This window comes from Streptomyces sp. NPDC056452 (genome assembly GCF_042796085.1).
Classification (GTDB): Bacteria; Actinomycetota; Actinomycetes; order Streptomycetales; family Streptomycetaceae; genus Streptomyces.
The window spans coordinates 1-44,296 of the sequence record NZ_JBHTRI010000049.1 but is presented as its reverse complement, the minus strand read 5'-3'; the positions used below and the strand labels follow the sequence as shown (position 1 = coordinate 44,296).

Sequence of the window (44,296 nt, the reverse complement as noted above, 5' to 3'; positions counted from 1 at the left end):
ACTGCAGGGGGGACCCTGTGGGAGAGTAGGACGCCGCCGAACAATTATTCCGGGAAAGCCCCGTGCCCTTGTGGCACGGGGCTTTTCTGCGTTCAGAACCCTTTCGGACTGTCAGGCCGGGGTCACCAGGTGCGTGTCATAGGCCAGGATGACCGCCTGCACGCGGTCTCTCGCTCCTGTTTTCGCGAGGATGCGCGAGACGTGCGTCTTCACCGTCGATTCGGCGAGGTGGAGCCGTTCGGCGATCTCCGTGTTGCTCCAGCCCTGCCCGATGACGGTGAGGATTTCCCTCTCCCGCTCGGTGAGCGCGGCGATCCGCGGGTCCTGGGTGGCGGGTCCGCCGGGGGCGGACGGCAGGTGCTGTACATACGCGTCCAGGAGCCGGCGGGTCAGGCTCGGGGCGACCACCGCGTCACCACCGGCTACGGCCCGGATGCCGGAGAGGAGTTCCTCCGGCAGGGCATCCTTGACGAGGAAACCGCTGGCGCCTGCGCGCAGCCCGTCGTACGCGTACCGGTCGAGGTCGAATGTGGTGACGATCAGGACGCGGGTGGAGGCGCCGGCCCTGACGATGCGCCGGGTGGCTTCGATGCCGTCCAGCAGGGGCATCCGGATGTCCATCAACGCGACGTCCGGCTGATGCCGGGCGACGAGTTGGAGGGCCTCGTGGCCGTTGGCGGCTTCGCCGACGACCGTCATGTCGTCCTGGCTCTCCAACAGCATGCGGAAGCCGAAGCGTTGCATCGCCTGGTCGTCGGCGATGAGCACGGTCGTCACGAGGGGAAGTCCTCCAGAGGGAGCCGGAGCCGTACCTGCCAGCCGGATGTGGCGGGCGGGCCCGCTTCGAGTGTGCCGTCGTAGAGGGAAGCGCGTTCGCGCATCCCCGTGATTCCCTGCGCGGTGCCGTCGGGCAGGACGGGTTCGTGCCGCGGGGTTCCGTTGTCGGTGATCAGGGCCTCCAGTTCCGTCGCCCGGTAGGTCAGGGTGACCTCCGCCGCGAGGTCCGGGTGCGTGCCGCCGTGCTTCAGCGTGTTGGTGAGGGCCTCCTGGACCACCCGGTAGACCGTCAGTTGCCTGCCTGCGGTGGGCGCTTCGGGCGGCGGTGTGCCGATGCGGTGCAGGCGTACCGGGAGACCTGCTCGCCGTACGCCCGCGAGCAGGGCGTCGATGTCGTCCAGGGTGGGCTGCGGGGTGCGGTCGGCCTCGGCGGGGTGGTCGCGCAGGACGCCGAGCAGCCGGCGGAGTTCGGCGAGGGCCTGACGGCTCGTCGTTCCGATGGCGTCCAGGGCTTGGGCGGCTCGTTCGGGGCTCTTGGCCGCGGCGTAGGAACCGCCGTCCGCGAGGCCCGTGATGACGGACAGGTTGTGGCCGATGATGTCGTGCATCTCCCGGGCGATCCGGGTGCGTTCGGCGGCTGCCGCGAGGCGGGCCTGCTGGTCGCGTTCGAGTTCCAGGCGGTTGGCGCGGTCGACGAGGGCCTCGGTGTACTCCTTGCGTGTGCGGACCACGATGCCGAGCAGGGCCGCGAACGCGAACGCCCAGACATGCGGGAGGAAGAGCCGGTCCCAGCCGTCCGGGAAGTGGCCCGAGGCGATCACGAGCGGGGCGACCACGATCGCGCCCGCCCATGCCAGGGCGCGCAGCGGCAGCCGTACCGCGATGTTGAAGACCACGATCTCCTGGAGGAAAGCGGCCTGGATGACCGCCCCCGTCCAGACGTTGACCAGGGAGAATGGGGCCATGAACACGAGCACGGCCAGAGGACGGCTGCGGCGCCACAGCAGCGGGGCGGAGAACGCCACGCTCATCGTGAGCACCAGCGGCGCGGGCACGTCCGGGTCGACGGCTACGGTGCGCCAGCCGCCCGAAGAGATGTCGAGTACGGCGAACAGCACCCAGAACGCCGCGGTGAGCCCGTTCCATACGGCGGGCCGGCGCCGGTCGTACGCGCGGACGCGCTGGAGCAGGCGCTGGATGTGCCCGGTGAGGGGGGCGGGGCCCGTGCGCCGGTGCGTATCGTCGTCGTCCGTCACTCGTACATCCTCGCTTCCGGCCTCCCGGGCGTCATGCGTCATGCGTCGCGACGTCGCAGGAGCAGCGCTGCCGTTCCGAGGGTTGCCGCGCACCACAGCACGAGGGCGAGCAGCGCTCCGCCGACAGGTGCGGCGCCGGGGAGCGGGGTGGCGGAGCCGAGGACGCCTGCGGCCTGGGTGGGGAAGTAGCGGACGGCGGTTTCCACCGCGTCGTACGGCAGCATGGTCAGGACCTCCGGAAGGACCATCACGCCGCCGATGAACGCTCCGATCGCGCCCGGCACCGAGCGGATCAGGGCGCCGAGTCCGAGGGCGATCAGGCTCAGGAACGTGGTCCCGGCGGCGTTGCCGAGCACCGCGCCGAGCACGGCCGGGTCGGTGAGGGAGGCGGCCTGGTCGGTGTCGTGGAGGAAGAGCTGGGCTGCGGCGAAGGTGAGGAGGGCGGCGCCGGCCATGACGGTGAAGACGGTGACGGTGAAGACTGCCGCCTTGGCCCACAGGACGGGGAGCCTGGTGGGTACGGCGGTGAGCGAGGCGCGGATCATGCCGGTCGAGTACTCGCCCGCGGTGACCAGGATGCCGAGTACCACCGTGCAGAGTGTGCCGAGTGTGGAGCCGAAGAGGACCAGGATGACCGTGTCGACGTCCGAGTCGCCGCCGTCGGACGTGTAGGTGGCGCCCATGACGATGCCGACGGACAGGACGAGGGCGGCGGCGGAGCCCAGGGTGATCCAGCTGGAGCGCAGGGTCCGGAGCTTGTGCGTTTCGGAGCGCAGGACCCGGGACGGGGTGACGCGGTACGCCTGGGTGATGGCGGGGGCGGTGGTCATGCGGGGACTCCGGTCGGTTCGGGGGCGGCGATCCGGTACTCGACCGACTCCTGGGTGAGGTCCATGAAGGCCTGTTCCAGGGAGGCGGTGCGGGGGGTGAGTTCGTACAGCGGGATGGAGTGGGCGGCGGCGAGGCGGCCGATGTGTGCCGCGTCCGTGCCGCGGACCTCCAGGTGTCCGGGTTCCGCGCCCGTGGGGTGGGTGATGTCGATGCCGGGTCCCCCGAGGAGTGCGCGCAGCGCCGGGGCCTGTGGGGTGACGACCTTGACCGAGGCGCCGCCCGCCGTGGCCACGAAGTCGGCGACCGTGGTGTCCGCGAGGAGCCGGCCGCGTCCGATGATGACGAGGTGGTCGGCGGTGAGGGCCGTCTCGCTCATCAGGTGGGAGGAGACGAACACCGTGCGGCCCTGTACGGCAAGGGACTTGAGCAGGTTGCGGATCCAGAGCACGCCTTCCGGGTCGAGGCCGTTGACGGGCTCGTCCAGGATGAGGGTGGCCGGGTCGCCGAGGAGTGCGGCGGCGATGCCGAGCCGTTGGCCCATGCCGAGGGAGAAGCCCTTGACGCGTTTGTGGGCGACGGCCGTCAGGCCGGCCAGGTCGAGGACGTGGTCGACGCGGCTGCGCGGGATGCCGTGTGTGTGGGCGAGCGCCATGAGGTGGTTGAAGGCGGTCCGGCCGGGGTGGACGGAACGGGCCTCCCGCAGCGCGCCGACTTCGGTGAGGGGGGCGCTGTGGGTGGCGTACGCGCGCCCGCCGACCGTTGAACGGCCGCGGGTGGGGGTGTCGAGGCCGAGGAGCATGCGCATGGTCGTCGACTTCCCGGCGCCGTTGGGGCCGAGGAAGCCGGTGACGGTGCCGGGCCGGACCGTGAAGTCGAGGTCCTGGACGACGGTGGTGTCTCCGTAGCGTTTGGTGAGTTCGTATGCCCTGATCATGCGGCCGACGCTACGGAGCCGGATGCCGGTGGTCGTCCGCCCGGGGGCGGGATGCGGGTGCTGCCGTAGTACCGGGGTACGACGCGCGGGGCGGTGCCGTTACTCCTGGCGTCCGGCCCGTCCTTCGACGACGGGTGCGAGTCCGTCGAGGAGGGCCTTGAGGCCGAGCTCGAAGAGTGTGTCCAGGCGCAGGTCGTAGCCGTCCTCGAAGGCCCCGACGACCTTGGCGAAGGTCGGGAAGCGGCCGGAGTCCACCAGGTTCTGGAGGTCGGTGGCGCGGCTGTCCATCCACTGGTCCTCCGACTGGCCCGTGGTGGCGGCCGCGTTCGCCTCCCGCTCCAGGTGCACCGCCAGGCCCTGGACGTGGCTGTAGAGCAGGACATGGATGTCGAACAGCTGGGTGGGTGCGAGGCCGTGGCCGTCGAGGGCGCTCAGGGACCATTCGCCGTGGACCATCAGATTGGGCACCAGCAGGGGGCGGGTGAGGGAGTCGAGCTGGGCCAGCCACGGGTGCTTGCGGTGCAGGGACCACAGGGTTCGCGCGCCGAGCTCCGCGCGGGCGCGCCAGCCCTGCGGAACGTCGGCGGGGTAGAACTTCTCGCCGAACGCGGCATCGGCCATGAGCAGGACCAGGTCGTCCTTGCTGGGCACGTACCGGTAGGGCGTCATCGCGGCGACTCCTAGCCGGGCCGCGATACCGCGCATGGAGAGCGCCGAGAGCCCTTCGGTGTCGGCGATGTCGACGGCGGTGCGGACGATGCGCTCGAGGGTCAGCTCCTGATCGTCAAAGGGCGCGGAGGAGGGCGACGAGGCGGACGTCGGGGCAGCGGTCTGACGTCTGCGGGGCTGTGTGAGGGGAGCGGCCGCGGCGACGACCGTGCCGGTTCTGGGCCGGGTCTCGACCAGTCCTTCCAGGCGCAGGGTGGTCAGGGCCTTGGTTGCGGTGGCGAGCGCGACGCCCCAGTCCTTGGCGATCTGACGGGTCGAGGGGACCCGGTCCCCGGGGGCCAGTTCGCCCTCCCGGATGCGCCGCCGGATCTCGGCGACGATGCGCAGGTACGGCGGCTCCTCCCGCACGGCTGTGGGCTTCGTCACGCTGTCGCACCTCTCTCTTCTGTACTAGTTCAGAGGGTAGCAGCGAGGATGGGGAGCGGCAGGCAACTGCCCTAGTACAGAGGGGAAGTAAGCCCAGTTGAAGCGATCACGCGTACGCCGTACGTTCAGGTGCGTACACCGTACGAGAGGAGCTTCTGATGCACACTGTTCTGATCTCCGGCGGCGGCATCGCCGGTCCGGCACTCGCCCATTGGCTGCGCGGCCACGGCTTCGGCGTCACGGTCGTCGAACGCGGGACGGGCCCCCGCGCCGGCGGGCAGGCCGTGGATGTGCGGGGTGTCGCACTCGATGTCGTCGAGCGGATGGGCCTGCTGGAGCGGGCGCGACAGGTCCGTACCCGCATGCGGGGGATGTCGGTCCTCGATCCGGAGGGCCAGGAGATCGACAGGTCCACGGAGGCGACCTTCAGCAGCGGGCGGCTCGACAGCGACGACATCGAGCTGCTGCGCGACGACCTGGTGGAGCTCGTGTACGAGCACACGCAGGAAGGCGTCGAGTACCTCTTCGGCAACAGCATCACCGCGCTCGACGAGGACGGGTCCGGTGTCCAGGTCGGCTTCGCGCACGGGCCGTCCCGCCGTTTCGACCTCGTGGTCGGTGCCGACGGTCTGCACTCGGCCGTACGGCGTCTGGCCTTCGGGCCGGAGGAACGCTTCGCGCACCATCTGGGCAGCTATCTGTCGGTGTTCAGCGCGGACAACTTCCTCGACCTGGACAACTGGCAGATGTGGCTGAGCGACGGCGACGTGGGCTTCGGCATCATGCCCGTACGCGACAACTCCGAACTCAGGATCGCCTTCGGCTTCGAGTCCGGCCCGCTCGCCCACGACACCGCTGCTCTTCGGCGCATCGTGGTGGACAGGCTCGCGTCCTTGCGGTGGGAAGGCCCACGCCTGGCCGAGGCGGCGCGGGAGGCGCCCGACTTCTACTGCGACGCCATGGCGCAGATCCGTATGGACCACTGGTCGCGGGGCCGGGTGGCCCTGCTCGGTGACGCCGGCTACTGCCCTTCCCCGCTCTCCGGGCAGGGAACCAGCCTGGCTCTCGTCGGTGCCCATGTGCTGGCGGACAGCCTGGCCCGGTCGCACGGCGACCACACCGCCGCGTACGCCCGCTACGAGGAGCGGATGCGCCCCTTCGTCACCCTCAACCAGGACCTGGCCACGGAGAACCCCGGCGGTCCGGCCTCCGAGGAGTCCGTCACGCGCGCCAAGAACGCCTTCGCGCTGGACAGCTGAGACGACGGTGAAATCCCGTTTGCCCGGACGCGTGCGGCGGGGCACCATCGCCGGATGGAACACGTCATACGAGCGGTGAGGGCCGAGGACTGGCCCCTGGCCAGGGAGATCCGGCTGGCCGCCCTGCAGGATCCCGTCGCTTCGGTCGCCTTCGCGGAGACGTACGAGCATGCGCTGGCCATGCCCGACACGTTCTGGCAGCAGCGGACGACGGATGCCGCCGACGGTGTGCAGGTCCGGCAGTTCGTCGCCGAGGCCCCCGACGGCCGGTGGGTGGGTACCGCGTCGGTACTCGTGGAGCGGCCCGCGCAGGAGGTGCGCTTCGGGGAGGCCGCCGAGGTCGACCAGGCGCATGTGGTCGGGGTGTTCGTGCGGCCCGAGGCGCGGGGCGGCGGGGTGGCCGACGCGCTGTTCGGGGCGGCTGTCGACTGGGCCTGGTCGTTGTCCGCGCCCCGTGTCGAGCGGGTGCGGCTGTACGTCCATGAGCACAACCCCCGGGCTGCGGCGTTCTACCGGAGGTTCGGCTTCGTCCCGTCGGGACGCACCGTGCCCGCGCCGGACGATCCGGCCGCGCGGGAACTGGAGTTCGTGATCGAGCGGGCCTAGCGGCCTGCGGACTCAGGCGGTGGGCTCAGCGGATTCCGGTGCCGGGGAGCTGCAGTCGCTGTGTCCAGCGGGCCCGGCCCTGTTCCTGCGAGCGGAGCAGGACCAGGGTCGGCATCCCCTGGTCCTCGCCGGTCGACAGCAGCTCCGGGAGCTGGGGAAGCGGAGCCACTGCGGCGACGTCGTCGAGGACGAGGGTCATTGGTGGGTCGAGCCGACCGTCGGTTGACCGTGCGGCCATGCGGCGGCCGTGCTCGACCACGTGTGAGGCGAGTGCGGTGAGCAGGGGCATCGCACCGGGACGGTGGCGAGGATCCTCGATGGGTTCGCCGACCACAAAGAGCGTTCCCCCCTCACCGGCAAAAGATTCCAGTCCGAGCGAATCGGATCGGTTGGGTGTGCAGGCCTCGCGGATGTGGACCGAGGAGAGGGCCGCGAAGGCCCGTACCGTCAGTTCCTGGGCGCTCTCGCGGCGTTCGGGGTACGCGGTGAGCGCCGACTCCAGCAGCCCGGCGAGTCCGGAGGCGGCCCTGGGGTGGGTACGGAGCAGCCGCACCGGTTCATGGGCGCTGCCTCCGGACGCCCAGCGGTGGACCTGGCGGAAGGGGCGGCCGTCCACGGCCGCGGCGTGGAGCCAGCACTGCAGAAGCGTTTCGGCGGTGTCGGCCATGGAGCTGTCGATCCTGGCCGACGGGCGGACCGGGGCGAGCAGGGCCGCGGCCCGGGCGGCTGCGGTGGCGGGGTCCTCGCAGCCGGCGGTGGGCGCCCAGTGGAGGCGGGCCGGGGTGTCGCAGAGATGGCCCGGGTCGTACACCAGGACCGGGCCGAGCTTGCTGCGGGCGTCCTTCGTCTCGGCCCAGACCGTGGGGTCGGACGTGACCACGAGAGCCGGGCCGTCGGCCTCCCGGATGGCCTGGACGACGGTGGGGCGGCGGGTTGCGGCGGTCCCGTAGACGAGGAGGGGCGTGCGGGGGGAGGGGACGGACGCGGGAGCGGGCTCGCGCTCGTACGCGCGTACGGGGGCGGGGGCTGCCTCGACGAACGAGGGGGCCGGTGCGACAGGACGTACCGGCTCGGGCTCGGGGCGGTGTACGCGGTGTACGGGCTCGTGGTCAGGCTCGTACGGACCGGCTGCCGCGGCCTTCCGCTTCCGTACCATCCGCCAGCGGGCCACCACCCCCACGACGAACACCGTCAGGACCAGCAGCACCATCAACTCGCCGATGAACAAACCCCAGAACAAGCCGTACCCGGAGAGCTCGCCCGCCGGTGTGTCGGGCCAGGCCGCCGGGAGGTCCTGCGGTGCGAGGGCCAGCGCGCGCAGGGCCAGCGGCGTCCGCGTGAAGGTGACGCCCGTCGGCCAGGCCCCGTGCGCGAACAGTCCGGCCAGCCCCGTGGCCGTCCAGGCCAGCACCGTCAGCCCGAACAGGAAGGCCAGCAGGCCGATCAGCAGGCCGTCCGGGATGCCGCCCTGTCCCTCGCCGCCGTGCTCCGTACGGGATGGTGCCTGGCGTGCCATGTCATGCCACCGTTGACTCGGACGACTCGTTCAGCCGGTGCTGGTGCTCGATCCGCGCCGCCCGCTGCTCCGCCTCCAGCTCTGCGGCCCGTACGTCCTCGGGGAGCATGTCGGACGTCGAACCCTCGGTCATCGCGCGGTCGGTGAACACCAGGGGGCGTTCCGCCTCGGTGATCAGGTGCTTGACGACCTGCACGTTGCCGTTGACGTCCCAGACCGCGATGCCCGGGGTCAGCGTCGGGATGATCTCGACCGCCCACCTGGGCAGGCCGATCACCTTGCCCGTCGCTCTGGCCTCGTCGGCCTTCTGGGCGTAGATCGTCCGTGTCGAGGCCATCTTCAGGATGGCCGCCGCTTCCTTCGCCGCGGCCCCGTCGACGACATCGCTGAGGTGGTGGACCACCGCCACGAAGGACAGTCCGAGCCGTCGCCCGAACTTCAGCAGCCGCTGGAAGAGCTGGGCCACGAAAGGCGAGTTGATGATGTGCCAGGCCTCTTCGACCAGGAAGATGCGCTTCTTGCGGTCGGGCCTGATCCAGGTGTGCTCCAGCCAGACGCCGACGATCGCCATCAGGATCGGCATCGCGATGGAGTTGCGGTCGATGTGCGAGAGGTCGAAGACGATCAGCGGTGCGTCGAGGTCGATGCCGATCGTCGTCGGGCCGTCGAACATGCCGCGCAGGTCACCGTCGACCAGCCGGTCCAGGACGAGGGCGACGTCCAGTCCCCAGGCCCGTACGTCGTCTATGTCGACGTTCATCGCCTCGGCGGACTCCGGCTCCGGGTGACGCAGTTGCTCCACGATGTCCATCAGGACCGGCTGGCGGTCGCCGATGGTCTCGTTCACATAGGCGTGCGCGACCTTGAGCGCGAAGCCGGAACGCTCGTCGAGGCCGTGCCCCATGGCGACTTCGATGATCGTGCGGAGCAGGGCGAGCTGGCCGGTCGTGGTGATCGACGGGTCGAGCGGGTTGAGCCGGATCCCGTCGTTCAGCGCGGCGGTCGGATCCAGCCGGATGGGGGTTATACCCAGCTCCTGGGCGATGAGGTTCCACTCGCCGACACCGTCCTCGCCCTGGGCGTCCAGGACGACGACCTGCCGGTCGCGGAAGCGGAGCTGGCGCAGCACGTACGTCTTCTCCAGCGCGGACTTGCCGTTGCCGGACTCGCCGAGCACCAGCCAGTGCGGGGCGGGGAGCTGCTGCCCGTACAGCTGGAAGGGGTCGTAGATGTAGCCCTTGCCGGAGTACACCTCACGCCCGATGATCACGCCGGAGTCGCCGAGGCCGGGCGCGGCGGTCGGCAGGTAGACGGCCTGGGCCTGGCCCGTCGACGTACGGACCGGCAGCCGGGTCGTCTCCACCTTCCCGAACAGGAAGGCGGTGAAGGCATCCGACAACGCGGACAGCGGGTCTCGCATGGCGTGACTGCCCTGCCTCTCGGTTGGTGGTCAGCGGCGGATGCCGGTGGCGAACGGCAAGGTGTTCACGAAGGCGCGGTGGTGCTCACGGTCGCACCACTCCAGCTTCAGATACGACTTGCCGGCCGAGGCTCTGATCGTCCGCTTGTCGCGGGCGAGGGCTTCGGGCGACCGGGACGACACCGTGATGTACCCCACCAGGTTCACCCCGGCCGCACCGCTCGCCAGATCTTCACCCCGCTGGTCGAGCCGGCCGTGCGCGGCGATGTCGCGCGGGTCGACGGTGCGGTTCATCTTGGCCTGGCGGCTCGCCTCGGCCTCGTCGTTCGTCTTCTCCGTCAGCATCCGCTCGATGGCGACCTCCGTGGGCTCGAGGTCCATGCAGACCGCGACCGTACGGATGACGTCGGGCGTGTGGACGAGGAGAGGGGCCAGGAAGTTGACGCCGACAGGCGTCATCGGCCATTCCTTCACCCAGGCCGTGGCGTGGCACCAGGGGGCGCGGGTCGTCGACTCACGGGTCTTCGCCTGCAGGAACGTGGGTTCGACCGCGTCCAGTTCGGCCGGCCAGGCGTTGCGCTTCGTCATGGCCTGGATGTGGTCCATCGGGTGGTCCGGGTCGTACATCGAGTGCACGAGCGAGGCCAGCCGGCTCTGGCCGAGCGGCTGGCGGACCCGGATGTCCGCCTCGGCGAGACGTGCGCAGATGTCGGTGAGCTCGCGTGCCATGACGACGGCGAGCCCGGCGTCACGGTCGAGCTTGCGGCGGCCCTGCGGGCTGGCCGCGCGGGCCATCGCGTTGGCCTCGGCGGCCAGCTCGCGGCTGTAGTGCATGCAGGCGACGAGATAGGCGCGGTGCTGCTCGCTGGAGGTGGAGACCATCGACTGGAGTTGGTCGTAGGACTCCTGGAGCCACCCCGGCGCGGCCTTGTCGCCGCGCTGGGCGACGTCCTTCGCGTGGGCGTCGGGGTCGGCGGGGAGCGTCCGGGCCAGCATCTGAATGCGCGTCACGAAGCCGTCGCCGTTGGCCACATGCTTGAGCAGGGTGCCGAACCTGTCGACCAGGGCCTCCTGGTCCTCGCTGTCGCGCAGGCCGACGCCGGGGCCCTCGATCTCGATCGCGGCGGTGACGGTACGGCGGTCGGCGTGCAGGAGCACGGCGATCTCGTCCGGCCCGAACGGTGCGGCGAGCCAGCTGATCCGGCCGATGCCGGGCGGCGGGCCGATCTCCACCTCACGCCCGTCTGCGCTGACCCCCGCCTCCATGGCGGCGGAACGGTAGGTCGTACCGCGGCGCAGGGTGCGCTTGAAGCTGCGGTTGATCTCGAACCACTTGTAGAACGTGCGGCCCTTGTAGGGGACGTACACGACGGCCAGGGCCAGCATGGGGAAGCCCATGAGGGCCACGATCCGCAGGGAGAGGACCGGGACGAGGAGCCCGCTCATCATGCCGAGGAACGCCCCGGCGATGATCAGCGCGATCTCGCCCGTCTCACGGTTCTTGCCGACGATCGCGTTCGGCCTGGCGCGGCCGATGAGATACGTACGGCGGGGCGCGATCGTGTGGGACTGGGTCGTCAACGCCCTCCACCTCCTGTGCTCGTGTTACCTGTGCTGCCTGAACCGCCTCGCGAGGAGCGGCTGCCGTGGGGGGTTCCGGAGGTGGGCCCGGACCCGCTGCGGGGCGGAGGTGCGGCGGAGGGGACAGATCCGCCGCCGACCCCGCTCCCCGAACCGCGGGAGCTGTGCGCGGCCACGCCGCCGCTGGCGGGGTTGGAGGGGCGGGCGCCGCCGCCTCCACCGCCGCCCTCGCCGCCGCCCCGTCCGCTGTGGGTCTTGATGCCCTGGGAGACGAGCGCGGCAGGGGAGCTGATCATCGCGGCGGCCTGGGAGCCGTCGGTGGCCTGCTTGCGGTTGGTACGGGCGCCCTGGATCTCGTCGCCGAAACCGGGCACGAAGCGGTAGATCATGGCGGACGCGAAGATCGCCAGCAGGATGATGGCGAGCCCGGACACGACCGCGGACATGGCGTTCGGACCGTCGTCCTCGGAGAGCGCGCCGGCCAGGCCGAGCACGATCACGATGACCGGCTTGACCATGATCACGGCGATCATGATGCCTGCCCAGCGGCGGACGTGGCCCCACATGTTCTTGTCGACGAGCCCGGCGTACACGACGACGCCGAGCAGGGCGCCGACGTAGAGCAGGGCGGCCCGGATGACGAGCTCCAGCCACAGGATTCCGGCGGCGAGGATCGACACGAGCGAGACGACGATCAGCATGATCGGGCCGCCGCCGATGTCGGTGCCCTTCTTGAGCGCCTCGGCGAACGAACCGAAGAAGACGTCGGTCTGGCCGCCGGTGGCCGTCGCGATGCCTTCGGTCACACCGTCGGTCGCGGAGACGACGGTGTAGAGGATGAGCGGCGTGAACGCGGAGGCCAGGACGGTCAGCCAGAGGAAGCCGATGGCCTCGGAGATCGCGGTGGTCAGCGGAACGCCGCGGATCGCGCGCTTGGCCACGGCGAGCAGCCACAGCACGAGCGTGAGGATGGTGGAGGCCGCGAAGACGACGGCGTACTGCTGGAGGAACCGCTGGTTCGTGAAGTCGACGGTGGCGGTGCCCTCCACGGCCTCACTGAGCTTGCCGACGGTCCAGGACGCGGCGTCGGCGCAGCCGCGGGCCAGGGAGGAGAGGGGGTCGAGGGCGTCGTCGGTGACGGTGGGAGCGCGGCGCGCGGGGCTGCCGCCCTCTCCGCCTTCGCAGTAGTCCTTGGCGGGGCCACGAATCAGGTCGCACGCGTTGTTGCTTGCGCTGGGAGAGGGTGTCGGTGAGGGGACGGCTGCGGCCCGGCTCGCGAACAGCACAACCGCAACCTGGATGGTGCTGAGTGCTGCTGTGAGCGAGAGCGCTCGGCGGGATCGCTTATCGGGCATAGGTGAACCCTCCGAACTGTTCCACGGCGTCAACCATCTCCTCTGCAGGCGAGGCAGCCTGATCGCGCCCGACCGGTGCGGGGCCGTCCTTCTGCGTGAAGTCGGTGACCTTCCAGTCGCCGTTGACCCAACTCAGTTCATAGGTGGTCGTGTACCAGCCTTCTGACACGGGGTTCTTGGAACCCTCGCCGGCCAGCCCGAACAGAGCGGAGTACCAAACGGCAACGCTTGCGGTGTCGCCACCGAACTTCTCGACCTTGGATCCGACAGGGTTCACTCGTGAGATGAAGGTCAGACCTGCTGGAGCGGTGCCGTCGGGGTTGAGCCCGATCCGTGCCAGGAATTCCTTGCCGGAGTAGGCCTTGTCCAGGTCACCCTGCCGTACCGCGGCCACGGTAGGGGCGTACACAGCGGCAGCGATCTCGCGGCGACTGTCCGCGTCGAACATTTCCGCCGAGCCCAGTGCCACTCCGTAATTCGCCGCCGCGCTCTGCGCCCCCTGCTCGTCATGCGCGAAGCCCGACGCGATCGTGCCGTTCTTGCCCTGCACCGGCTTCGTGCCCGTCGCGGCCGTCGGTCCGGCGCCGGCGGCGGGTGGTTCCTTGCCGCTGCCGCCGGATCCTTCGTCCCCGTTCCCGCTCTGGTTCGCGAACGCGATAGCCGCGATGAGGAGTACGACCACGCCCACGATCATGACCAGGGAGCGGGAGTTCCGGGCGGGCCGGCGTCCGTAGCCGTCGCCTTCGTCACCGCCGGGAAGCCGCGTACGGGTCTGGCGCGTGCCGCCGAGCGTGCTGTACGCATCATCCGTACGGCCGCCCGGTTCGTCACCGTATCCGCGCTCGTCGCCCTGGCTCATGCCGCGTACGCCCCCTCAGCCGTGTGCAGTTCCGCGTAGTACGACGGTAGCTGTGCTGGTTCCCGCGTGGGCGCGGTGTGGTGACTCGACATCAGGGGACGCAACCTCTGCCGGTGGGCACGACGGACGGGTGGTGTGGGGTGGGCGGGACAGCCCGGGGCAGGGAGGCCGAAAAGCAGGTCAGACAGCCATCCCGTACACAATCGTGAACAGGGTGCCGAGGGAGCCGATGATGAAGACTCCGGTCAGGCCCGCCACGATCAGGCCCTTGCCCTGTTCCGCGCTGAAGGTGTCGCGCAGGGCCGTCGCGCCGATGCGCTGCTTGGCCGCACCCCAGATCGCGATGCCGAGGCAGAGCAGGATGGCTACCGCCATCACCACCTCGATCATGATGCGTGCCTCGTTGCCCAGGGTCCCGAACGGCCCCCAGTTCGGGGCGATTCCGCCGATGATGGTGGTGATGTCGCCCTTTTCAGCTGCCAGGATCATGTAAGTCACCGCCCCTGATGGGTAGTTCGCCGCCCGTGCCGTACGACACGGGTCGCCCTCTATCTTCGCTGATGAAACCGGCTCAGCACGACGCCTTCCCGCTCTCTTTACCCGGATCTCGCACGTTTGACCGGGGCGGCCGCCCTGACCTGCGGCTCGTACGGAGATCTGGGCGCATATGCATGGTTACTCTGTGTATCACGCGGTGTGACCGCTAGCAACGACGGTGGCCATGGGTTACGGGTGCGGTTGCAGCGTTCGCCGGTTGCGGGGTGTTCGTATGCGCTGTTCGAGAGCCGTGAGCGCGCCGGTGGCTTCCTGCCGACGCGTCATCAGGTGGCGTACGGGGAAGGGCTCGAGGTTCCCGCAGGATCAGAGGACCGTCCGGGCCGGGGCTGCGGCGAGGGGCGGGGTCGTCCAGTGCTTCGGCGGCCTGAAGTCGCACCAGGAACCGTCGAACGGGAAGGCTCCCGCTTCGGCGAGCCGGGCCATCCTCCCGCCCTCGGCGCGGATCGCTGCCGCCTCGTCGGCCGACCAGTAGGCGGGGTGCCCCGTCTTCTCGGCGAACGACCGCTCGTCCTTCCATTGCCAGGTGCGGTCCGGCGCCACGTTGATGTCGAGTTCGTGGTCGGCGACGTCGATGTCCTCGCCGTGGTGGACGCGGTGCTCGAGGTTCACGTACCAGCCGCGGAACTTCTGCCGCCGCCCGAAGAGCCAGAACACCGCGTGGCGCGCCCCGGCCGGCTGGTGGATGAGGGCGCTGCCCAGGGGCCACCGGTCGGCCTTCGCCGGGTAGCCCCCGGCGGGACGGTCCTGCGGCGGGATGTCCCTGAGGTGGGAGCTGGGCCGCTCCGTGCGCCACATCGGGGTGCCGGTCTCCAGCCACACCAACTGGCCCTCGTCCGTGCGTTCGACCAGGCGTACGGGGACGGAGGTGCTCAGGTGGCCGCCGATGAAGAAGTTCCAGCGGAGGATCTGCCCGCTCATGCGGCGAGCAGTGCCAGCTCGTCGGCCGTCAGCCGCAGCGCACCGGCGGCCACGTTCTCGGTCAGGTGGTCGGGGTTGCCGGTGCCGGGGATGGCCAGCACGTGCGGCCCCTGGTGCAGGGTCCACGCCAGGCGCACCTGGGTCGGCGTCGCACCGTGGTCGCGTGCGACGGTGAGCACCGCCTCGCCGTCGGCGGTGGTGGCCCCCGCCTCGCGCCCGGCGCCGGCGATCGCATAGAACGGCACGAACGCGATGCCCTGCTCGCCGCAGTGGCGCAGAAGGGCGTGGTGCTCGGGCGGGGAGCCGATGCCGTACATGTTCTGTACGCAGACCACGGGTGCGATGGTCTGGGCCTCGGCGAGCTGTTCCGGCGAGGTGTTGGACATGCCGAGGTGGCGGATCAGCCCGGCCTCCCGGAGTTCGGCCAGTGCGCCGAAGTGCTCGGCGACGGACGAGGACGTGTGGGTGCGGGCGATGCGCAGGTTCACCACGTCGAGGTGGTCGCGTCCGAGCTGGCGCAGGTTCTCCTCCACCTGCCCGCGCAGTTGGTCCGGGTCGGCCCATATCCACTCACCGGAGGGATCACGGCCCGGTCCGACCTTGGTGGTGATGACCAGGTCGTCGGTGTACGGGCCGAGCGCGCTGTTGATGAGCTCGTTGGCGGACCGCAGGGGCGAGAAGTAGAAGGCGGCGGTGTCGATGTGGTTCACGCCGAGCTCGACGGCACGGCGCAGGACACGTATGGCCCGGCCCCGGTCGCTGGAGTCGCCGCGTGCGAGTGCCGGCCCGTTCTGCGGGAGGCGCATCGCGCCGAAGCCGATCCGGTTGACCGTCAGGTCACCGAGCTTCCAGGTGCCGGCTACCGACGCGTCGATCGTTTCTGAGGAAGAGGTCATCATCGGATTCTTTCACCAGTCGGAACGCCGACCGGTGATGCTGAGGGTCGGATGCGCGGCGTGAGGCGGGCCGGGGCTGCCGCCCCGCCTCCCCCGCGTCGGTTGCTCAGCCCACGTACCGGGCCTCGAACGCCCGGAAGGACCGCTCCTGCCGGGCCTCCAGCAGCGCCTTCGGGCTGTGCGCGAGCAGTCGTGCGCAGCGCGCCGACTCCAGGACCCGGCACTCCTCGACCAGCCGGAAACCCTTGCGTACGGGGTCGGGTCGCCACAGGCTGCGTCCCGGCAGGAAGGCGTACTCGAGAGACGCCCGGGCCAGGTCCTTCAGTTCGGGATAGCCGAGCCCGTAGGTGCGGGCCGCGCGGCGGTACTCATGGCTGATGTCGGTGCGTGACACACCGGGATCGTCCGTGGCCAGCACCACCGGGACTCCGTACGCCCGGTACACCGGGAACGGGTGCTCGTCGCCCTCCACCTGGAGGATCTGCGCGTTGCTGGTCAGCGGCACTTCCACGGCGATCTGCCGACGGGCCATGTCGCGGGCGAGACGCGGCCAGTTGTCCTCGTGCACGAGGTCGACACCGTGCCCGATCCGCTCTGCCCGCCCCGTGCGTACGGCGTCATTGATGTGGAAGGTCAGGTCTTCGGGCTTCACCAGGCCGGGCACCAGTTCGCCGGCGTGCAGGGTGATGTGGGCGCGCGGGTAGACCGTGTGCAGGTAGTTCAGCATGCGCATGTGCAGGCGGTAGTCGCGCAGCGAGATCTCGGCGTCCTCCGGCTGGACCAGGTTCACCGCGAGGAAGCGCTCGTCACGTTCGGCCAGGCGCAGTCCCAGGGCGATCTGGGTGAAGACGTACTCCGGAGCGTTGTCGCGCAGCACCTGGAAGATCCTGCGCACCGTGATCCGGCAGCCCGGAGCGGGGCGGCTGCTCCCGCAGCGCGCGGTCTCGCGGAACTCGGCGTCGTCCGCGTCGGACTCCTGCTCGGCGGCGGTGACGAGTCGGTCCAGTCGGCCTCCGGCGAGCAATTCGCGGTGCAGGGCGGCGAGGTCCGGATCCCACCCGGCATCGGTGGCGAGCTCCCTCGTGGCGGCCGCGACGGGGGTGACCATGGTTTCCAGGTACGTCTGGTTCTGTACGGCGGCGGCGCCCGCCACATCGGCCAGCAGCTTTCCCGTATGTGCGGTCGCGGCGCCGAACTTGCCGAATGTGGCGAAGAAGTGGTCGTGCCCCGATTCCCCCTGCGGGAAGTCCTGCATGGACCAGGCCCGGATGACGGCCTGCCGGAACCCGGCATCCGTGAGCGCGTCGGCGGCCGGCCGGGTGCCGGGGCCGCACGGTGGGGCGACGGCGGTCAGGGTGGCGTCGATGCAGAGGCCGTCGTCGGCGGCGAGCTGGATGAGGTACTCGGTCCGCACCGCACCGGAGAGGTGATTGTGCAGGTCACCGCCCTTGGGCAGGTCCCGGAAGAACCGGTCGGCCGCCCCGTCGCCCTCCCCGTGGGCGTCCAGCCATGCGGCGGTGCGGGTCTCGGCGGCGGTCGTGGGCCGGGGCGGTACGGGAACGGCGGTGGCGGCGGCCCGTGCCGGCGGTCCGGCGGGCAGCGACGACACGAGGGCCGCCGCGGCGAGCCCTGCGGTCATCAGCAGCCGGCGGGCGCGCGATGAGGTGCGCTGGAGGGAGGTCACGTGGTGCATGGTCACGAAGTCCGCGGTGCGCCACCCCGTACCGGGTACGCAGCACTCGATAAACCATCCGTCCGGGGGAGCCGAAGGACGGCCATCCCCTGTGCCCGGCTCAGAGGCGGAGCTCCGGCGGGAAGCCGGTCCAGCGGAGCTCGGCGGGAAGGTGACCCATGTCGTTCACCATGACCACGGCGGCCGGCCGGCCGGGCGTGTAACGGATCACGGTCAGCGCCGCGTTGGAGTGGTTCAGGCCCATCCAGCGCCAGGCGGGGGCGTCGAGGGCGTCCCGTACCAACCAGGCAGCCAGGAACGCGTGGGTGACGACCAGTTCATGGCGGGGTTCGTCGCCTTCGACGGGCCCGGTGAAACGGGCCGCCGCGGCGCGGGCCAGCTCCGGGCCGCGGTCGCGCTCCTCGGCGGGGAACTGCTCCACGAACGTGAGGAGCCGGTCCGCCGACTCGGGCGGGAGCTCGTCCCGCTGCGGGAGGTACGGGAGGTAGTCCCCGGCCGGTTCGCAGGCGTACAGGGGGACGCCGTCGAGCTGATCGCGGACCAGCCGGGCGGTCTGCGCGGCGCGGGGGAGGGGGCCGTGATGGATCGCGGAAACGGGGCTGCCCCGGAGCCGCTCGCCGAGCAGCGCCGCCTGACGCCGCCCCTTCTCCGTCAGCTCGGACTCGTCCGGCGATGCCTCGCCGTGGCGGGCGAGGTAGAGGTAGCGGGTTGAGGTCACGGTGCGGTCCTTCTCGCTGCGGCACGGATCCTGCGGACGCGGTGGTGGACGGTGCGGGGGACCACCTTGGTTCCGCGTCCGGACTGCACTCCCGGATCGATGCGTCGCGCGTTCGGGTGAATGCCGGGGTGGTGGCGCCTTGGGGGGCCTCGGCGGAGGGCTTCGGCGGGGGGTGGGCCCGGCGTGTCGCGTACGCCGGGTTTGGCACAGTGCCGCTCCATGATCGAGGAGCGGGGTGAGGGGTGTGGCCGGGGTGCAGGGGCTGAGTGATCCGGCGGGCCCGGTGGGTCCGGCGGGTGGTGGCGGTCGGGAGCAGCTGAGGCACAGCGACGGGCCGTGGCTGCGGGCCGCAGGGGGCGCGGAGGCGCTGCGTACGCACCTGGGCCCCGTGCCCTCGGAGCTGGCACTGGCGCACCAGGGGCTGACGGCGGGGGCCGGTGACCTGTCGGCGCTGGCCGAACTCGGCACCGTACGGACGTCATGGGAGCGGCGGATCGAGGCGGCGCAGGGCGAGTGCGCGAGCCTCGCGGGCAAGCTGCGGGCCGTCGCGCGGATCCAGGGCGCGACGAACGAGGCCGTGAGGTCGTCCTTCGCACCGGCTCCAGGCAAGGCCGGGGCGCAGTGAAGAAGACGGCAGGACTGACCTGGGCGGCGTTACGGGACCTCAGATGCGCCGAACTGGAAGGGGCGGCCGACGGCTGGGGCCGCGCGAGCAACCGGGCCGACGCGGCCCGCGACCGGATCGACAAGCAGCTCCTGAACGGACTGCGCGACACGCAGCAGGGCGAGGCGGCGGACTCGGCGGTGGCACGGCTGCGGCAACTGAGCCGGAACTTCCAGTACGTGTACACGGAGTGCGGGCTGCTCCGTACGACGCTGAACAGCCTCGCCCACGAGATGAAGGCGCAGCAGCGGGTGCTGGCGGATGCGCTGGACGATGCGGCTGCTCTGAAGTTCACGGTGCACCCGGACGGTTCGGTGACCTACCCGGCGGCCGGCGAGGGACTGATCGACGGCAGGCCGCTCCGGGGCGGTACGGCGTCGTCGGGTGGACTGGCGGCACCATCGGGGCTGGTCGCGCCGAACCCGAACACGGCGAAGGCGCAGGACATCGCGGACCGGGTGGCGGGGGCGGTGCGGGCGGCGGCCGAGGTCGACTGGCGGTACGCGGGGATCCTCCGACGCCTTAAGGCCGAAGAGGGCCTGAAGGTCCCGGACTCGACGTGGAAGGACGCGGCGGGGGATGCGGCGGCGGTCCGGGACGCGGCGGGGTCGTACCTGAGGAACGGCATCCCGCAAGACGCGACTCCGGCCGAACGGCACGCGTGGTGGGCGGGCCTGACGCAGGAACAGCGCGAGGAGTACCTGGCGGTGTACCCGGACCGGATCGGCAACCTGGACGGAATCCCGGCGGTCGTGAGGGACGCGGCGAACCGGGACAACCTGCAGCTGCTGATCGGGAAGCTGGAGGGGCGGGACGACGATGACGCTCGGACGAAGCTGGATGCCCTCCGAGGGATCAACGCGAAACTGAGTGAGCCCTCAAAGGTTCCCATGCTCCTTTTGGGTATCGGGGACGAGGGGAATGGTCGCGCCATTGTGGCGTATGGCAACCCGGATACGTCGCGGAATGTATCGGCTTATGTGCCGGGGCTGGGAACCAAACTGGACGAGGGGTTTGTCGATGGAACCCTGAAGCGCGGCTTGGACACCGCGAAGGGTGCGCGGATGCACGATCCATCCAGTGCGGCAATCGTCTGGCTTGGCTACGACGCCCCAAATTTGGCAACTGTCGGAATGACAGGGAACGCCGATGCTGGGGCCCCCGCCTACAGGCAGTTTATGGGCGGGCTGGAAGCGACGAATGCTAACGGGGACCCACATGTGACGGCGATCGGCCATTCTTACGGTTCGCTCACCGTCGGCACAGCGGCCAGCCAGGGCGGCGGCATGCCAGCTGTAGACGACATCATCCTGCTGGGCAGCCCTGGAGTGGGCGTCGACAAGGCTGAGGATCTTGGCGTGGGCAAGGAGAACGTCTACGTCGGAGCGGCCGACAACGATCCGGTGACCAAGCTTCCGGCGATGCAGCAGAGTGCCGTGGGTGGCCTGGCCATGGTCGGGGGGCCTGCAATCTCGTACGTGGCAGGCGACGTCGCCGACCGAGGTGACGACGATGTCCACTTCGGCAAGGACCCGGCCAGCGAGGCTTTCGGTGCCCGGCGCTTTGAAGTCGACGACGGACCGCACCCCGTCCTGGACGCGGGTGGCTTCGACGCGCACTCCCAGTACTTCACACCGGAAAAAGATCAGGTATCTGCCAACAATATTGCCCTGATCGTTGCGGGGCGGTCCGAAAGAATCAAGAGGGAAGAATGGCGGTGACGTGGGGCGCGAGGGGGGGTCTGCTTATTTCTATGGTCGGCGTATTTCTTGCTGGATGTGGAGTTGTGGATAGCGAGGAAAAGGGGCGTGAGGGCATGAACATGCAAGAAGCGGCCGAATATGCGGACCTCATGCTCGATGCGACGCTGAGGGCTGTCAAGCCAGAGGTGCAGTGGGCCCACGATGATACGACGAGGGGAATCTGTGATCTGTCCCGGCGTCGGACTGTGATGACTATCATCTCTAAAGATCGGCGCGGCAACTTCCTGGGGGTGATTGAACGTTCCTGGAAGAAGAGTGGCTACAGGATCACCTCGGTAAATCAAGATGCAGAATCTCCGGCCATCTTCGCCAGGACGCCTGAGGGGTTCGGGATCTCCCTGATTATTGGCTTCGAAGGACAGGCATTCTTCGAGGTTGCTACCCCGTGTGTGGACAAATCTGAGGTAGCCGCCCCCACTGCCAAGCCCAACGGTCCCGCCTATGAGGCTGTCGAGATCCCCCGCCCCAACATCCGCTCCGCCTTCTGGTCCGCCGGCGCCCCCTGACCCCCCGTAACCGCCCCTGACGCCCCCTCATGCCCCCATCCACCCGTACACACCAGCGAATCGCGTCGTGAACCCCGCCCGAATGGGGGATGGTTGTGGGGTGCGGAAATACTGGGTGTTCCTCGGCGGCGGCATCGGGCTGGGCCTGTGCTTCATCGCTCTGCTCGTCGTGGGTACGTACTCCGCCGCCGCCGGTATCTCAGGGGCGAGCGGTGCCGTCGGGCTGGCCAAGGGGGCCGTTCCCGCGCGGTATCAGCCGCTCGTGGAGAAGTGGGGCAACCTCTGCCCGGCCATCAACCCCGCCCTGCTGGCCGCCCAGCTGTACCAGGAGAGCGGCTGGAACCCCCGCGCCCAGAGCCATGCCGCGGCGCAGGGCATCGCGCAGTTCATCCCCGGCACCTGGGCCGCGCACGGTGTCGACGGGGACAACGACGGGGACCGGGACGTGTGGGATCCGGCCGATGCGATTCCGTCCGCCGCTTCGTACGACTGCGAACTCGCCGGGTACGTCAAGAAGGTGCCGGGCGATCCGACCGACAACATGCTCGCCGCCTACAACGCCGGGGCCTACCGGGTGATCCGGTCCGGCGGGGTTCCCGCGATCTCCGAGACGCAGAATTACGTCAAAATCATCCGGTCGCTGGAGAAGAGTTTCGCCAGGCCCGTCGGCCGGGTCGCGCCGTCGCAGCAGGCGGCCGGGGCGATCTACTTCGCGCAGAAGAAGCTCGGTACGCCCTACCTCTGGGGCGGCAACGGAACGGCGGATCAGGGTGGGCGGTTCGACTGTTCGGGGCTCACGCAGGCCGCGTACCGGACCGTCGACATCGAGCTGCCGCGTGTGGCCAATGACCAGTACAACGCCGGTCCGCACCCCTCGCGGGACGAGTTGCTCCCCGGTGACCTGGTGTTCTTCTCGGACGACCTGAACAACTCGCGCGCCATCCGGCACGTGGGGCTCTACGTCGGAGGCGGGTACATGATCAACGCGCCGTTCACCGGAGCCGTGATCCGGTTCGACAAGATCGACACCCCTGACTACTTCGGTGCGACAAGAGTCACAGAGGATGGGGCCGCGGCTCTTCCGACCGCCCTCCCGCAGGGCTGACGGACCGTGGACCGTGGCCGGAACTCTCCGTGAAGCCTGGGCCCTGAGCAGCGACGACGAGTCACTCTTCGATAACGTCATGGTGATCATTCGGTGGAGAGTGGAACGTACGCAGCGAACAGGCCGTTCCCTGGACTGGGACAGCATGCGCACTGACCATGCGGCACTGGCCAGGACAGTCACGCGGCACGGCGCCGACGGCGTCACGCAGTACTGAATCGCACCGACCACGGGGGTCCGACCAAAGGCGACGCACAGCGCTGTGCGTCGCAGCAGCAGACAAGGCAAGGGGCCGCAGCAGATGGCTGGACTCGCACTCGATGGGTCGAACCCCGACGTCAGCCTGCTCTACGACATCAACGGGCTGGCGAAGGCCGCTCCTGCCTGGTTCGACCGGGTCATGGAGTTCGTCGGTGAATACGGGATCATGCTCGGCATGGTCCTGGCGGTCCTGTGGTGCTGGTGGAGCGTGCGCCGACGCGGGACGGCCGACGATTCGGTGACGGCGGTCGCCGGGCTCGTGTGGGCACCCCTCGCGGCCGGCATCGCCTTGCTCGTGAACATCCCGATCCGGGGTTTCGTGGAGCGGCGGCGTCCGTTCTACGACCACGAGGGACTCGATGTCCTGGTGGCGGGCAAGACCGACTTCTCCTTCGTGAGCGACCACGCGACGATGGCGATGGCGATCGCGGTGGGGCTCTTCGTGGCCAACCGGAAGTTCGGCCTGGCAGCGATCGCGCTGGCGCTCCTGGAGGGCTTCTGCCGGGTCTACATGGGCGTGCACTACCCGACCGATGTGATCGGCGGCTTCGCTCTCGGTACGTCGGTGGCTCTGCTGCTCTCGCCGCTGGCGATGATGCTGCTGACTCCGCTGGTGACGGCCGTGTCGCGTTCCGGTTCGGTCGGGTGGCTCGTCCGCTCGCGCCGGCCCGTGGCCTCCTCGGCCGACGACCTGGGTGAGTCGCGCGGGATTCCCGAGCCGCGTCCCGGCTCGGGGCGTGGCGCCTCGCCCGACGAGAAGGACCTCGCCGCGTAGCGGACCGCGCAGTGCGGTGTGGTGTTCGACGGCCGCAGAGAGGTGCCCCGCACGGGGTGTCCCTCTGCGGCCGTTCATCGTTGTCCGGTGTTCCGGCAGGCGTGTTGACGGGGCATCATGTTCACCATTCGGGGGTGATGCGGTGTGGCTGGGCGTCGGCCGTCACGGCAGGAAGTCAATCGGCGGCACGGGCGTGCGGGGTTCGTGGGGCGCCGCGGTGAGCTGGCGGTCTTCCGGGAGACCTTCGCCCGCGATCCGGAAGAGGTGGACTTCCCGTTCCTGTTCCATGTGCGCGGCAACGGCGGCGTGGGCAAGTCGACCCTCGTACGGCAGTGGGAGGCCGCGGCGCGGGAGCAGGCCTCGGTGGTCACGGCGTTCGTCGACGACGATGTGCACGACGCGCTCGAGGCGATGGAGACGGTCAGTGCCCGGCTCGGTCAGCAGGGGCACCCGCTGAAGCGGTTCGACAAGCAGCTGGCGATCTACCGTCAGCGCCGGCACCAGGCCGAGAACGCGGCTCCCGCTCCGCAGGCCGCCCCGGGTGAGCCGGGTGCGGCGGAGCCCGTACCTGCCGCCTCGCCGTCGAGCACGGTGGCCGCGCAGGTGGGTCTGGTCGGGCTCGGGATGCTGCCCGGTGTCGGGGCGTTCGTCGGCGCGGTCGATCCGCAGCAGGTGGCGCTGGGCGCCGACCGGATGCGGACGATGCTGAACATGCGGCTGCGCAGCCACGACGATGTGCAGCTGGTGATGAATCCGGTGGCGAGTCTCGCCCCGGTCTTCCTGGAGGACCTGGCGGACGTCTCCGAGCGGTGCGAGCGGGTGGTGCTGTTCTTCGACGTGTACGAGCGGACCGGACCGGTGCTCGACACCTGGCTGCGGAGCATCGTCTTCGGCGAGGAGTACGGGGGCCTGCCGGTCAATGTGCAGGTCGTGCTGTCCGGGCAGCTGCGCCTGGACGCCCGGGTCTGGGGCGACTGGCTGGGGCAGGTCACCGAGGTGCGCCTGGAGGTGTTCACCGAGGAGGAGGCCCGTACGCTCCTCGCCACGCACGGCGTCGCCGACGAGCCCAGCGTCGAGCTGGTCCTGCGCCTGTCCGGGCGGCTTCCGCTGCTGGTCGACATGCTGGCCCGGAGCGACCCCGGCACGGGCGACAGCATCGGTGATCCGTCCGAGACGGCGGTGGAGAGGTTCCTGCGGTGGGAGCCGGACGCGGAGCGCCGTGAGGCGGCGCTGGCCTGCGCGCTGCCCCTGCAGTTGAACGAGGACATCTACCGTTCCGCCGTTCCGGAGGCCGCCGCCGACGGTTACCCGTGGCTCCGCGGCCTGGCCTTCGTCTCCTCGCAGGCGGGCCGCTGCCGCTACCACGACGTCGTGCGCGCCGCGATGCTGCGCCTGCAGCGCACCCGGTCCCCCTCCCGGTGGCAGCAGGCGCACACCCGCCTCGCCGACATGTTCGAGCAGTGGCGGCTGGCGGCGGAGGCCGATCTCGGCACCGGGGCCGACGGGCACTGGGACGACGCCGCCTGGCGGGAGCACCGGCTCAACGAGACCTACCACCGGCTGTGCGCGAACCCCCGTACCGCGCTGCCGGACGCCCTCCACCAAGCGGTTCACGCCGTCGATCTCGACCTGGCGACGCTGCGCCGCTGGGCGCAGATCCTCGGCCAGGCCGGGGACGACACCGGGGCCGCCGGCCTCACGTCCTGGGGACAGCGCCTGGAGGCTGCCGGGGAGCAGGACGCGGCAGGCGTCGCCGTGCTGACGCTGCTGCTGGCCGCGGCCGAACTGGATCCGGACGGACGGAGTCTCGCGTACCGCGTCCGCTCCCGCGAGCACCGGGCGGTGGGCGACCACGAGAGCGCGCTGGCGGACTGCGCGGCGGCCCTGGGCCTCGCGCCGGACACCGCGCGCAACTACGCGGCGCGCGGTGAGACGTACAGGCTCATGGGCCGGTACGAGGAGGCCCTGGCCGACTGCACCCGTGCGATCGAGCTCGAACCCGACTACGAGTGGGCCGTCGCCAGCCGCGGGCAGACGTACCTGGCCATGGGGCGGCACGAGGAGGCCCTGGCCGACTACACCCGTGCGATCGAGCTCGACCCCGGGTACGAGTGGGCCGTCGGCAGCCGCGGGGAGACGTACCGGCGCATGGAGCGTTTCGACGAGGCTCTGGCCGACTTCTCGCGTGCCCTCGACCTCGACCCCCAGTACGCCTGGGCCCTGGGCAGCCGCGGGCTGACCTACCAGCTGCTGGAGCGGTACGACGACGCGCTCGCCGACTTCTCGCGTGCCCTCGACGTCAACCCTCACTACGCCTGGGCCCTGGGCAGCCGCGCGCAGACGTACCAGGCGATGGGGCGTCACGAGGAGGCGCTCGCGGAGTACACCCGTGCGATCGAGCTCGACCCCGACTATGCGTGGGCCTTCGCCAACCGCGGTGAGACGTACCGGGAAATGGCCCGTTTCGACGTGGCACTGGTCGACTACACGCGTGCCCTCGACCTCAACCCCGGCTATGCCTGGGCCCTGGGCAGCCGCGCACAGACGTACCAGGCGATGGGGCGTCACGAGGAGGCGCTCGCCGACTACACCCGTGCCCTCGGGATCGCCCCGCACTCCGAATGGATCATCAACGGCCGCGCCCAGGTCCTTCTGCTCATGGGCCGCCACGAGGAGGCGCTCGCCGATTGTGTCCGGGGCCTCGACCTCGACTCCGAGGACGGCTGGAACCTGGGTCTCCATGCTGTGGCCCTGCGCATGGCCGGTGACGAGGAGGCGGCCACCGAGCAGTTCCGGCGCGCTGTCCGGGTGTCCGCGGCCGGCGCGGAGGGTGAGGGCCCGAAGGCCGCGTGGGCGCACGAGTGCCTGTTCGTCATGACCTGCGCGCTGCCGGACCCGGACGGGGCCGCCGCGCTGTTCGACGCCCTGCTCGACCGTGCGCCCGCCCGGAACCTGATCCAGGAGTTGGCGGAGGACCTCGCGCTCCTGCGGAAGCTCCTGCCGGAAACAGGTCCGTACACGGACGTCTTCGTGCGGCGGCTGGAAGAGATCATCGAGCGTCCGGCCACTCCTTAGCCGGGGACAGCTCCCCGCCGGCACTTCTCAGAGACCGGGCGCCTCCTGGCGGCCCGGCGCGGCGCTGTGGTGTTCGGCGTCCGTGCGGGCCCGGTCGCGCGAGCGTCTGGCAGGTCCCGACCAGCCGCAGGTGCAGCGGGCCAGGCAGAAGGAACCTCGTTCGACGGTGGTGGTGGTGTGTGCCGGGGCGGGGGCATGGACGGCGGAGTCCGGGGGGTCCTCATACACGCGTCCACGGTACTGGGGCCGGCCGGCGACCGTCTGCGGGTGGGCCGATCGGCTTCCCTGAGCGCCCGGGTGGGGTGGGGCGGGCCCTTGTGGCGTGACGGGGCGCCCCGGTGGTCGTTAGGCGAGGCGGGCGGGAGCTCGGTCAGGGGTACGTCGTTGGGGGTTGGCAGGCGATGGTGGTGCAGCAGCACAGGTGCGGAGGCGGGGCACTGGCTGTGTGCGCCCTGGCCGTGGCGGGTGTGATGGCGGTGAGCACCGGGTGCTCCGGCAGGAGCGACGGTGACGGGGCCGGGGTGCGGTCCGTGGCCGGTGAGGGCGGACCGGCCGGCACCCCGGCGGCCGTGGTCCGGCGGGCCGCCGACCGGCTGACCGGAGCGGGCAGCGCCGAGACGCGTACGTCGATGGAGACCGCGGCCGGCGGAACGCGGGTGACGATCCGGGGCCAGGGAGCGTACGACTTCCGCAGGCAGCTGGGCCGGATCAAGGTGGTGCTGCCGAAGGATGCCGCAGGGGCGGACGGGCACCGGCCGATCACCGAGCTGCTGGCGCCCGGGGCGCTGTACATGAAGAACCGCGGTGCCGGAGTGCCCGACGACAAGTGGGTGAGGATCGACACGACGGCTCTGGAGGACGGCAACCTCGTCACCGGCGGTGTCACCGATCCGATGGCCGCCGCCGAACTGCTGCGCGGGGCGGGCGAGGTGACGTACGTGGGGAGGACGGAGCTCGCCGGGGTGGCGGTCCGTCACTACCGGGGGACCTCGGACCTCGGGCGGGCGGCGGAAGCGGCTTCGCCGTCCTCGCGCGGCGCGCTGGCGGCCGCGGCGAAAGGGTTCAGCACGGACGCGGTGCCGTTCGACGTGTATCTCGACGACAAGGGTCTGCTGCGCAAGGTGCGCCACCGCTTCAGCTTCGCCTCGGAGGGACCGGCGGTGTCGGTGGTGTCGACGATGCTGCTGTACGGGTTCGGGGCACCGGTCGACGTGGAGCTTCCGCCCGCCGGGGACATCTACACGGGCAGGATCCAACAGGGGCGGGGTGGCCCGGAAACACCGTAGGGAGGGGGCTGAAATGGTCCGTCCGTGCCATGCGCGGTGAGTGTTGCGCTGCCTACCCTAGGAAGTCGGTGCGCCAGGGTCGGCGACGGCAGAGAGAGGTGACGCAGGTGGTGACGCTCAGCGCTCCGAACGCTCAGGACTGTGTGGCTCTCGCCGAGATCGAACTGTGCGGCGAGCTCATGATCGCGGCGTCGGCCAGTGGTGAGGACCGGCTGAGTCCGGACCGCATCGACGAGGTGCTCAACGTCACGACGGCCCTGGCCGAGCGGCCGCCGACGATCCCCCGGCAGTGCACCCACGGGGGCTGAGCTCCGGCTCCGCCGCTGTCGGGCATCTCACGGACCGCGTCGGAGGCCATACGTTTCCGGCCACCTCAGGTACGCAGGAGGCGGGCGATCGCCTTCGTGGCCTCCTCGACCTTCGCGTCGATCTCCGCGCCGCCCTTGACCGCGGCATCGGCGACGCAATGGCGCAGATGCTCCTCCAGCAGCTGGAGCGCGAAGGACTGCAGGGCCTTCGTGGACGCCGAGACCTGGGTGAGTATGTCGATGCAGTAGATGTCCTCGTCCACCATGCGCTGCAGGCCACGGACCTGGCCCTCGATGCGGCGCAGCCGCTTCAGGTGCTCGTCCTTCTGGTGGTGGTAGCCGTGGATGCCGCGGTCATGGTCGGTGACGACCTCTTCCGTACCGGCTGCGTCGGCTGATTCAGTGGCCTCGGTCGTGGTCATGGGGTCCTCCCGTTGTCCTCGTGCTCTGCGTCCGCAGACCTGTCTGCGCAGTCTGTATACCCCTGCCGGGTATATCGTAACGAATCCAGCCGAAACGTGACCGGGGGTCCGTGCTGATCACTGTGCCCGATGCGCGACACTGAATAACGCCGGTTAGCCGTGGCCGGATGATGCGCCTAGCATCAGCCTGACCGAATCCAAAGCACCCCGAGGACCCCACGTGCGCTTTCGTCTGACCCCCAGGGAGACGAGCTTCTACGACATGTTTTCCGCATCCGCGGACAACATCGTCACGGGCTCGAAACTCCTGATGGAACTGCTCGGGGCGGATTCTGCCTCCCGAGTCGAGATCGCGGAGCGTATGCGGGCAGCGGAGCACGCGGGGGACGATGCCACCCACGCGATCTTCCACCAGCTGAACTCCTCCTTCATCACGCCGTTCGACCGCGAGGACATCTACAACCTCGCGTCGTCGCTCGACGACATCATGGACTTCATGGAGGAGGCCGTCGACCTGGTCGTGCTGTACCAGGTGGACGAGCTCCCCAAGGGCGTCGAGCAGCAGATCGAGGTGCTGGCCCGCGCTGCGGAGCTGACCGCCGAGGCCATGCCGAGCCTGCGGACCATGCAGAACCTCACCGAGTACTGGATCGAGGTCAACCGTCTCGAGAACCAGGCCGACCAGATCCACCGCAAGCTGCTCGCCCAGCTCTTCAACGGCAAGTACGACGCCATGGAGGTGCTGAAGCTCAAGCAGATCGTGGATGTGCTGGAAGAGGCCGCTGACGCGTTCGAGCACGTTGCGAACACCGTGGAGACCATCGCGGTCAAGGAGTCCTGAACCTCGTGGACACCTTTGCGCTGATCGTGACCATCGGCGTCGCGCTCGGCTTCACGTATACGAACGGCTTCCACGACTCGGCGAACGCCATCGCCACCTCGGTCTCCACCCGGGCGCTGACCCCGCGTGCGGCTCTGGCGATGGCCGCTGTGATGAACCTCGCCGGTGCCTTCCTGGGCCAGGGGGTCGCCAAGACCGTCAGCGAAGGGATCATCGCCACGCCCGAGGGGCAGAAGGGGATGGGAATCCTCTTCGCGGCGCTGGTCGGCGCGATCATCTGGAACCTCATCACCTGGTACTACGGTCTGCCGTCCTCGTCCTCGCACGCCCTTTTCGGCGGCATGGTCGGCGCGGCGCTGGCCGGCGGGACGATGGTGCACTGGGACGGCGTCCTCGACAAGATCGTCATCCCGATGTTCCTCTCGCCGGTCATCGGTCTGGTCGTGGGCTATCTGGTGATGGTCGCGATCATGTGGATGTTCCGGAAGTCCAACCCCCACAAGGCCAAGCGCGGCTTCCGTATCGCGCAGACGGTCTCGGCGGCGGGCATGGCGCTCGGCCACGGTCTCCAGGACGCGCAGAAGACGATGGGCATCGTCGTGATGGCGCTGGTCATCGCCGATGTCGAGGGACCCAACGACGAGATCCCGGTCTGGGTGAAGATCGCCTGCGCGCTGATGCTCTCGCTCGGTACGTACGCGGGCGGCTGGCGCATCATGCGTACGCTCGGCCGGAAGATCATCGAGCTGGACCCGCCGCAGGGCTTCGCGGCGGAGACCACGGGGGCGTCGATCATGTTCGGCTCGGCGTTCCTGTTCCACGCACCGATCTCCACGACGCATGTGATCACCTCGGCGATCATGGGTGTGGGCGCCACCAAGCGGGTGAACGCCGTGCGGTGGGGCGTGGCCAAGAACATCATCCTGGGATGGTTCATCACCATGCCGGCCGCGGCGCTGGTCGCCGCGCTGAGCTACGGGGTCGTTGCCCTGCTCTTCGGGTGACGGCCTGGCGGTCTTCGGGTGACGGCCTGACGGCCGAACCGCGATGACGGCGCGTACCGGCTGACCGTGTCGCATGGGTCCGCCCCCGCTCCGATCGGAAGATCGGGAGCGGGGGCGGGCCCTCTGCCTTGTGGTGGCACCGCCATGCAGCACCCCAAGGCCGTCTGTGGTTATCCGAAGCGGCCCGAGATGTAGTCCTCGGTCGCCTGGACCGACGGGTTGGAGAAGATCCGCTCCGTCTCGTCGATCTCGATCAGCCGGCCGGGCTTGCCCACCGCCGAGAGGTTGAAGAACGCCGTACGGTCCGAGACGCGTGCCGCCTGCTGCATGTTGTGCGTCACGATGACGATCGTGAAGCGCTCCTTCAGCTCACCGACCAGGTCCTCGATCGCGAGGGTCGAGATCGGGTCGAGTGCCGAGCACGGCTCGTCCATCAGCAGCACGTCCGGCTCGACGGCGATGGCGCGGGCGATGCACAGGCGCTGCTGCTGGCCGCCGGAGAGGCCGGAGCCGGGCTTGTTCAGGCGGTCCTTGACCTCGTTCCAGAGGTTGGCGCCCCTGAGGGACTTCTCGACGACGTCCGACAGCTGGTTCTTGCGGTACGAGCCGTTCAGCTTCAGGCCCGCGGCGACGTTGTCGAAGATCGACATGGTCGGGAACGGGTTCGGGCGCTGGAAGACCATGCCCACGGTGCGGCGCACGGTGACCGGGTCGACCCCGGGCCCGTACAGGTTCTCGTCGTCCAGCAGTACCTTGCCCTCGACGCGGCCGCCGGGGGTGACCTCGTGCATGCGGTTCAGGGTGCGCAGGAAGGTGGACTTGCCGCAGCCGGACGGGCCGATGAAGGCGGTCACGGAGCGGGGCTCCACGGTCATCGAGATGTCCTCGATGGCCTTGTGGGAGCCGTAGAAGGCGGAGAGGCCGCCGATGTCGATGCGCTTGGCCATGAGAATCACTGCTTCTTTCGGAGGTCGCTGTTTGGCCGCGTCAGCGACCGGTCTTCGGGGCCTTCCAGCGGGCGATACCGCGCGCCGCCAGATTGAGGATCATGACGAAGGCGATCAGGACCAGGGCTGCGGCCCAGGCGCGGTCGTAGGACGCGGCCTCGCCGACCTTGTACTGCTCGTAGATGTAGAACGGCAGTGAGGACTGGGCGCCTTCGAAGGGGTTCGTGTTGATCAGCTGGCTGCCGAAGACCAGCAGGATGATCGGTGCCGTCTCTCCCGCGATACGGGCGATGGCGAGCATGACACCCGTGGTGATGCCGCCGATCGCGGTGGGGAGGACCACCTTCAGGATGGTGCGCCACTTGGGGATGCCCAGGGCGAGGGAGGCCTCGCGGAGCTCGTTCGGGACGAGCTTGAGCATCTCCTCCGTGGAGCGGACCACGACCGGGATCATCAGGATCGTCAGGGCGAGCGCGCCCATAAGGCCGGACGGCTCGATGCTCGCGATCAGCATGATCGACAGGATGAAGAGACCGGCGACGATCGACGGGATTCCGGTCATCACGTCGACGAAGAAGGTGACGGACCGGGCGAGCGCTCCCTTGCCGTACTCGACGAGGTAGACCGCGGTCAGCAGTCCGAGCGGGGCGGAGATCACCGTGGCGATGCCGACCTGCTCCAGGGTGCCGATCAGCGCGTGGTAGACGCCGCCGCTGTCCTCCGAGCCGAGGACTCCGGCCATGGAGTGGGTGAGGAAGTACCCGTCGAGGCGCTCGGAGCCGCGGCTGATGGTGGTCCAGAGCAGCGAGGCGAGCGGGACGACGGCGACGACGAAGCACACCCAGACGATGCTGGTGGCGAGGCGGTCCTTGGCCTGGCGCTTGTTCTCGACCGCGGTCGTCACGACGTAGGAGATGGCCAGGAAGAGCAGGGCGGAGATCAGGCCCCACTGCACGCGGCTGTGCCAGCCGGCGGCGGTGCTGATCCCGACGCCCAGCGCGAGGGCGACGGCGGCGAATCCGAGCGGCGCCCACCGGGGGAGGCTGCGGCTGCTGAGGCTGCCCTTGCGACGGTCCGGCGAGGTCCGCGGACGCTTGTCCTGGACGTCGGTGGTGGTGGAGTGGGTCATGCGTTGGCCCCCGAGTACTCCTTGCGGCGGGCGATGATGAGCCGGGCCGCGCCGTTGACCAGCAGGGTGAGGACGAAGAGGACGAGGCCCGAGGCGATCAGGGCGTCGCGCCCGAATTCGTCGGCCTCACCGAACTTGGCCGCGATGTTCTGCGCGAAGGTGCCGCCGCCCGGATTGAGCACGTGCAGCGAGATGAGGAAGCTCGGCGACAGGACCGTGGCGACGGCCATCGTCTCGCCGAGCGCCCGGCCCAGGCCCAGCATCGAGGCGGAGATGATCCCGGAGCGGCCGAAGGGCAGTACCGAGAGGCGGATGACCTCCCAGCGGGTGGCTCCGAGGGCGAGCGCCGCTTCCTCGTTCATCTTCGGGACCTGGAGGAAGACCTCGCGGCTGACGCTGGTCACGATCGGCAGGATCATGATCGCGAGCAGGATGCCGACGGTGAAGAGCGAGCGGGCGACGCCGACCTCGGTCTTCTCGAAGATGTACGTCCAGCCGAAGAACTGGTCGAGCCAGAGGTTCAGGCCCTCCAGGTACGGCACGAGGACGAGCGCGCCCCAGATGCCGTAGACGATGCTGGGCACCGCCGCGAGCAGGTCGATGACGTAGGCGATCGGGGCGGCCAGCTTGCGCGGCGCGTAGTGCGAGATGAAGAGGGCGATGCCGACAGCGATCGGAACCGCGATGAGCATCGCGATGATCGAGCTGACGACCGTGCCGAAGAGCAGGACCGCGATGCCGAAGACCGGCGGGTCACCTGCCGGGTTCCAGTCGAAGGTGGTGAGGAAGTTGCCCTCGTCCTTCGATATCGCGATGACGGCGCGGTAGGTGAGGAACACGGCGATCGACGCCATGATCACGAGCAGCAGGATGCCCGAGCCCCGCGAGAGGCCCAGGAAGATCTTGTCGCCGGCGCGCCCGGTGGTCCTGGGGCGGCCGCGCGTTGCCGGCGGAGCCGGTGGGATGTCGAGCGGTGTCGTGGAAGCCATGATCTTTCCGGTCTGTGTGGGGGAGCGGCGGCTCCCCTGGCGGCGGTGCACCGGATGGGGCTGGTGGCGGGCCGGTCCGGAGGGGTGCGCCGGACCGGCCTGCCGTGTGCGTCGTGCGCGGTACGGGTTACGAGAGGGAGGCGACCGTCTCGCGGACCTTGGCGTTGATCTCCGCGGGGATCGGCGCGTAGCCGGCCTCGGAGAGGACCTTCTGGCCGTCCTCGGAGGCGGCGTAGGTCAGGAAGGACTTGACGCTGCCGAGGGTCTCGGCCTTGTTGCCGGTGTCGCAGACGACCTCGTACGTCACCAGGACCAGCGGGTACGCGCCCTCGGCCTTGGTCGTGTAGTCGAGGTCGAGCGCCAGGTCCTTGCCGGTGCCCTTGACCTTGGCGGCGGCGATGGCCTTGGAGGCGTTCTCCGAGGTGGCCTGGACCGGGGCGGCGCCACCGGTGTTGATGTCGACGGTGGTGATGTCCTGCGAGGCGGCGTACGACAGCTCGAAGTAGCCGATGGAGCCGTCGACCTGCTTGACCTGGGTGGCGACACCGGAGGAGCCGGAGGCGGCCTGGCCACCGGGCGCGGGCCACTTCTTCTCGGCCTCGTACTTCCAGTCGTTCGCGGCCGCGGCGTTCAGGTACTTGCCGAGGTTCTGCGTGGTGCCGGAGTCCTCGGAGCGGTGGAAGGGCTGGATGGCCTTGTCCGGCAGCTTGACGCCGTCGTTGAGCTTGGCGATCGCCGGGTCGTTCCACTTCTTGATCTTGGTGTCGAAGATCTTGGCGAGCGTGGGGGCGTCGAGCGTGAGCTTGTCGACACCCTCGAGGTGGAAGCCGATCGCGATGGGGCCGCCGACCATGGGGAGGTTGATGCCCTGGCCGGTCTTGCAGATCTTCTTCGACTCGGCGACCTCTTCGGGCTTCAGCGCCGAGTCGGAGCCGGCGAAGCCGACGGTGCCCTGGTTGAAGGCCACGATGCCCTCGCCGGAGGAGGAGGAGTTGTAGTTGACCTCCACGCCCGAGCAGGCCGCCATGTAGTTCTTGACCCAGAGGTCCATGGCGTTCTTCTGGGCGCTCGACCCGGAGGCGCGCAGCTGGCCCTCGGCGCCGTCACACTTGATGTTCGACGCGGCGGCGCTGGTCTTGGTGCCGCCGTTCGCGTCGGCACCGGTGTTGTCGTCCGAACCGCACGCCGTGAGGACCAGGGCGCCGGAGACGGCGAGGGCACCGAGCGCGGTGGCACGAAGCCGGTTCTTGCGCTGAAGCTTCACTTTCGGGGTGTTCCTTCCAGGAGCCGCCGCGGCTGGTGGTGCGAGGCGGCGTGCGATGAGGAATGGTGCGTGGCTTGGCGCCGTGCACCGTGTACGTCCGAAATTAGGCAGAACAGGTGAAGCGCCCTACGGGGCAGAGTGAACGGAAGGTGAACCGTGCCGGGCGGGCTGGTTCCGGTGCTGAAGGCCCGGCGGGGGCGGTGCTCTCGTCTCGCCGGACCGGTGTCCGGGGCGGGGCGCGCGGCCCGCCCCGAGGACAGCCCGGACAGCCCGGACAGCCCTCAGTCCCGCGTCAGACGGCGGGCGTCTCCAGGAACGCGTCCAGCTGGTCGCGGTCGCGGGGGCGGGTGAGGCGGTTGCGGGCGGCCGTGGGCGGCAGCCAGATCAGCCGGTCGACCTCGTCGTTGGGTACGAACGTGCCGCCGGTCGCCTCGGCCGCCCAGTAGGTGACCTCTTTCGGGCGGCCGTTCACCAGGTACCGGGACGTGGGCAGCCTGGGGCCCGGGGTGCAGTGGTGTCCCGTCTCCTCCAGGACCTCGCGCAGGGCACCCTCCAGCGCGGTCTCGCCGCGCTTCAGCTTTCCCTTCGGGTAGGACCAGTCGTCGTACCGGGGCCGGTGGACCAGGCAGATCTCCAGTCCTCCGTCGTACGGGGACCGGCGCCACAGCACGCAGCCCGCGGCCAGAACCGGGCCGTCGGCGGGGGTGCCCGGTTGGTGGCTCACGGCGTCGTCACGGCCGCTGCCGCGTACGGCCAGGTCTCCCGGAACACGCTGCGGGCCGCCTCCACCTCGTGCCGCTGGTCGGCGTGGAGCACCCCCAGGGCGTACGCCGTCGCCGGGGCGATCCGCGGGGTGCGGGCCGCGGCTGCCGACGCGGCGGCGGCCTCCGCCGCGTCCCGGTGCAGGTCGAGGGCGTGCCCCGCCCCGGCCAGGACCGGATCGGGGGCTCCCTGGACCACCTCGTGGGCGTACCGGTGCAGCCTCAGCAGCAGGCGGGCCTGGTGCCAGAGCGCGTCCTGCGCGTCGTTGTACGGCTCCACCGTCTCGTCGGGCGGCAGCGCGGCCACCGCAGCGAGCATCCGCTGCTCGGCCCGCTCCGCGGGGCCGTTGAGCACGTCGGCGGCCGGGGCCGTGGCGGCGGGTGCCAGGGGGACCTCGGAGGCGAGGAGCGCGACGGCGTCGGCGACCGCGTGGAAGCGGGAGGAGCCGAGTGCCTGGAGCGCCGCCGAGTGTGCGCGGGTCCTGGCGAGGGTCAGCCGGCGTTCGAGGAGGGCTCCGGCCCGCGCCGCACCGACGCCGAGCGCGGCGCGCTCCTTGTCCCGGGTGGCGCCGGAGTCACCGTCGGCGGTGGGTGCTGCCGTTCGCGCCGCCGGGAGCGAGGCGCCCGAGAGCTGGTGGAGTGCCTCCAGCAGCCGGGCCAGCCGGGTGGCGTACGCGTGTTCGCGGGCCAGCGTGCCGGAGAGCCAGGCCAGTTCCGTACGGAGCTGGTCGGCCCAGACCGGGTCGAGTACGCCCCGGAAGGTGTGCAGCGTGCCGCTGATGCGGCGTGCGGAGCGGCGCAGCGAACCGGCGGCCTTCTCGGCGCCCTGGGAGCCGGCGTCCGTCGGGGCGCTGTGCTCGCGGTGCAGGCGCAGGCTCCGCAGGAAGTCGGCGGCCTGTTCCCGCAGGTAGGGGGCGAGGACGGCCTCGGCGGAGAGGTCCGGTGCCTGCGTCGTCGTCAGGTGGTCAGGGCGTCGCACGCCGGCGCCTCCGTGCGTCGATGAGCATCTCTTGTACGTGCCGCAGAGGCTGGCCGTCCGCGTCCGCGGCGTGCCGGGTCCAGTTCCCGTCGGGACCCAGGTGCCAGGAGGACGTGGTGTCGGACATGCCCGTTTCCAGGAGCCTCGAGAGGGCGGCGCGATGCGCGGGGTCGGTGACCCGGACCAGTGCTTCGATCCGGCGGTCGAGGTTGCGGTGCATCATGTCGGCGCTGCCGAACCAGACTTCGGGCTCGCCGCCGTTGCCGAAGGCGAAGACCCGGGAGTGTTCGAGGAAGCGGCCCAGTATGGAGCGGACCCGGACGTTCTCGGAGAGCCCGCTGACGCCGGGGCGGATCGCGCAGATGCCGCGTACCCAGATGTCGACCGTCACGCCGGCCTGCCCGGCCCGGTAGCAGGCGTCGATGATCGCTTCGTCGACCATCGAGTTGACCTTGATGCGGACGTAGGCGGAGCGGCCCGCGCGGTGGTGGGTGATCTCCTTGTTGATGCGGGCGATCAGTCCGTCGCGCAGGGACTTCGGGGCGACCAGCAGCCGGCGGTAGGTCTCGCGGCGCGAGTAGCCGGAGAGCCGGTTGAAGAGGTCGGAGAGGTCCGCGCCGACCTGCGGGTCGGCGGTGAGCAGGCCGAGGTCCTCGTACAGCCTGGCGGTCTTGGGGTGGTAGTTGCCGGTGCCGACGTGGGAGTAGCGGCGCAGCGTGTCGCCCTCCTGGCGTACGACGAGCGACAGCTTGCAGTGGGTCTTGAGGCCGACGAGGCCGTAGACGACGTGGCAGCCGGCCTCTTCCAGCTTGCGGGCCCACTTGATGTTGGCCTGTTCGTCGAAGCGGGCCTTGATCTCGACGAGTACGAGGACCTGCTTGCCGGACTCGGCGGCGTCGATCAGGGCGTCCACTATCGGGGAGTCGCCCGAGGTCCGGTACAGGGTCTGCTTGATCGCGAGGACGTCCGGGTCGCCCGCCGCCTGTTCCAGGAAGGCCTGGACGGACGTGGAGAACGAGTCGTACGGGTGGTGCAGCAGGACGTCGCGTTCGCGCAGGGCGGCGAAGATGTCGGGCGCGGAGGCGGACTCGACCTCGGCGAGATCGCGGTGGGTGCCCGCGATGAACTTGGGGAACTTCAGTTCGGGCCGGTCCAGGGAGGCTATGCCGAACAGTCCGGTGAGGTCGAGCGGGCCGGGCAGCGGGTAGAGCTCGGTCTCGGAGATCTTCAGCTCCCGTACGAGCAGGTCCAGCACGTACGGGTCGATGGACTCCTCGACCTCCAGGCGGACCGGCGGGCCGAAGCGGCGCCGCATGAGCTCCTTCTCCAGGGCCTGGAGCAGGTTCTCGGCGTCGTCCTCCTCGACCTCCAGGTCCTCGTTCCTGGTGACCCGGAACATGTGGTGGGCGAGGACCTCCATGCCGGGGAAGAGCTCTTCGAGGTGGGCCGCGATGATGTCCTCGATGGGGACGTAGCGCTGCGGCGACGCCTCCAGGAAGCGGGTGAGCAGCGGCGGCACCTTCACGCGGGCGAAGTGGCGGTGGCCGCTGACCGGGTTGCGTACGACGACGGCGAGGTTGAGCGAGAGGCCGGAGATGTACGGGAAGGGGTGCGCCGGGTCGACGGCCAGCGGGGTCAGCACGGGGAAGACGCGCTGCCGGAAGAAGGTGAACAGGCGGGCCTGTTCCTTCTCGGTCAGCTCGGGCCAGCGGATGAGCTGGATGCCCTCGTCGGAGAGTGCGGGCGCGATGTCCTGCTGGTAGCAGGCGGCGTGCCGGGCCATGAGCTCGCGCGAGCGGGTCCAGATCAGGTCGAGGACCTCGCGGGGCTGCAGCCCGGACGCGGAGCGGGTGGCGACGCCGGTGGCGATACGGCGCTTGAGCCCTGCCACCCTGACCATGAAGAACTCGTCCAGGTTCGAGGCGAAGATGGCGAGGAAATTAGCCCGTTCGAGGAGGGGCGTGGCGGGATCCTCGGCCAGCTCCAGCACTCGTTCGTTGAACGCGAGCCAACTGCGTTCCCGGTCGAGGAACCGGCCCTGCGGCAGCTCCTCGCCGTCCGTCTCCGGCTCGTACGCGTCGGCGTCGTTGTCCAGATCGGGGTCCAGGTCAGCGGCTGTGGACAGGCCGGCGGGCGCGGACGACGAGCCGGCGACGGCATTCGGCCGGTGGGCGGCGAGGGAGCCGACCGACGGCTGGGCGGGCTGGACCGGGACCTCGGAGCTGGGCTGCTGGCTCATGGACCTATTCTTCCGTGCGTTCGGCTCCAGGGGCGCGTCGGAGCCGTTAAAGATCACGAAAGATGCGGGAGAGGCCGGAGAACCGGGTTCGCTCCCGTTGCGGGGGGTGGGCAGAGCTGGCTGCATCCCGTGAGGGTCGCAAGCGCGTCTGAATGGCTGGTAACGGCGACATGACATGCAGGAAGCGGTGTGACTGCGAGGGTGTCCCCGTTCACCGTATGCGTTCTCCCTGTCCGGGCTCCCCCCGGGCCCGGACAGGGAGGTCTCTCAGCCGTGGCGTCGGCGCAGTACGCGGAAGGCGAGCGCGAGGGCCAGGGCGGCGAGGGCGAGGAGGATGCCGGTCTCGACGAGCTGGAGCGGCCAGAAGTGCGAGGCGGGGTGGTAGTCGATGAACGCGCCGGTGACGTCGTGCTCGGCCAGGCACCGCGGCATGGCGGTCTCGTCGGCCTGCGGCAGGCACACCTCCCACGGCAGCCGCTCACCGCTGCCGGTGACCCGGCCGAGCTCGACGACCCAGGAGGTCACCGGAATGCCCGAGTTCCCCTCGGTCGGGCGGATCTCGGTCAGCAGGGGCCAGAGGCCGCTCCGGAGGCTCCCGAGCGTCGCGATCACGGTGCCCGTGACGAGGGCGGCCACCGACATCGCGGCCACGGTGCGGCGCACCAGCAGCCCGGTGAGTGCGCCCACGGCGATGCCGAGCAGCGTGTAGCCGACGGCCGCGGGGGGTGTCGCGGCGAAGACGGGTGCCTCGTACCACCAGAGCGGGCTCTCGGTGCCCGCCTGTGACCGTGCCCAGGTGAAGACGGCTGACAGCACGGACACACCCGCGACCAGCAGCACGGCAGGGACGGCGAGCTTGGCGGCCAGCCAGCGCGTGGGCGTCACGGACTGGGTCCAGGCCATGCGGTACGTACCGCTCTCCAGCTCCCTGGCGATCATGGGGCCCGCGATGAACGCGCTGACGACCCCGGGCAGGGCCGTGAGTATCACCGACGCGTAGGTCACCAGCCTGCTGAACCGGTACGTCGCGTCGCTGAAGTCCCTGATCCGCTGGTCGCACTCGGGACCGGAGACGCCCGAGGCCTCACAGGGGCCCGCCTCGAACGCGTCGATGAGGTGGGACGTCCGCAGCGCGTATCCGACGAGGACGGCGATTCCGGCCACGGCGACCAGACCCGCGATCTGCAGGGTGCGCCGGTGCTGGCGTACCGCCACGCGGGCGGGGCCGCGCAGGGGGGCGAGGGTGCTCATACGGCGGCCTCCGCCTTGCTCGGCCCGCCGCACGCGCTGGGTGTGAGCAGCGGCGGGGCCTCCGGCGAGCGGAGATGGGCCAGCAGGAGCTCCTCCAGCGAAGGCTCCGTGACGTCCCAGGCGGCGAGGTCCACCGGGCCCTCCTTCCGTACGAGTGCGGTGAGCTGACGCCCCGTCGTACGGGACTCGACGACGGTGTGCGGTGCGAGGTCGCGGACCTGGCCGGTGAGTACGGCGTGCGCGGCGACGATGTCGTCGCTCTCGCCGCCGAGCCGGACCGTGCCCCCGTCGACGAGCAGGAGGTAGTCGCAGGCGCCCTCCAGTTCGGTGAGGATGTGCGAGGACATCACGATGGTGGTGGCGTGCTCGGCGGCCTCGGCCATCAGGACGCCCATCAGCTGGTGCCGGGCGAGCGGGTCGAGGTCGGCCATCGGCTCGTCCAGCAGCATCAGTTCGGGCCGTTTGCCCAGCGCGAGTGCGAGGGCCAGCCGGGTGCGCTGCCCGCCGGAGAGCGTGCGGACCTTCGCGTCCTGCGGGAGCGGCCCGGCGATCCGTTCGGCGGCCGCGCCGTCCCAGACGGCGGGGTTGAGCTCCCGGCCCGCCCACAGGGTGTCGGCCACGGTGAACTGCGGGTACAGGGGCTTGTCCTGGGACACGTAGGCGATACGCGGCCGTGCCTCGGCGGGGGTGGCGGAGCCGAGGACCCGCACGGTTCCCTCGGTGGGCCGGAGCAGGCCCGCCGCGAGGGTGAGCAGGGTGGATTTCCCGGCACCGTTGGGCCCGACGAGGGCGCACACCCGTCCGGCGGGCAGCCGGAACGAGCAGTCGCGCAGCGCCCACCCGGCCTTTCGCCCGTACTTCATACCGAGGCCGGTCGCCTCGATCGCGGCGCCTGTCATGAGTCCTGGTCCCCCTTGAATGTGCTGTCCAGTACGGCGGTGAAGAGAGCGCTCACGTCGTCCTTGTCCAGTCCCGCGGTGCGGGCTCTGCGGGCCCAGTCGGCGAGTTCGGCCCGCAGGGGTGCGTCGCCCGCGGCAGCCGCGCTGCCGAGGGTCCGGCGGACGAAGGTGCCGAGGCCGCGGCGGGCCTCGACGAGGCCTTCGCGCTCGAGTTCGCGGTAGGCCTTGAGGACGGTGTTGGGGTTGATGGCTGTCGCCTCGACGACCTCGCGGGCCGTGGGCAGCCGGTCGCCGGGTTCCAGCACGCCCAGCCGGAGAGCCTGTTTGATCTGCTGCACGATCTGCAGGTAGGTGGCGACGCCGCTGCGCCGGTCGATGCGGAACTCGACCGCTGCGGACTCTGCCATGTTCACCACCCTTTCACTAATTGAGTAGTGAAAGGGTGGCGCAAAGAAGGGGCGGCGTCAAGCGACGCCGCCCCCAAGGCCCTTGACGGTGCTGCCCGGGTGTCAGGACTCCGTGCGGTACATCAGGTCGACCTCGTGCGTGGCGAATCCCATCCGCTCGTACACCGACAGGGCCGCCGGGTTGTCGGCGTCGACGTAGAGCATCGCGTTCGGCAGCCCCTGCGCCGCCAGGTGGCGCAGCCCGATCGCGGTGAGCGCCTTGCCGAGGCCGCCGCCCTGGGCCTCGGGCAGGATGCCGACGACGTACACCTCGCCGAGCTGCTCCTCGGCGTGCACCTTCGTCCAGTGGAAGCCGATGATCCCGCCGTCGCGTTCGGCGAGGAAGAAGCCCTTCGGGTCGAACCACGGCGAGGCCTTGCGGTCGTCCAGGTCCCGCTGGGAGAGGGAGCCCTGCTCGGGGTGGTGGGCGAAGGCGGCGTGGTTGACGGCGAGCCAGGCCGCGTCGTCCTGGCCCGGCACGAAGGTGCGGACGGTGACGCCCGGGGGCAGGACCGGCTCGGGGATGTCGATCGAGTCCAGGGGCCGGCGGAGCTGGCGCAGCTCCCGGAAGAGGGAGAGGCCGAGGACCTGGGCGAGGTGGCGGGCCGCCGACTTGCCGCCGTGCGCCCAGACCCGCAGCCGCTTCCCGGTCGCGGCGAGGAGGGCGGCGCCGAGGGCCCGGCCGTGCCCGTGGCCGCGGTGGGCGGGGTGGACGACGAGCTCGGCGGCGGGGGCCTCCACCGGGTCGGTGTCCTCCAGTTGCGCGTAGCCGGCGAGTGTCCCGTCGGCGGTGAGCAGGAAGTGCCGGACGCCCTCGCGGTGCCCGCCCCGGAGCTGGAGCCGTCCCTGCTCGGAGACCGCCTCCCTGCCGTCGGTCCCGGCCGCCTCGCCGAGGAGGGCCAGGACGGCGTCGGCCTGCTCGGAGGTGAGCGCGTCGAGGGTCTCGATCGCACGGCCGGGGGCGGGGAGGGGTACGTCAGTCGTCATGGGTACGAGCGTACGGGGGCGGGGTGGCGCGTTCCATGCCCTCGCCCGGCGCCGCGGCCGGCCTGTGTCGCGGCCCTCCTGGACCGCCCTTCGCTTCGAAGGGGTGGAGATATGGCTGGATCTGCCGCTTTCCGGGCTCGAAGCAACCAGCTCGTAACCCCGACACCCTGTCGCGCTACGCGCGTTGACTCTAGGCTGCGGCAGCAGGATCCAGACCTGTCACCACTCACAGACCTCCCGCTGAACTCACAAGGGGACCGATGTCAGCGACTCCGCAGAAGAACCGCGCGTCCAGGCGGGTGCTCGCCGCCGCGGCCGGGCTGGCCACCGTCGGCGCGCTCGTCGCCGCGATGCCGGCCGGCGCCCATGACCGGGGGCACGGCCACGGTCACGGCAGCAAGACCCGTACCGTCGACGTCCAGTTGCTCTCCTTCAACGACCTGCACGGCAACCTGGAGCCGCCGGCCGGTTCCGCCGGTTCGGTCAGCGCGACGCAGGCCGACGGCACCGTGAAGTCGATCCCGGCCGGTGGCGTCGAGTACCTGGCGACCTCGCTGCGCACCGCGCGCAAGGGCCACCCGTACTCCGTCACCGCGGCCGGTGGCGACATGGTGGGCGCGAGCCCGCTGCTCTCCGGGCTCTTCCACGACGAGCCCACGATCGAGGCGCTCAACGGCCTCGACCTCGACGTGACGGCAGTCGGCAACCACGAGTTCGACGAGGGGGCCACCGAGCTGGCCCGGCTGCAGAACGGCGGCTGCCACCCGGTCGAGGGCTGCTACGAGCAGGGCAAGAAGTTCAAGGGCGCGGACTTCCCGTACCTCGCGGCCAACGTGACGGCCGAGAAGACCGGCAGGCCGATCCTCAAGCCGTACACGGTCTGGAAGAAGAACGGCGTCAAGATCGGCTTCATCGGGGTGACCCTGGAGGGCACGCCGAACATCGTCACGGCCAACGGCGTCAAGGGCCTCAAGTTCCACGACGAGATCGAGACGGTCAACAAGTACGCCAAGGAACTGGACCGCCAGGGCGTCAAGTCCATCGTCGCGCTGATCCACGAGGGCGGGGCCCCGGCCTCCTCCTCGTACAACTACGACTGCGACAGCCCGGGCGCCGGCGACGGCATCTCCGGGCCGATCGTCGACATCGCGAAGGGCATCACGCCGAAGGTCGACGCCCTGGTCACGGGCCACACCCACCAGGCGTACGTGTGCACCGTCCCGGACCCGGCGGGCAATCCGCGCATGGTCACCTCGGCCTCCTCGTTCGGCAAGGTCTACACGGACACGACGCTCACCTACGACCGCCGGACCAAGGACATCGTCCGTACGTCGGTGAAGTCGGCGACGTCGCAGAACCACGTCGTCACCCGGGACCAGGCCAAGGCCACGGACATGACGGCGCTGATCGCCCGCTGGAACACCCTCGCGGCGCCGATCTCCAACCGGCCGCAGGGCTACATCTCCGCCGACATCAACGGCCGCGGCTCCACGGCCCCCGAGAAGCCGCTCGGCAACGTGATCGCGGACGCCCAGCTGGAGGGCCTGGCCCCGGCGGACAAGGGCGGTGCGGTCGTCGCGTTCATGAACCCGGGCGGCATCCGCTCCGACCTCGTGTACGCGGCGTCCGGCAGCGAGGGCGCCGGAGTGGTGACGTACGGCGAGGCGTTCACCGTCCAGCCGTTCACCAACATGATGAACGTCGTCGACCTGACCGGCGCGCAGCTCGTCACCGCGCTCCAGCAGCAGGTCAGCGGCTCCAACGCGGCCTCGCCGAAGATCCTCCAGGTCTCGAAGGGCCTCACCTACACGCTCGACCTCACGAAGTCGGGCGCCGACCGCGTGGTCGCCTCCTCGATCCTGCTGAACGGTGAGGCGATCGACCCGGCGAAGACGTACCGCGTCGCGATGAACGAGTTCCTCGCGGGCGGCGGCGACGGCTTCGCGGCCCTCGGCCAGGGCACGAACAAGCTGGTCGGCCCGTCCGACCTGGACCTGTTCAACGCCTACCTGGCGGCGCACTCCACGGCCTCCGCGCCGCTGGCCCCGCCGGCCACGGACCGGATCACGGTCATCCAGTAGTCAGCGGCAGCAGTGCACGGGAGCGGGGCGGCGGGCCGGAAG

The 44,296-nt window shown here is 70.3% G+C and carries 41 protein-coding genes; 13 read left to right on the top strand and 28 right to left on the bottom strand.

Annotated elements, in window-relative coordinates; translation table 11 throughout:
• Nucleotides 1-111: 111 nt before the first annotated feature.
• The 5 genes from ACFQ6X_RS33215 to ACFQ6X_RS33195 form a co-directional block, all read right to left on the bottom strand.
• On the bottom strand, nt 112-777 hold the full coding sequence (locus tag ACFQ6X_RS33215) for a response regulator (RefSeq protein ID WP_383187169.1): 666 nt from the start codon (nt 775-777) through the stop codon (nt 112-114).
• Complete coding sequence (locus tag ACFQ6X_RS33210; protein ID WP_383187167.1) at nt 774-2,033, bottom strand: sensor histidine kinase; 1,260 nt, start codon at nt 2,031-2,033, stop codon at nt 774-776. Before ACFQ6X_RS33210 ends, ACFQ6X_RS33215 begins: the two co-directional genes overlap by 4 nt.
• 38 nt (nt 2,034-2,071) lie before the next feature.
• A complete protein-coding gene (locus ACFQ6X_RS33205; RefSeq protein WP_383187166.1) occupies nt 2,072-2,863 on the bottom strand; it encodes an ABC transporter permease in 792 nt (263 codons plus the stop codon).
• The gene (locus tag ACFQ6X_RS33200; RefSeq protein ID WP_383187163.1) at nt 2,860-3,798 is read right to left on the bottom strand and encodes an ATP-binding cassette domain-containing protein; all 939 of its coding nucleotides are present in this window, start codon (nt 3,796-3,798) and stop codon (nt 2,860-2,862) included. Before ACFQ6X_RS33200 ends, ACFQ6X_RS33205 begins: the two co-directional genes overlap by 4 nt.
• Before the next feature lie 99 nt (nt 3,799-3,897).
• On the bottom strand, nt 3,898-4,893 hold the full coding sequence (locus ACFQ6X_RS33195; protein ID WP_383187160.1) for a GntR family transcriptional regulator: 996 nt from the start codon (nt 4,891-4,893) through the stop codon (nt 3,898-3,900).
• A gap of 158 nt (nt 4,894-5,051) precedes the next feature.
• Between ACFQ6X_RS33195 and ACFQ6X_RS33190 the strand changes: the two genes are divergently transcribed.
• Both ACFQ6X_RS33190 and ACFQ6X_RS33185 read left to right on the top strand, forming a co-directional pair.
• Entirely contained in the window at nt 5,052-6,152 is a 1,101-nt protein-coding gene (locus ACFQ6X_RS33190; RefSeq protein ID WP_383187157.1) for an FAD-dependent monooxygenase, read from the top strand.
• Nucleotides 6,153-6,206: 54 nt separating this feature from the next.
• Nucleotides 6,207-6,758: a GNAT family N-acetyltransferase gene (locus ACFQ6X_RS33185; RefSeq protein ID WP_383187154.1), complete on the top strand. Its 552-nt coding sequence runs from the start codon at nt 6,207-6,209 to the stop codon at nt 6,756-6,758.
• Between the two features lie 25 nt (nt 6,759-6,783).
• On the opposite strand, the gene ACFQ6X_RS33180 is transcribed toward ACFQ6X_RS33185, so the two are convergent.
• The 10 genes from ACFQ6X_RS33180 to ACFQ6X_RS33135 form a co-directional block, all read right to left on the bottom strand.
• Complete coding sequence (locus ACFQ6X_RS33180) at nt 6,784-8,274, bottom strand: type VI secretion protein (RefSeq protein WP_383187152.1); 1,491 nt, start codon at nt 8,272-8,274, stop codon at nt 6,784-6,786.
• 1 nt (nt 8,275) lies between these two features.
• Nucleotides 8,276-9,694 (bottom strand): ATP-binding protein, encoded by a 1,419-nt coding sequence (locus ACFQ6X_RS33175; RefSeq protein ID WP_383187150.1) that lies wholly within the window; start codon nt 9,692-9,694, stop codon nt 8,276-8,278.
• A 30-nt stretch (nt 9,695-9,724) separates the two neighbouring features.
• Entirely contained in the window at nt 9,725-11,275 is a 1,551-nt protein-coding gene (locus tag ACFQ6X_RS33170; RefSeq protein ID WP_383187147.1) for an SCO6880 family protein, read from the bottom strand.
• On the bottom strand, nt 11,272-12,630 hold the full coding sequence (locus ACFQ6X_RS33165; RefSeq protein ID WP_383187144.1) for a hypothetical protein: 1,359 nt from the start codon (nt 12,628-12,630) through the stop codon (nt 11,272-11,274). The genes ACFQ6X_RS33170 and ACFQ6X_RS33165 overlap by 4 nt, the downstream gene beginning before the upstream one ends.
• Nucleotides 12,620-13,489 carry a hypothetical protein gene (locus tag ACFQ6X_RS33160; protein WP_383187141.1) on the bottom strand — a complete coding sequence of 290 codons (870 nt, stop codon included), beginning with the start codon at nt 13,487-13,489 and terminating at the stop codon, nt 12,620-12,622. Before ACFQ6X_RS33160 ends, ACFQ6X_RS33165 begins: the two co-directional genes overlap by 11 nt.
• Before the next feature lie 180 nt (nt 13,490-13,669).
• On the bottom strand, nt 13,670-13,978 hold the full coding sequence (locus tag ACFQ6X_RS33155) for a hypothetical protein (RefSeq protein ID WP_014047394.1): 309 nt from the start codon (nt 13,976-13,978) through the stop codon (nt 13,670-13,672).
• A gap of 372 nt (nt 13,979-14,350) precedes the next feature.
• The gene (locus ACFQ6X_RS33150; RefSeq protein WP_383187138.1) at nt 14,351-14,965 is read right to left on the bottom strand and encodes a DUF402 domain-containing protein; all 615 of its coding nucleotides are present in this window, start codon (nt 14,963-14,965) and stop codon (nt 14,351-14,353) included.
• Nucleotides 14,962-15,864, bottom strand: a complete 903-nt coding sequence (locus ACFQ6X_RS33145; RefSeq protein ID WP_383187136.1) for an aldo/keto reductase — start codon at nt 15,862-15,864, stop codon at nt 14,962-14,964. Before ACFQ6X_RS33145 ends, ACFQ6X_RS33150 begins: the two co-directional genes overlap by 4 nt.
• Nucleotides 15,865-15,967: 103 nt before the next feature.
• The gene (locus ACFQ6X_RS33140; protein WP_383187174.1) at nt 15,968-17,554 is read right to left on the bottom strand and encodes an adenosine deaminase; all 1,587 of its coding nucleotides are present in this window, start codon (nt 17,552-17,554) and stop codon (nt 15,968-15,970) included.
• Nucleotides 17,555-17,654: 100 nt separating this feature from the next.
• Nucleotides 17,655-18,272 carry a histidine phosphatase family protein gene (locus ACFQ6X_RS33135; RefSeq protein ID WP_383187134.1) on the bottom strand — a complete coding sequence of 206 codons (618 nt, stop codon included), beginning with the start codon at nt 18,270-18,272 and terminating at the stop codon, nt 17,655-17,657.
• A 235-nt stretch (nt 18,273-18,507) separates the two neighbouring features.
• Between ACFQ6X_RS33135 and ACFQ6X_RS33130 the strand changes: the two genes are divergently transcribed.
• From ACFQ6X_RS33130 to ACFQ6X_RS33105, 6 genes are all read left to right on the top strand, one after another.
• On the top strand, nt 18,508-18,897 hold the full coding sequence (locus tag ACFQ6X_RS33130; protein WP_383187131.1) for a hypothetical protein: 390 nt from the start codon (nt 18,508-18,510) through the stop codon (nt 18,895-18,897).
• Nucleotides 18,894-20,657 carry an alpha/beta hydrolase gene (locus ACFQ6X_RS33125; RefSeq protein WP_383187128.1) on the top strand — a complete coding sequence of 588 codons (1,764 nt, stop codon included), beginning with the start codon at nt 18,894-18,896 and terminating at the stop codon, nt 20,655-20,657. Before ACFQ6X_RS33130 ends, ACFQ6X_RS33125 begins: the two co-directional genes overlap by 4 nt.
• 95 nt (nt 20,658-20,752) lie before the next feature.
• On the top strand, nt 20,753-21,205 hold the full coding sequence (locus tag ACFQ6X_RS33120) for a hypothetical protein (RefSeq protein ID WP_383187126.1): 453 nt from the start codon (nt 20,753-20,755) through the stop codon (nt 21,203-21,205).
• 115 nt (nt 21,206-21,320) lie between these two features.
• A complete protein-coding gene (locus ACFQ6X_RS33115) occupies nt 21,321-22,310 on the top strand; it encodes an NlpC/P60 family protein (RefSeq protein ID WP_383187171.1) in 990 nt (329 codons plus the stop codon).
• Between the two features lie 301 nt (nt 22,311-22,611).
• Entirely contained in the window at nt 22,612-23,346 is a 735-nt protein-coding gene (locus tag ACFQ6X_RS33110) for a phosphatase PAP2 family protein (protein WP_383187123.1), read from the top strand.
• Nucleotides 23,347-23,550: 204 nt separating this feature from the next.
• Nucleotides 23,551-26,421: a tetratricopeptide repeat protein gene (locus ACFQ6X_RS33105; protein ID WP_383187120.1), complete on the top strand. Its 2,871-nt coding sequence runs from the start codon at nt 23,551-23,553 to the stop codon at nt 26,419-26,421.
• 27 nt (nt 26,422-26,448) lie between these two features.
• Here the strand turns inward: ACFQ6X_RS33105 and ACFQ6X_RS33100 are convergent, their stop codons facing one another.
• Nucleotides 26,449-26,649, bottom strand: a complete 201-nt coding sequence (locus ACFQ6X_RS33100; RefSeq protein ID WP_383187118.1) for a hypothetical protein — start codon at nt 26,647-26,649, stop codon at nt 26,449-26,451.
• Nucleotides 26,650-26,822: 173 nt separating this feature from the next.
• On the opposite strand from ACFQ6X_RS33100, the gene ACFQ6X_RS33095 reads away from it, so the two are divergent.
• Together ACFQ6X_RS33095 and ACFQ6X_RS33090 are read left to right on the top strand one after the other, a co-directional pair.
• Nucleotides 26,823-27,707: a hypothetical protein gene (locus ACFQ6X_RS33095; protein ID WP_383187115.1), complete on the top strand. Its 885-nt coding sequence runs from the start codon at nt 26,823-26,825 to the stop codon at nt 27,705-27,707.
• 98 nt (nt 27,708-27,805) lie between these two features.
• On the top strand, nt 27,806-28,015 hold the full coding sequence (locus ACFQ6X_RS33090) for a hypothetical protein (protein WP_383187113.1): 210 nt from the start codon (nt 27,806-27,808) through the stop codon (nt 28,013-28,015).
• A 65-nt stretch (nt 28,016-28,080) separates the two neighbouring features.
• Here the strand turns inward: ACFQ6X_RS33090 and ACFQ6X_RS33085 are convergent, their stop codons facing one another.
• Nucleotides 28,081-28,437, bottom strand: a complete 357-nt coding sequence (locus tag ACFQ6X_RS33085) for a metal-sensitive transcriptional regulator (protein ID WP_329208775.1) — start codon at nt 28,435-28,437, stop codon at nt 28,081-28,083.
• Between the two features lie 220 nt (nt 28,438-28,657).
• Here ACFQ6X_RS33085 and ACFQ6X_RS33080 point away from each other — a divergent pair, with 220 nt between their 5' ends.
• Nucleotides 28,658-29,278 (top strand): DUF47 family protein, encoded by a 621-nt coding sequence (locus tag ACFQ6X_RS33080; RefSeq protein ID WP_329208774.1) that lies wholly within the window; start codon nt 28,658-28,660, stop codon nt 29,276-29,278.
• 5 nt (nt 29,279-29,283) lie between these two features.
• Nucleotides 29,284-30,282 (top strand): inorganic phosphate transporter, encoded by a 999-nt coding sequence (locus ACFQ6X_RS33075; RefSeq protein ID WP_329208773.1) that lies wholly within the window; start codon nt 29,284-29,286, stop codon nt 30,280-30,282.
• Nucleotides 30,283-30,452: 170 nt separating this feature from the next.
• Here ACFQ6X_RS33075 and pstB read toward each other — a convergent pair whose 3' ends face one another.
• The 11 genes from pstB to mshD form a co-directional block, all read right to left on the bottom strand.
• Entirely contained in the window at nt 30,453-31,229 is a 777-nt protein-coding gene (gene pstB / locus ACFQ6X_RS33070; protein WP_329208772.1) for a phosphate ABC transporter ATP-binding protein PstB, read from the bottom strand.
• 40 nt (nt 31,230-31,269) lie between these two features.
• Nucleotides 31,270-32,358 (bottom strand): phosphate ABC transporter permease PstA, encoded by a 1,089-nt coding sequence (pstA, locus tag ACFQ6X_RS33065; protein ID WP_383187109.1) that lies wholly within the window; start codon nt 32,356-32,358, stop codon nt 31,270-31,272.
• Nucleotides 32,355-33,347 carry a phosphate ABC transporter permease subunit PstC gene (gene pstC, locus ACFQ6X_RS33060; protein WP_329208770.1) on the bottom strand — a complete coding sequence of 331 codons (993 nt, stop codon included), beginning with the start codon at nt 33,345-33,347 and terminating at the stop codon, nt 32,355-32,357. Before pstC ends, pstA begins: the two co-directional genes overlap by 4 nt.
• Nucleotides 33,348-33,474: 127 nt before the next feature.
• The gene (pstS, locus tag ACFQ6X_RS33055; protein WP_383187107.1) at nt 33,475-34,611 is read right to left on the bottom strand and encodes a phosphate ABC transporter substrate-binding protein PstS; all 1,137 of its coding nucleotides are present in this window, start codon (nt 34,609-34,611) and stop codon (nt 33,475-33,477) included.
• A gap of 292 nt (nt 34,612-34,903) precedes the next feature.
• The gene (locus tag ACFQ6X_RS33050; protein ID WP_383187105.1) at nt 34,904-35,335 is read right to left on the bottom strand and encodes an NUDIX hydrolase; all 432 of its coding nucleotides are present in this window, start codon (nt 35,333-35,335) and stop codon (nt 34,904-34,906) included.
• Nucleotides 35,332-36,351 carry a CHAD domain-containing protein gene (locus ACFQ6X_RS33045; RefSeq protein WP_383187102.1) on the bottom strand — a complete coding sequence of 340 codons (1,020 nt, stop codon included), beginning with the start codon at nt 36,349-36,351 and terminating at the stop codon, nt 35,332-35,334. Before ACFQ6X_RS33045 ends, ACFQ6X_RS33050 begins: the two co-directional genes overlap by 4 nt.
• The gene (locus ACFQ6X_RS33040; RefSeq protein ID WP_329208766.1) at nt 36,338-38,590 is read right to left on the bottom strand and encodes an RNA degradosome polyphosphate kinase; all 2,253 of its coding nucleotides are present in this window, start codon (nt 38,588-38,590) and stop codon (nt 36,338-36,340) included. Before ACFQ6X_RS33040 ends, ACFQ6X_RS33045 begins: the two co-directional genes overlap by 14 nt.
• Nucleotides 38,591-38,857: 267 nt before the next feature.
• Entirely contained in the window at nt 38,858-39,841 is a 984-nt protein-coding gene (locus tag ACFQ6X_RS33035; protein ID WP_383187098.1) for a hypothetical protein, read from the bottom strand.
• Complete coding sequence (locus ACFQ6X_RS33030) at nt 39,838-40,740, bottom strand: ABC transporter ATP-binding protein (protein ID WP_383187095.1); 903 nt, start codon at nt 40,738-40,740, stop codon at nt 39,838-39,840. Before ACFQ6X_RS33030 ends, ACFQ6X_RS33035 begins: the two co-directional genes overlap by 4 nt.
• Nucleotides 40,737-41,147: a GntR family transcriptional regulator gene (locus ACFQ6X_RS33025; protein WP_383187093.1), complete on the bottom strand. Its 411-nt coding sequence runs from the start codon at nt 41,145-41,147 to the stop codon at nt 40,737-40,739. Before ACFQ6X_RS33025 ends, ACFQ6X_RS33030 begins: the two co-directional genes overlap by 4 nt.
• A 102-nt stretch (nt 41,148-41,249) precedes the next feature.
• A complete protein-coding gene (gene mshD, locus ACFQ6X_RS33020) occupies nt 41,250-42,173 on the bottom strand; it encodes a mycothiol synthase (RefSeq protein WP_383187090.1) in 924 nt (307 codons plus the stop codon).
• A gap of 260 nt (nt 42,174-42,433) precedes the next feature.
• Here mshD and ACFQ6X_RS33015 point away from each other — a divergent pair, with 260 nt between their 5' ends.
• Nucleotides 42,434-44,254, top strand: a complete 1,821-nt coding sequence (locus ACFQ6X_RS33015; protein WP_383187088.1) for a bifunctional metallophosphatase/5'-nucleotidase — start codon at nt 42,434-42,436, stop codon at nt 44,252-44,254.
• Nucleotides 44,255-44,296 lie beyond the last annotated feature (42 nt).

What these genes read in the sequence shown, in the direction of transcription:
- ACFQ6X_RS33155 (WP_014047394.1), bottom strand. Translation starts at nt 13,978, where the DNA reads ATGATCCTGGCAGCTGAAAAGGGCGACATCACCACCATCATCGGCGGA.
- ACFQ6X_RS33205 (WP_383187166.1), bottom strand. Translation starts at nt 2,863, where the DNA reads ATGACCACCGCCCCCGCCATCACCCAGGCGTACCGCGTCACCCCGTCC.
- ACFQ6X_RS33180 (WP_383187152.1), bottom strand. Translation starts at nt 8,274, where the DNA reads ATGGCACGCCAGGCACCATCCCGTACGGAGCACGGCGGCGAGGGACAG.
- ACFQ6X_RS33110 (WP_383187123.1), top strand. Translation starts at nt 22,612, where the DNA reads ATGGCTGGACTCGCACTCGATGGGTCGAACCCCGACGTCAGCCTGCTC.
- ACFQ6X_RS33040 (WP_329208766.1), bottom strand. Translation starts at nt 38,590, where the DNA reads ATGAGCCAGCAGCCCAGCTCCGAGGTCCCGGTCCAGCCCGCCCAGCCG.
- ACFQ6X_RS33015 (WP_383187088.1), top strand. Translation starts at nt 42,434, where the DNA reads ATGTCAGCGACTCCGCAGAAGAACCGCGCGTCCAGGCGGGTGCTCGCC.
- ACFQ6X_RS33095 (WP_383187115.1), top strand. Translation starts at nt 26,823, where the DNA reads ATGGTGGTGCAGCAGCACAGGTGCGGAGGCGGGGCACTGGCTGTGTGC.
- ACFQ6X_RS33120 (WP_383187126.1), top strand. Translation starts at nt 20,753, where the DNA reads ATGAACATGCAAGAAGCGGCCGAATATGCGGACCTCATGCTCGATGCG.
- ACFQ6X_RS33190 (WP_383187157.1), top strand. Translation starts at nt 5,052, where the DNA reads ATGCACACTGTTCTGATCTCCGGCGGCGGCATCGCCGGTCCGGCACTC.
- ACFQ6X_RS33165 (WP_383187144.1), bottom strand. Translation starts at nt 12,630, where the DNA reads ATGCCCGATAAGCGATCCCGCCGAGCGCTCTCGCTCACAGCAGCACTC.
- pstB (WP_329208772.1), bottom strand. Translation starts at nt 31,229, where the DNA reads ATGGCCAAGCGCATCGACATCGGCGGCCTCTCCGCCTTCTACGGCTCC.
- ACFQ6X_RS33085 (WP_329208775.1), bottom strand. Translation starts at nt 28,437, where the DNA reads ATGACCACGACCGAGGCCACTGAATCAGCCGACGCAGCCGGTACGGAA.
- pstC (WP_329208770.1), bottom strand. Translation starts at nt 33,347, where the DNA reads ATGGCTTCCACGACACCGCTCGACATCCCACCGGCTCCGCCGGCAACG.
- ACFQ6X_RS33035 (WP_383187098.1), bottom strand. Translation starts at nt 39,841, where the DNA reads ATGAGCACCCTCGCCCCCCTGCGCGGCCCCGCCCGCGTGGCGGTACGC.
- ACFQ6X_RS33140 (WP_383187174.1), bottom strand. Translation starts at nt 17,554, where the DNA reads ATGCACCACGTGACCTCCCTCCAGCGCACCTCATCGCGCGCCCGCCGG.
- ACFQ6X_RS33185 (WP_383187154.1), top strand. Translation starts at nt 6,207, where the DNA reads ATGGAACACGTCATACGAGCGGTGAGGGCCGAGGACTGGCCCCTGGCC.
- pstA (WP_383187109.1), bottom strand. Translation starts at nt 32,358, where the DNA reads ATGACCCACTCCACCACCACCGACGTCCAGGACAAGCGTCCGCGGACC.
- ACFQ6X_RS33025 (WP_383187093.1), bottom strand. Translation starts at nt 41,147, where the DNA reads ATGGCAGAGTCCGCAGCGGTCGAGTTCCGCATCGACCGGCGCAGCGGC.
- ACFQ6X_RS33200 (WP_383187163.1), bottom strand. Translation starts at nt 3,798, where the DNA reads ATGATCAGGGCATACGAACTCACCAAACGCTACGGAGACACCACCGTC.
- mshD (WP_383187090.1), bottom strand. Translation starts at nt 42,173, where the DNA reads ATGACGACTGACGTACCCCTCCCCGCCCCCGGCCGTGCGATCGAGACC.
- ACFQ6X_RS33160 (WP_383187141.1), bottom strand. Translation starts at nt 13,489, where the DNA reads ATGAGCCAGGGCGACGAGCGCGGATACGGTGACGAACCGGGCGGCCGT.
- ACFQ6X_RS33030 (WP_383187095.1), bottom strand. Translation starts at nt 40,740, where the DNA reads ATGACAGGCGCCGCGATCGAGGCGACCGGCCTCGGTATGAAGTACGGG.
- ACFQ6X_RS33145 (WP_383187136.1), bottom strand. Translation starts at nt 15,864, where the DNA reads ATGATGACCTCTTCCTCAGAAACGATCGACGCGTCGGTAGCCGGCACC.
- ACFQ6X_RS33175 (WP_383187150.1), bottom strand. Translation starts at nt 9,694, where the DNA reads ATGCGAGACCCGCTGTCCGCGTTGTCGGATGCCTTCACCGCCTTCCTG.
- ACFQ6X_RS33150 (WP_383187138.1), bottom strand. Translation starts at nt 14,965, where the DNA reads ATGAGCGGGCAGATCCTCCGCTGGAACTTCTTCATCGGCGGCCACCTG.